51 protein-coding genes and 1 tRNA gene (1 of these 52 cut by a window edge) are annotated in these 56,607 nt (G+C 71.4%); 34 read left to right on the top strand and 18 right to left on the bottom strand.

The window, feature by feature from the left end:
- On the bottom strand, positions 1–1,842 hold the 5' portion of the coding sequence (locus Cco03nite_RS11210; protein WP_203691982.1) for a S8 family peptidase. 1,365 nt of this gene lie to the left of the window's left edge; the window shows 1,842 of its 3,207 coding nt (coding positions 1–1,842); its start codon is at positions 1,840–1,842; its stop codon lies off the left edge, out of view.
- Positions 1,843–2,047: 205 nt separating this feature from the next.
- Between Cco03nite_RS11210 and Cco03nite_RS11205 the strand changes: the two genes are divergently transcribed.
- The 6 genes from Cco03nite_RS11205 (at position 2,048) to Cco03nite_RS11180 (ending at position 8,568) form a co-directional block, all read left to right on the top strand.
- A complete protein-coding gene (locus Cco03nite_RS11205; protein WP_203691980.1) occupies positions 2,048–2,962 on the top strand; it encodes a hydroxymethylglutaryl-CoA lyase in 915 nt (304 codons plus the stop codon).
- A 103-nt stretch (positions 2,963–3,065) separates the two neighbouring features.
- Positions 3,066–3,557, top strand: a complete 492-nt coding sequence (locus Cco03nite_RS11200; RefSeq protein WP_203691978.1) for a SigE family RNA polymerase sigma factor — start codon at positions 3,066–3,068, stop codon at positions 3,555–3,557.
- The gene (locus tag Cco03nite_RS11195; protein ID WP_203691976.1) at positions 3,550–4,404 is read left to right on the top strand and encodes a hypothetical protein; all 855 of its coding nucleotides are present in this window, start codon (positions 3,550–3,552) and stop codon (positions 4,402–4,404) included. Before Cco03nite_RS11200 ends, Cco03nite_RS11195 begins: the two co-directional genes overlap by 8 nt.
- A 374-nt stretch (positions 4,405–4,778) precedes the next feature.
- Positions 4,779–5,669 (top strand): chaplin family protein, encoded by an 891-nt coding sequence (locus Cco03nite_RS11190; protein ID WP_203691974.1) that lies wholly within the window; start codon positions 4,779–4,781, stop codon positions 5,667–5,669.
- A 221-nt stretch (positions 5,670–5,890) separates the two neighbouring features.
- Positions 5,891–7,411 carry an acyl-CoA carboxylase subunit beta gene (locus Cco03nite_RS11185; protein ID WP_203691972.1) on the top strand — a complete coding sequence of 507 codons (1,521 nt, stop codon included), beginning with the start codon at positions 5,891–5,893 and terminating at the stop codon, positions 7,409–7,411.
- A gap of 11 nt (positions 7,412–7,422) precedes the next feature.
- Positions 7,423–8,568, top strand: a complete 1,146-nt coding sequence (locus tag Cco03nite_RS11180; RefSeq protein WP_203691971.1) for an acyl-CoA dehydrogenase family protein — start codon at positions 7,423–7,425, stop codon at positions 8,566–8,568.
- Positions 8,569–8,611: 43 nt separating this feature from the next.
- Here the strand turns inward: Cco03nite_RS11180 and Cco03nite_RS11175 are convergent, their stop codons facing one another.
- Complete coding sequence (locus Cco03nite_RS11175) at positions 8,612–9,433, bottom strand: hypothetical protein (RefSeq protein ID WP_203691969.1); 822 nt, start codon at positions 9,431–9,433, stop codon at positions 8,612–8,614.
- Between the two features lie 323 nt (positions 9,434–9,756).
- Between Cco03nite_RS11175 and Cco03nite_RS11170 the strand changes: the two genes are divergently transcribed.
- On the top strand, positions 9,757–12,210 hold the full coding sequence (locus Cco03nite_RS11170) for an ATP-binding protein (RefSeq protein WP_203691967.1): 2,454 nt from the start codon (positions 9,757–9,759) through the stop codon (positions 12,208–12,210).
- Between the two features lie 289 nt (positions 12,211–12,499).
- Here the strand turns inward: Cco03nite_RS11170 and Cco03nite_RS11165 are convergent, their stop codons facing one another.
- Positions 12,500–12,970: a MarR family winged helix-turn-helix transcriptional regulator gene (locus tag Cco03nite_RS11165; RefSeq protein ID WP_203691965.1), complete on the bottom strand. Its 471-nt coding sequence runs from the start codon at positions 12,968–12,970 to the stop codon at positions 12,500–12,502.
- Between the two features lie 157 nt (positions 12,971–13,127).
- Between Cco03nite_RS11165 and Cco03nite_RS11160 the strand changes: the two genes are divergently transcribed.
- On the top strand, positions 13,128–14,603 hold the full coding sequence (locus Cco03nite_RS11160) for a glutamate-cysteine ligase family protein (RefSeq protein ID WP_203691963.1): 1,476 nt from the start codon (positions 13,128–13,130) through the stop codon (positions 14,601–14,603).
- 52 nt (positions 14,604–14,655) lie between these two features.
- Complete coding sequence (locus Cco03nite_RS11155) at positions 14,656–15,882, top strand: CapA family protein (RefSeq protein ID WP_239167291.1); 1,227 nt, start codon at positions 14,656–14,658, stop codon at positions 15,880–15,882.
- Positions 15,883–15,892: 10 nt separating this feature from the next.
- On the opposite strand, the gene Cco03nite_RS11150 is transcribed toward Cco03nite_RS11155, so the two are convergent.
- Positions 15,893–17,125, bottom strand: a complete 1,233-nt coding sequence (locus Cco03nite_RS11150; protein ID WP_203691961.1) for a hypothetical protein — start codon at positions 17,123–17,125, stop codon at positions 15,893–15,895.
- A 97-nt stretch (positions 17,126–17,222) separates the two neighbouring features.
- On the opposite strand from Cco03nite_RS11150, the gene Cco03nite_RS11145 reads away from it, so the two are divergent.
- Positions 17,223–17,903 (top strand): PASTA domain-containing protein, encoded by a 681-nt coding sequence (locus Cco03nite_RS11145; RefSeq protein ID WP_203691959.1) that lies wholly within the window; start codon positions 17,223–17,225, stop codon positions 17,901–17,903.
- A gap of 79 nt (positions 17,904–17,982) precedes the next feature.
- Positions 17,983–18,939, top strand: a complete 957-nt coding sequence (locus Cco03nite_RS11140) for a PASTA domain-containing protein (protein ID WP_203691957.1) — start codon at positions 17,983–17,985, stop codon at positions 18,937–18,939.
- Positions 18,940–19,019: 80 nt separating this feature from the next.
- Here Cco03nite_RS11140 and Cco03nite_RS11135 read toward each other — a convergent pair whose 3' ends face one another.
- Positions 19,020–19,340, bottom strand: coding sequence for a hypothetical protein (locus tag Cco03nite_RS11135; RefSeq protein ID WP_203691955.1), 321 nt, complete (start codon positions 19,338–19,340; stop codon positions 19,020–19,022).
- A 237-nt stretch (positions 19,341–19,577) separates the two neighbouring features.
- Positions 19,578–19,892 (bottom strand): hypothetical protein, encoded by a 315-nt coding sequence (locus Cco03nite_RS11130; RefSeq protein ID WP_203691953.1) that lies wholly within the window; start codon positions 19,890–19,892, stop codon positions 19,578–19,580.
- 383 nt (positions 19,893–20,275) lie between these two features.
- Here Cco03nite_RS11130 and Cco03nite_RS11125 point away from each other — a divergent pair, with 383 nt between their 5' ends.
- A complete protein-coding gene (locus Cco03nite_RS11125) occupies positions 20,276–21,160 on the top strand; it encodes a helix-turn-helix domain-containing protein (protein ID WP_203691951.1) in 885 nt (294 codons plus the stop codon).
- Positions 21,130–21,348 (top strand): DUF397 domain-containing protein, encoded by a 219-nt coding sequence (locus Cco03nite_RS11120; protein WP_120321590.1) that lies wholly within the window; start codon positions 21,130–21,132, stop codon positions 21,346–21,348. Before Cco03nite_RS11125 ends, Cco03nite_RS11120 begins: the two co-directional genes overlap by 31 nt.
- Before the next feature lie 106 nt (positions 21,349–21,454).
- Here the strand turns inward: Cco03nite_RS11120 and Cco03nite_RS11115 are convergent, their stop codons facing one another.
- Positions 21,455–22,228, bottom strand: a complete 774-nt coding sequence (locus tag Cco03nite_RS11115) for a hypothetical protein (protein ID WP_203691950.1) — start codon at positions 22,226–22,228, stop codon at positions 21,455–21,457.
- Between the two features lie 166 nt (positions 22,229–22,394).
- Here Cco03nite_RS11115 and Cco03nite_RS11110 point away from each other — a divergent pair, with 166 nt between their 5' ends.
- Positions 22,395–22,733, top strand: coding sequence for a hypothetical protein (locus Cco03nite_RS11110; RefSeq protein ID WP_203691948.1), 339 nt, complete (start codon positions 22,395–22,397; stop codon positions 22,731–22,733).
- Between the two features lie 145 nt (positions 22,734–22,878).
- On the opposite strand, the gene Cco03nite_RS11105 is transcribed toward Cco03nite_RS11110, so the two are convergent.
- The 4 genes from Cco03nite_RS11105 to Cco03nite_RS11090 all read right to left on the bottom strand — a co-directional run bounded on the left by Cco03nite_RS11105 (position 22,879) and on the right by Cco03nite_RS11090 (position 26,805).
- On the bottom strand, positions 22,879–23,697 hold the full coding sequence (locus Cco03nite_RS11105) for a WecB/TagA/CpsF family glycosyltransferase (RefSeq protein WP_203691946.1): 819 nt from the start codon (positions 23,695–23,697) through the stop codon (positions 22,879–22,881).
- Positions 23,698–23,746: 49 nt separating this feature from the next.
- Positions 23,747–24,811 (bottom strand): NAD-dependent epimerase/dehydratase family protein, encoded by a 1,065-nt coding sequence (locus Cco03nite_RS11100; protein ID WP_203691944.1) that lies wholly within the window; start codon positions 24,809–24,811, stop codon positions 23,747–23,749.
- Between the two features lie 153 nt (positions 24,812–24,964).
- Positions 24,965–26,152: a sensor histidine kinase gene (locus Cco03nite_RS11095; RefSeq protein ID WP_239167290.1), complete on the bottom strand. Its 1,188-nt coding sequence runs from the start codon at positions 26,150–26,152 to the stop codon at positions 24,965–24,967.
- On the bottom strand, positions 26,149–26,805 hold the full coding sequence (locus tag Cco03nite_RS11090) for a response regulator transcription factor (protein ID WP_203691942.1): 657 nt from the start codon (positions 26,803–26,805) through the stop codon (positions 26,149–26,151). Before Cco03nite_RS11090 ends, Cco03nite_RS11095 begins: the two co-directional genes overlap by 4 nt.
- Positions 26,806–27,001: 196 nt before the next feature.
- Between Cco03nite_RS11090 and Cco03nite_RS11085 the strand changes: the two genes are divergently transcribed.
- Genes Cco03nite_RS11085 through Cco03nite_RS11070 form a run of 4 tightly spaced genes read left to right on the top strand, consistent with a single transcriptional unit; the run spans position 27,002 to position 30,598 of the window.
- Positions 27,002–27,541, top strand: coding sequence for a hypothetical protein (locus tag Cco03nite_RS11085; protein ID WP_203691940.1), 540 nt, complete (start codon positions 27,002–27,004; stop codon positions 27,539–27,541).
- Positions 27,538–28,662: a peptidoglycan-binding protein gene (locus Cco03nite_RS11080; RefSeq protein ID WP_239167289.1), complete on the top strand. Its 1,125-nt coding sequence runs from the start codon at positions 27,538–27,540 to the stop codon at positions 28,660–28,662. Before Cco03nite_RS11085 ends, Cco03nite_RS11080 begins: the two co-directional genes overlap by 4 nt.
- Positions 28,659–29,387, top strand: coding sequence for an ABC transporter ATP-binding protein (locus Cco03nite_RS11075; RefSeq protein ID WP_203691938.1), 729 nt, complete (start codon positions 28,659–28,661; stop codon positions 29,385–29,387). The genes Cco03nite_RS11080 and Cco03nite_RS11075 overlap by 4 nt, the downstream gene beginning before the upstream one ends.
- Positions 29,384–30,598 carry an ABC transporter permease gene (locus Cco03nite_RS11070; RefSeq protein WP_203691936.1) on the top strand — a complete coding sequence of 405 codons (1,215 nt, stop codon included), beginning with the start codon at positions 29,384–29,386 and terminating at the stop codon, positions 30,596–30,598. The genes Cco03nite_RS11075 and Cco03nite_RS11070 overlap by 4 nt, the downstream gene beginning before the upstream one ends.
- Positions 30,599–31,014: 416 nt before the next feature.
- Here Cco03nite_RS11070 and Cco03nite_RS11065 read toward each other — a convergent pair.
- Positions 31,015–31,100: transfer RNA gene (locus Cco03nite_RS11065), tRNA-Leu, on the bottom strand.
- Positions 31,101–31,379: 279 nt separating this feature from the next.
- Between Cco03nite_RS11065 and Cco03nite_RS11060 the strand changes: the two genes are divergently transcribed.
- The 7 genes from Cco03nite_RS11060 (at position 31,380) to pknB (ending at position 39,968) form a co-directional block, all read left to right on the top strand.
- Positions 31,380–32,126, top strand: a complete 747-nt coding sequence (locus tag Cco03nite_RS11060; RefSeq protein WP_203691934.1) for an FHA domain-containing protein — start codon at positions 31,380–31,382, stop codon at positions 32,124–32,126.
- A gap of 6 nt (positions 32,127–32,132) precedes the next feature.
- Complete coding sequence (locus Cco03nite_RS11055; protein ID WP_120317539.1) at positions 32,133–32,624, top strand: FHA domain-containing protein FhaB/FipA; 492 nt, start codon at positions 32,133–32,135, stop codon at positions 32,622–32,624.
- Positions 32,621–33,991 (top strand): PP2C family protein-serine/threonine phosphatase, encoded by a 1,371-nt coding sequence (locus tag Cco03nite_RS11050; protein WP_203691932.1) that lies wholly within the window; start codon positions 32,621–32,623, stop codon positions 33,989–33,991. Before Cco03nite_RS11055 ends, Cco03nite_RS11050 begins: the two co-directional genes overlap by 4 nt.
- Before the next feature lie 97 nt (positions 33,992–34,088).
- Positions 34,089–35,465: an FtsW/RodA/SpoVE family cell cycle protein gene (locus tag Cco03nite_RS11045; RefSeq protein ID WP_203692013.1), complete on the top strand. Its 1,377-nt coding sequence runs from the start codon at positions 34,089–34,091 to the stop codon at positions 35,463–35,465.
- A complete protein-coding gene (locus tag Cco03nite_RS11040; protein WP_203691930.1) occupies positions 35,462–36,982 on the top strand; it encodes a peptidoglycan D,D-transpeptidase FtsI family protein in 1,521 nt (506 codons plus the stop codon). Before Cco03nite_RS11045 ends, Cco03nite_RS11040 begins: the two co-directional genes overlap by 4 nt.
- Positions 36,982–38,268 carry a serine/threonine-protein kinase gene (locus Cco03nite_RS11035; protein ID WP_203691928.1) on the top strand — a complete coding sequence of 429 codons (1,287 nt, stop codon included), beginning with the start codon at positions 36,982–36,984 and terminating at the stop codon, positions 38,266–38,268. Before Cco03nite_RS11040 ends, Cco03nite_RS11035 begins: the two co-directional genes overlap by 1 nt.
- Positions 38,265–39,968 (top strand): Stk1 family PASTA domain-containing Ser/Thr kinase, encoded by a 1,704-nt coding sequence (gene pknB / locus Cco03nite_RS11030; protein WP_203691926.1) that lies wholly within the window; start codon positions 38,265–38,267, stop codon positions 39,966–39,968. The genes Cco03nite_RS11035 and pknB overlap by 4 nt, the downstream gene beginning before the upstream one ends.
- A 66-nt stretch (positions 39,969–40,034) precedes the next feature.
- Here pknB and Cco03nite_RS11025 read toward each other — a convergent pair whose 3' ends face one another.
- From Cco03nite_RS11025 to Cco03nite_RS11010, 4 genes are read right to left on the bottom strand one after another with little or no spacing between them, the layout of a single operon-like run.
- On the bottom strand, positions 40,035–40,682 hold the full coding sequence (locus Cco03nite_RS11025; RefSeq protein ID WP_203691924.1) for an aminodeoxychorismate/anthranilate synthase component II: 648 nt from the start codon (positions 40,680–40,682) through the stop codon (positions 40,035–40,037).
- A gap of 5 nt (positions 40,683–40,687) precedes the next feature.
- On the bottom strand, positions 40,688–40,975 hold the full coding sequence (locus Cco03nite_RS11020) for a hypothetical protein (RefSeq protein ID WP_203691922.1): 288 nt from the start codon (positions 40,973–40,975) through the stop codon (positions 40,688–40,690).
- Complete coding sequence (locus tag Cco03nite_RS11015; protein WP_203691920.1) at positions 40,975–42,159, bottom strand: class E sortase; 1,185 nt, start codon at positions 42,157–42,159, stop codon at positions 40,975–40,977. Before Cco03nite_RS11015 ends, Cco03nite_RS11020 begins: the two co-directional genes overlap by 1 nt.
- Before the next feature lie 18 nt (positions 42,160–42,177).
- Positions 42,178–42,981 carry a DUF881 domain-containing protein gene (locus tag Cco03nite_RS11010; protein ID WP_203691918.1) on the bottom strand — a complete coding sequence of 268 codons (804 nt, stop codon included), beginning with the start codon at positions 42,979–42,981 and terminating at the stop codon, positions 42,178–42,180.
- A gap of 115 nt (positions 42,982–43,096) precedes the next feature.
- Between Cco03nite_RS11010 and Cco03nite_RS11005 the strand changes: the two genes are divergently transcribed.
- The 5 genes from Cco03nite_RS11005 to Cco03nite_RS42830 all read left to right on the top strand — a co-directional run bounded on the left by Cco03nite_RS11005 (position 43,097) and on the right by Cco03nite_RS42830 (position 49,555).
- Positions 43,097–43,360 carry a cell division protein CrgA gene (locus Cco03nite_RS11005; RefSeq protein ID WP_203691916.1) on the top strand — a complete coding sequence of 88 codons (264 nt, stop codon included), beginning with the start codon at positions 43,097–43,099 and terminating at the stop codon, positions 43,358–43,360.
- Positions 43,361–43,592: 232 nt separating this feature from the next.
- Positions 43,593–45,767 carry a (Fe-S)-binding protein gene (locus Cco03nite_RS11000; RefSeq protein WP_203691914.1) on the top strand — a complete coding sequence of 725 codons (2,175 nt, stop codon included), beginning with the start codon at positions 43,593–43,595 and terminating at the stop codon, positions 45,765–45,767.
- A gap of 222 nt (positions 45,768–45,989) precedes the next feature.
- Positions 45,990–47,282, top strand: a complete 1,293-nt coding sequence (locus Cco03nite_RS10995; protein WP_203692012.1) for a hemolysin family protein — start codon at positions 45,990–45,992, stop codon at positions 47,280–47,282.
- Positions 47,275–48,285 carry a hemolysin family protein gene (locus Cco03nite_RS10990; RefSeq protein WP_203691913.1) on the top strand — a complete coding sequence of 337 codons (1,011 nt, stop codon included), beginning with the start codon at positions 47,275–47,277 and terminating at the stop codon, positions 48,283–48,285. Before Cco03nite_RS10995 ends, Cco03nite_RS10990 begins: the two co-directional genes overlap by 8 nt.
- Before the next feature lie 277 nt (positions 48,286–48,562).
- Positions 48,563–49,555 (top strand): C40 family peptidase, encoded by a 993-nt coding sequence (locus Cco03nite_RS42830; protein WP_203691911.1) that lies wholly within the window; start codon positions 48,563–48,565, stop codon positions 49,553–49,555.
- Positions 49,556–49,619: 64 nt separating this feature from the next.
- Here the strand turns inward: Cco03nite_RS42830 and Cco03nite_RS10980 are convergent, their stop codons facing one another.
- On the bottom strand, positions 49,620–51,593 hold the full coding sequence (locus Cco03nite_RS10980; protein ID WP_203691909.1) for an N-acetylmuramoyl-L-alanine amidase: 1,974 nt from the start codon (positions 51,591–51,593) through the stop codon (positions 49,620–49,622).
- Between the two features lie 183 nt (positions 51,594–51,776).
- Here Cco03nite_RS10980 and Cco03nite_RS10975 point away from each other — a divergent pair, with 183 nt between their 5' ends.
- Positions 51,777–52,604, top strand: coding sequence for a laminin G domain-containing protein (locus tag Cco03nite_RS10975; RefSeq protein ID WP_203691907.1), 828 nt, complete (start codon positions 51,777–51,779; stop codon positions 52,602–52,604).
- A 71-nt stretch (positions 52,605–52,675) separates the two neighbouring features.
- On the top strand, positions 52,676–53,680 hold the full coding sequence (locus Cco03nite_RS10970; protein ID WP_203691905.1) for a C40 family peptidase: 1,005 nt from the start codon (positions 52,676–52,678) through the stop codon (positions 53,678–53,680).
- Positions 53,681–53,781: 101 nt separating this feature from the next.
- On the opposite strand, the gene Cco03nite_RS10965 is transcribed toward Cco03nite_RS10970, so the two are convergent.
- Positions 53,782–54,459: an NUDIX hydrolase gene (locus Cco03nite_RS10965; protein WP_203691903.1), complete on the bottom strand. Its 678-nt coding sequence runs from the start codon at positions 54,457–54,459 to the stop codon at positions 53,782–53,784.
- A gap of 96 nt (positions 54,460–54,555) precedes the next feature.
- Between Cco03nite_RS10965 and Cco03nite_RS10960 the strand changes: the two genes are divergently transcribed.
- Both Cco03nite_RS10960 and Cco03nite_RS10955 read left to right on the top strand, forming a co-directional pair.
- Entirely contained in the window at positions 54,556–55,593 is a 1,038-nt protein-coding gene (locus Cco03nite_RS10960) for an SPFH domain-containing protein (RefSeq protein ID WP_203691901.1), read from the top strand.
- 48 nt (positions 55,594–55,641) lie between these two features.
- Entirely contained in the window at positions 55,642–56,544 is a 903-nt protein-coding gene (locus tag Cco03nite_RS10955; RefSeq protein ID WP_203691899.1) for a diacylglycerol kinase catalytic domain-containing protein, read from the top strand.
- Positions 56,545–56,607 lie beyond the last annotated feature (63 nt).

Raw genomic sequence — 56,607 nt, 5'->3', positions numbered from 1 at the left:
GCGCAGCTCGCCGCTCGCCCCGGACACCACGTAGTCCCGGAAGTTCTCGAGGTCGAACAGCACGGTCAGCGCGTTCTCGGCCGGGTCGCCGTCCCGCTCGGTCGCGGTGACCTTGACCGCGTGCTTGAGCTCCTCCCGGACGATGCCGAACGGGGTCTGCACGGAGACGCCGTCCGCGGTCGCGGTGATGCGGCCGCCGACACCGCCGGTGAGGTCGCCACCCTGGCGGGTGTCGGCCGTGATGGTCACCGAGGCGTCGCCCCCGGCCGGCACCGTGACGGAGTCGGCGCCCAGCGCGAAGATCCCGGCGGGCGCGCCGGTGAGGGCGAGCTGCAGGGTCACCGCGGCACTGCCGCCGTTGTGGTACGTGACGGTGCTGGTGCGCACCTCGTCGTCCTCGTGCGGCCACTCCTGCAGGCCGAACGTGACCGCCGTGGGGCTGGTCGTCACCTGCTGGGTGATCGCCCGAGCCACGTCGACGCGGCCCGCGCCCTGCGCGAACACGCCGATGTCGGCGGACGGCTTCGCCGAGGCCATCAGCGCGGCCTTGCGCTGCGCCGCGGTCCACCCCGGGTGCACCTGGGTCAGCAGCGCGGCCGCGCCCGCGACGTGCGGGGTGGCCATCGACGTGCCGTCCAGCGGCATGTACAGCTGACCCGGCTCGCCGAGGAAGCCGTCCTTGCTGCGTGCGGCCACGATCTCCTGACCGGGCGCGGCGATCTCCGGCTTGACCGCCCAGCCGTCGGCGCTGGGGCCCCGGCTGGAGAACACGGCCAGCTCGTCGGTCTTGGTGAACGCCCCGACGGCCAGCGCCGCCTCGGCGGTCGCCGGCGAGCCGACGCTCTCGTCCGACCCGGCGTTGCCCGCCGCGATCACGAACAGCGTGCCGTACTGCGCGGTCAGGTCGTTGACGGCCTGCTCCAGCGGGTCGACCTCCGGGGTGTTGGTGCCGCCGAGGCTCATGTTGGCCACGTCGGCCCCGGACTCCGCGGCCCACTGCATACCGGCCAGGATCCAGGACTCGGCACAGCCGTACTCGACGCAGACCTTGCCGTCGAGCAGCGAAGCACCGGGCGCGACACCCTTGTACTTGCCGCCGGAGCCGGCCCCGCTGCCCGCGATGGTCGAGGCGACGTGCGTGCCGTGACCGACCCGGTCGAGGTCGTCCTCCTCACCCTCGGTGAAGTTCTGCCGGGCGCTGATCTTGCCAGCCAGGTCGGGGTGGGAGATGTCGACGCCGGTGTCGAGCACGGCGACCTTCACACCCGTGCCGTCGAACCCGGCGGACCAGGCCGCGGGCGCGCCGATCAGCGGGACGCTCTGGTCCAGCGCCGGCTTGCGTACGGCGTCGAGCCAGATCTTGCCGGTGCTCGCCTTGCGGGTCGCCTGCCACTGCGCGGCCAGGGACTCCTCCGGCACCTCGGCGGCGAAGCCCTTCACCGCGGGCAGCCGGCGCTCGGCGGTCAGGCCCGGCGCGTAGGTCGCACCGGAGACGATGAGCGGCAGCGCGGCCTTGCGCGCGGCCTTGACGGCGAGCAGCTCGGTGATGTCGAACAGCCGCTTGTCCAGGCGGTTCGCCGCGAGCAGCGCGACGGCGTCGGACGGGATGACGTACTGGTGGTCCTTGACCCGGTAGCTGCGGTAGGTCACCCCGTCCCGCGGCGTCAGGCTGAGCCGGCCGTCACCGTGCACCGATACCCGGTCGCCGGTGATCAGCGCGACGGTCTGCGTCTTCGTGTTGCCCGGTGCGGGTCTGGCGGCCAGTGGTGAGGCGGCCTGTTCCGCGCCCGCGGTGCCGGGCGCGGCCATCAGTAGCGCGGCGACGATCCCCCCGGCCAGCATTGCCCTCGTTCCTCTGCTGGATCGCATGTTCCTCCCCGTCCGTTCGATCAGTCCGCCTTGGACTGTCGTTCGTAGAGACGCGTCGAAGGGGGGATGCGTTGGGCAGAGACATGAGTGAATACCTCAAATCCTTGTGAAGGTATGGCGAACAGCCAGGCCAGGGGAGGGGTGGGCAGCTGAGGTTAACGAGGGTTAAGGTGGCGGCATGGGTGCTGTGCTGCCGGACCGGGTGTCGATTCGTGAGGTGGGCCCGCGTGACGGGCTGCAGAACGAGGACCCCGTGCCCACCGCCGACAAGGTCAGGCTGATCGACGCGCTGAGCGCCACCGGCGTCGGCCGCATCGAGGCGGTGTCATACGTGCACCCCAAGGCCATTCCGCAGATGGCCGACGCCGACGAGGTCTGGAGCACGGCCGCGCGCGACCCGAAGGTGCGCTACAGCGCGCTGGTGCCCAACCTGCGCGGCGCCCAGCGGGCCCTGGCCGGCGGCTTCACCGAGGTCGAGGTGGTGGTCTCGGCCAGCGACACGCACAACCGCCGCAACATCAACCGGGCCACCGAGGAGTCGCTGGACGAGATCGCCCAGCTCATCCCGGCGCTGCACGAGGGCGGCTCGACCGCCGAGGTGATCATCGCGACGAGCTTCGGATGCCCGTACGAGGGGGACGTGGATCCGAAGCGGGTGGCCGCCATCGTCGACCGCGTCGTCGCCGACGGGGCGGACCGGGTGGCCTTCGGCGACACCACCGGCATGGGCACCCCGCGCCGGGTCCGCGAGCTGCTGTCGATCGTCCGCGAGCGGCACCCGGACGTGCCGATGCTGCTGCACTTCCACAACACCCGCGGCACCGGTCTCGCCAACATCCTCACCGCGCTGGAGTTCGGCATCACCGAGTACGACGCCAGCGTCGGCGGCCTGGGCGGCTGCCCGTACGCGCCGGGCGCGTCGGGCAACGTGGCCACCGAGGAGGTCGTGCACATGCTGCACGACATGGGCATCGACACCGGGATCGACCTGGAGAAGCTGATCGACGCGGCCCGGCTCGCCGAGCAGATCGTCGGCCGCGAGCTGCCGTCCGGCGTGCTGCGGGCCGGCCCGCGCAGCCGCACCGTGAGCTGACCGGTCCGGCGCCGCGGCGCGGTCCGAAGTTCGTACGCAACCGGCCGCCGGGTGCGCGCGTGACTTGTGGGTGACCTGACACCCACCACCGGGGGAGCCCTGGATGTCACCACCCGTGTTCGACGAGTTCTATCTGGGCAGCAGGCAGCGGATGCTGCGCTGTGCGTACGCCGTCACCGGTGACGTGCAGGAAGCACAGGATGTCGTGCAGGAGGCCTACGCGCGGGCCTGGCAGAACTGGCGCAAGGTCGCCGCGTACGACGATCCCGAGGCGTGGGTGCGCACCGTGGCCTTCCGCATCGCGGTGAGCCGCTGGCGGCGGGCCCGCAGCATGTTCACCGCGCACCGCCGGCACGGCGGCGAGCCGAGCGCGGCCCCGCCCGACGAGAACACCGTCGCGCTGGTTGCCGCGCTGCGCGGCATCCCCGAGGCGCAGCGCACCGCGATCGTGCTGCACCACATCGCGGGCCGGTCGGTCGCCGAGATCGCGGCCGAGACCGGGGTCGCCGAGGGCACGGTCAAGGCGCGTCTCTCCCGGGGCCGGCAGGCCCTCGCCCACCTGCTCAGCACCGAGACGGGGAACAGCTATGCGTGACGACATCTCCCAGCAGCTCGACGGGTTCGGAGCAGACATGCCGGCGACGACCTGGGCCTCACCCGCAGAGATCCGCGGCCGGGGGGAGCGCCGACGCCGCGTGCGTACGGTGGGCATGACCGCCGCCGGTGTGGCGGCCCTCGCCGTCGTCGCCGGTGCCGCGTTCGTGCTCGGCGGCCGGCCCGGGGAGCCCGCGCCCACCCTGACGGCCCGCCCGTCGATCACCGTGGTGCCGCAGCTGAGCCCGTCGCCCTCGGTCCGGCCGAGGCTGACCTCGCCGAGCCCCGCGGTGCCTTTCGACACGGTGATCCCGCTGGACGCCATGCTCCGGGCCGCCGACGTCAGCCCCGCGCACCGGGTGCAGGGGGGCGAGTACCTGGGCGAGAACTACCGGTACGTCACCGGGTTGTGCCAGGAGAAGGGCCAGTGGGACGGCAAGCCTGTCCGGCCGCAGCTGTCCGGGGCGCGGGATTCGTCCCGGCAGCGGGTGCTGGCGGCCGGTCAGGACGCGGTGCACGTCGTGCAGCAGGTGACCGGCTACGGGTCGGCCCGCTCGGCCGGGGAGCTGATCGCCCACGAACGGGCCGGATTCGAGCACTGCGCGGTCCTGGACCACCGGGAGACCCACGTCGAGTTCGAGATCATCGCAACGGGATTCGCCGGCGACGAGGCGTTGCTGGTCCGGATGAGCCCTCGCACGCTGCTGGTGCTGGTACGAGTAGGTGCGGTGTACACCGAGCTCTCTCTCACGTTCCCGGCCACGCCCGGTGCGGCGGACGTCGCGCTCGCCCAGGACCTCGCGGACAAGGCGGTGGCACGTATCTGCGCGGCCACCACGGCCTGCTGAAATCGGGCCGCGCCAACAATGACAGGGAGTGACCGTCGGTCACTCCCTGTCGGCTATCTGACCATTGCTGCGTTTTGAAGGCGGAGCAATTCGGACATAAGCCGTAATTCGTGCAACGAATGGCATTTGCCGCCCTAGGTGATCGGGTCGGCCATCCGTGTCCGAGGAATGGCAAGCTCGTTGACCCCTGCGATGTCATAAATGCCCTATTTGTACGAGCCGAATCAGGTGACTACGGGCGCGCGTCGACAGCCGGGGCAACCGCGCTCCGGTGCGCTCATCGTGCACACAGGACGCTCCGCAAAGCGGCCGTGACATGGCAAGACACTGCATCTCCCCGTGGCAATTCCAGATCGAAAGGCACTGCGATTCACATGACTGCGACTTCGCTGGGCACGTGGACCAAGACGTCCGTGAAGGTCGGCGTCCTGTCCGCCGGCGTGCTGCTCATCGGCGGTACGGGCGCGCACGCGGCCGACAACTGGAACTCTTCCTTCAACAGCGGTATCGGCAGCGGCAACCAGATCAAGCTGCCGGTGCAGGCCCCGATCAACATCTGCGGGATCGCCATCGGCATCCTGGGCAACGCCAACGCCAGCTGCACCGGCGGCAGCGAGGCCAACTACGGCGAGGACGCGCTCGCCACCGACTGGAGCAGCCTCGGCAACTCGGGGATCCTGAGCGGCAACCAGGTGCTGGCTCCGATCCAGGTCCCGATCGACGCCTGCGGCGTGGGCGTCGGGGTGCTCGGCAACGCCAACGCGTGGTGCGTCGGCGGGTCGGCGGCCAATCTGCCCGGCGAGCCCGGTGAAGACGGCAACGAGAACCCGTACCCGCAGCCCTACGGCGAGCCGAACTGGCACAAGCACAAGAACAAGAAGAAGGACTTCGTGTCCACGGCGGCTCCGATCGAGAGCGGCGTGACGGAGAACTCCCCGCTGGACATGATCACCGGCCTGCTGCCGATCAACGGGCTGACCAGCGGCCTGACCAGCGCGGTCGGCAACACCAGCGCCAGCGTCGGCATCGGCGCCCAGCAGCAGCAGATGAAGCAGCAGCTGAACCAGCGCAAGAAGTGGCAGCACGCCGCGCCGAGCACCTGCGAGCTGAACTGGAACACCTTCGCCAACTCGGGGATCCTGAGCGGCAACCAGGTGTTCGTGCCGGTCCAGGCCCCGATCGACGTGTCGGGCGTGGCCGTGGGCGCGCTCCTGGGCAACGCCAACGCCTCCAGCGTCGGCGGCTCCACCGCCAACTTCTGCTGACACATCTTCCCCACTGAAAGGGCCGGCGCGGACGCGCGCCGGCCCTTTCGCGTACCCCCACCTGCCGCAACTCTTAAAGACTTGCCGCTTTCGAACGTGCCTGAGGCCGCGACTTCTTAAGAGTTGCGGCGGGGGGTGGGGCGGTCGGGGGAGGTGGGTTGTCTCAGCTGGTGGTAACTTAACTATCGTTCAGGTTGCGCTGTGGGAGGAGAGGCGTCGGTATGCACGAGGGGCTGGATGAGCTGAGAGAGCGCATCGGGGCCGGTGGGGCGCCGAAGTACCACCACGCCAACGAGGCCAAGGGCAAGCTCTTCGCGCGCGAGCGCATCGCGCGCCTGGTCGACAAGGGCTCGTTCGTCGAGGACGGGATCTTCGCCAACGCGCAGGCCCACGGGCTGCCCGCCGACGGCGTGATCACCGGTCAGGCGACCATCGACGGCCGCCCGGTGTGCCTGATGGCCAACGACTCCACGGTCAAGGCCGGCAGCTGGGGCGCCCGCACCGTCGAGAAGATCATCAGGATCATCGAGCGGGCGTACGGCCAGGGCGTGCCCATGGTCTACCTCGTCGACTCCGCCGGGGCGCGGATCACCGACCAGGTCGACCTGTTCCCCGGCCGCCGGGGCGCGGGCAACATCTTCTACCAGCAGGTGAAGTCCTCGGGCAGCATCCCGCAGGTGTGCGCCCTGTTCGGGCCGAGCGCCGCGGGCGGCGCGTACATCCCCGCCTTCTGCGACGTGGTCGCCATGGTCGACGGCAACGCCTCGATGTACCTGGGCTCGGACCGCATGGTCGAGATGGTCACCGGGGAGAAGACCACGCTGGAGGCGATGGGCGGCGCGAAGGTGCACACCGAGCAGTCCGGCGTCGGCCACTTCCTGTGCAAGGACGAGGATGAGGCGCTCGGCGTGGTCCGGCGCTACCTGTCCTTCCTGCCCGCCAACTGGACCGAGCAGCCGCCCGCGCTGGAGCCGATGCCCGCGCCGGAGACCGACCTGGCCGCGATCGTGCCCGAGAGCGAGCGCCGCGCGTTCGACATGCGCAAGCTGGTCAAGGGCCTGCTCGACGGCGGGGAGTACTTCGAGATCCAGGCGCGCTGGGCCAAGGAGCTGACGATCGGCTTCGGCCGGCTCGACGGCCAGGTCGTGGGCATCGTGGGCAACAACTCGTTGCACAAGGGTGGGGTGCTGTTCGTCGACTCGGCCGACAAGGCCAGCCGCTTCGTGCAGCTGTGCGACGCGTTCAACGTGCCGCTGCTGTTCCTGTGCGACGTGCCGGGCTTCATGGTCGGCAGCGCGGTCGAGAAGCAGGGCATCATCCGGCACGGCGCGAAGATGGTCTCCGCGATCAGCGAGGCGACCGTGCCGAAGATCTGCGTCGTGGTGCGCAAGGCGTACGGCGCCGGCCTGTACGCGATGGCCGGGCCCGGGTTCATGCCCGAGGCGACCATCGCGCTGCCCACCGCCAAGATCGCCGTGATGGGCGCCGAGGCCGCGGTGAACGCCGTCTACGCCAACAAGATCGCCGCGATCGAGGACGAGGCCGAGCGGGAGGCGTTCGTCGCCGCCAAGCGGGCCGAGTACGAGACCGACATCGACATCGTCCGGCTCGCCAGCGAGCTGGTCATCGACACGATCGTGGAGCCCGACCGGCTCCGCGACGAGCTCATCCAGCGGTACCGCGCCGCACAGGGCAAGGACCGTCACTTCTCACGCCGCCGACACGGCGTGACTCCCGTTTGAGAGAGGCCGTGATGACCGACTTCGGGCTGTCCGAGGAGCACCGCGAGCTGCGCGACACCGTGCGCCGCTTCGCCCAGGACAAGGTGGCGCCGGTGATCGGCGACCTGTACGAGCGGCACGAGTTCCCGTACGACCTGGTCCGCCAGATGGGCGAGATGGGGCTGTTCGGGCTGCCCTTCCCGAGCGAGTTCGGCGGCATGGACGGCGACTACCTCGCCCTGTGCATCGTGCTGGAGGAGTTGGCCCGGGTCGACTCGTCGCTGTCCATCACGCTGGAGGCGGCGATCTCGCTGGGCGCGATGCCGATCTACCGGTTCGGCAGCGACGAGCAGAAGAAGCGCTGGCTGCCTGCCCTGATCAAGGGGGAGGCGCTGGCCGGGTTCGGGCTGACCGAGCCGGGCGCGGGCTCGGACGCGGGCGGCACGCGCACCACGGCGCGGCTGTCCGAGGACGGCACCGAATGGATCATCAACGGCAGCAAGGCCTTCATCACGAATTCGGGCACCACGATGACCAGCCTGGTCACCGTCACCGCGCGGACCGGCGACAACGAGATCTCCTCGATCATCGTGCCGTCGGGCACGCCCGGCTTCACGGTCGCGCCCGGCTACTCCAAGGTCGGCTGGTGCAGCTCGGACACTCACGAGCTGACCTTCACCGACTGCCGGGTGCCGGTGGAGAACCTGCTCGGGCAGCGGGGCCGGGGCTTCGCGCAGTTCCTGCAGATCCTCGACGAGGGCCGGATCGCCATCGCCGCGCTGTCCACGGGCCTGGCCCAGGGCTGCGTCGACGAGTCGCTCAAGTACGCGTCGCAGCGCGAGGCGTTCGGCCACACCATCGGCTCGTACCAGGCGATCCAGTTCATGATCGCGGACATGGAGACGCGTGCCCACACCGCGCGGCTGGCCTGGCGCGACGCCGCGCAGCGGCTGGTCGCGGGCGTGGACTTCAAGCGCCAGGCGGCCATCGCGAAGCTGCACGCCAGCACGGTCGCGGTGGACAACGCCCGGGACGCCACGCAGATCCACGGCGGGTACGGCTTCATGAACGAGTTCCCGGTCGCCCGCATGTGGCGCGACAGCAAGATCCTGGAGATCGGCGAAGGCACCTCCGAGATCCAGCGCATGGTCATCGCGCGGGACCTGGGTCTGCGCTGACCGGACACGGGTGAGGCCCCGCGGGGCCTCACCCGGGCCGCCGTCAGGAGGCGGGGGTGCGTTCGGCCGCCTCCGCCATCACCTTGAAGATCTCCGCCGGACTCGTCGCCGCGCCCTCCCAGCCGTGGTCGAGCACGACCGAGACGTGTGTGCCCCGCCGGACGACCGAGACGTAGTAGGTCGCCTCGCGGGGCATGCCCTCCTGCGCCCGCACCCAGCGCCGGCGCACCGTCATACGCAGCGACTCGTCGCCCAGCCTCGGCCCGGACACGATCCGGTACTCGTGGGTGGCGTCGCCGCGCGTGTACGCCCCGCAGCGCTGCACGTCGCGCCGCACCTCGGCGAGGTAGTCCACCGCCCCGGTGCCGGTGTACCGGGTGACCGTGTGGTCATAGGCGACGGTGGACAGCCCGGCCTCGCTCGGGTCGCTGTCGAACAGGCGCGTGTACCCGCGCCGGTCGGCGATCAGCGCGTCGCTGGCGTGCACCGGTGCGGCGCACACCCGGGGCAGGTGGTCGGGCTCGGGCCAGTCCTCCTCGCCGGGCTGCGCCGGGCGCAGCGTGTAGCAGAGCCGGCTGTCGCTCATGTTCTCGTGGGGCAGCGTGCCCGGCAGGAACACCGCGTCCGGGATCGCCGCCGGATACCGGTCCAGGCAGCGGCTCGACGGCTCCGGCTCGCCGGGTGTGGCAGTCGGTTCGGCGGTCGGCGCCGCCGAGCCCTGGGCCGTGGCCGTGGGCGACGCGGCCGGCGGGACCGGCCGGGGCGCCGGGCCGCACGCCACGAGCGCCGACAGTACGGCGAGCGCCACCGCGATCCGTCCCGTGCCGAGCGCCACCCGGCGGACCTGCGCGTTTCTGGATGACATGGCCATCTCCGGCTCCTCCCGCCCCGCCCCGGCCGCCCCGTGCGGCGCGAGCTTCCCCGTACCCTGCGTGTCCTGCTCCGCCAGGTCTCCGGCCGCCGTAGCGACCGGAGACCCCCCGTCGGTGGCACGGCACATCCCGGCAGCCGCCGACATGTGTCGATGCCTGAACACACGCGTTCCTCGGACGGAAGGTTGCGAATGTCGGCCCTCCGACAGCGGTCGCCGGAAAGGTTGCGGTGTGACACCGGTCATGTCCGGCGAGTGCGCCAAAAAGTAGACGCTCGACTCCCACGTTCGGCTTCGTATGCGTAGTCTTTGCGGCCATGGCCCCAGGTCACCCGGTTCACGTTGAGGCCGCCGACGCGTCGGCGGCCTCCTTCAGCGCGCTCCTGCGCGCGCACCGGGACGCCGCGCGGCTGACTCAGTCGGAGCTCGCCGCGCGAGCCGGGCTCGGGGTGCGCACGGTCCGGGACCTGGAGCACGGCCGGGCCTCGCGACCTCAGCGCAGCACGGTCGAACTGCTGGTCGGCGCGCTGGGGCTGACCGGCGACGACGCCGCGGAGTTCTACACCGCCGCGCGCGGCCAGCTCCCGCCGCAGTCCAAGCCCGCGGGGTACACGCTGCCCACGGCGCCGGAACTCCACGGCCGGGCCGAGGAGTCCGCCGCACTCGCCGCGCATCTGATCGACCGACCGGGGCTCACCACCCTCGTGGGGCTCGCCGGGGTCGGCAAGAGCGCACTGGCGATCAGCGTCGCGAACCGGATGCAGCCGCACTTCCCGGCCGGCGTGGCCGCGATCAGCGTCGCGGCGGGCGACACCGTCACCGACGTCCGTGACGTCGTCTGCGCGGTGCTCGGCGTCAACCGGCCGGCCGACCTGCCGGCCCGGCTGGAGCAGCCGGTGGTGCTGATGGTGGACGCGGTGGACCGCTCCCCGGAGGCATTCCGGACCGTGCTGGCGGAGCTGCTCGCGGTGGCGCCCACGCTGCGCGTGCTCGCCTCGGCACGGGCGCCTGTCGGGCACCCGGGCGAGCAGGTGTGGCCGCTGGGCCCGCTGGCGCTGCCCCCGGCCGGGACGCGGGCGCTGGCCGAGGCGGAGCGGCACCCGGCGAGCGCGCTGTTCCTGGCCAGGTGGCGGCAGGTGCGCCGGTCGCCGGCCGACGTCGAGGTCGAGGCACTGGTCACGCTGGTACGCCGGCTCGGCGGGCTGCCCCTGGCCATCGAACTGGCCGCGGCGCGAGGCCGGGTGCTCGACCCCGCCGAGATGCTCGCCCGGTACGGCAACCGGCTGCTGGAGCTGGGCAGCGCCGACGTGGCCGCGTCGCCGCCGCTGGTGACCCTGCGGGACGTGGTGACGGCGAGCTACCGCCTGCTGGAGCCCGCGCAGCGGGAGGCGCTGCGGCGGCTTGCCGTGTTCGGCTACCGCTGGTCGGTGGAGCTCGCCGAGGACCTGCTCGGCCCGCAGGTCGACGTGGTGCCGGTGCTGGAGCGGCTGGTCGAGCTGGGACTGGTGCAGGTGCGCGGCTCGGGCGCGTTCCGGTTCGTGCTGCTGGACGTCGTGAAGGAGTACGCCACCGAGCAGGCCGAGGTGGCCGGGGAGCTGGCCGAGGCGCGCCGCCGGCACGGCGTGGTCTTCGCCCGGTTCGCCGCGCGCACCGCGCCGACGATGGTGGGGTCCACGCTGGCGGCGGCGGTGGCCCGGCTCGACGACGTGGCCAGCGATCTGTGGGCGGCGCTGGCCTACGCCGCCGAGCACGACCCGCACACCGCGCTGTGCCTGGCGTCGCAGCTGCCCCGCTGGTGGCGCTTCCGCGGCCGGGACCAGCAGGGCAGGCAGTGGCTGCGGCGGCTGCTCGACGACCCGCGCACCGCCGACGCGGACCCGGTCGTGCGCGCGTGGGCGGACCTGGGCGTGGTGCAGCTGGCGGCCGAACACGGCGCGGGCCGGGCCGAGCTCGACCGGGGCGAGGCCGCTCTCGCGGCGTTCCTGCTGGTGGGGGACGTGACCGGGGAGCTGGCGGCCCGTGGCGTGCTGCAGGTGGTGCACCAGAGCGCGGGGGAGTACGACGACGCCCGGCGGCACGGCGAGGCCACGCTGGCGCTGGCCACCCGGACCGGCCGGGTCGGCGACATGGCGGTGGCCCAGCACAACCTGATCTGGCACGACCTGCGCGAGGCGGATCTCGCCGCGGCGCAGCGGCGGCTGGCCGCGGTGGACCGGCTGTCGGCGCGGTCCGGCGAGCACAAGCTGCGGGCGCTGGCGCGCGCCAACCTGGCCGAGGTGCTGCGCCTGGACGGCCGCTACGACGAGGCGGTGCGGGTCGGGCTGCAGGCTGTGGAGATGCTGGCCGAGGTCGGCAACCCGGGTGAGCGCCGGCGGCTGGTGGGCGTGGTGGGGCTGGCGTACGCGCAGGGCGGGCGGTTGGACGAGGCGGAGAAGACGCTCACCGACATCCGCGCCGCGCTGCTGGAGGAGCCCGGCCCGGAGGCCGACGTGCCCGGCTCGGTCGAGCCCGAGGAGGACTGGCACTGCGCCATGATCGAGGCCACGGTGGCCTGGCAGCGGGGTCACCGCACGCTCGCGGCCGCGTGGTTCGCGGCGGCGGCGCGGTTGACCAGCGGCCTCAACGACCGGCGGGACATGATGGAGGCGCTCGTCGGGCTGGCGGCGACCAGCGACGAGCCGGCCGAGGTCGTGACACGGCTCTACGTGCTGCGGGACAGCACGGGCATCTCGCTCACGCCGCGGGCTTTGGATTTGCTCAGCCACCTCTGAACGGTGGTGGGCCGTAGTGCTGTGCTCGGCGCGGGCGGCCCCCCGACGGATGATGTCCCTCCGCGGCCCGCCGTGGCGAACCGCGCCCCCCGCCGTCTCCGCCCGCGCCGATGCAGCTCCTGTGCCGGACCACCGACCAGCCTGGCCGGCCTGCCGTCCTCCACAGGGCCATGACGCTAGCAGCCCGGTTCACCCGATTCGGGGCTTTAACCGTCCTTTCTGGCAGGACCGTGGCACTTCTGCCGCCGGTTCTGCCGCAGCGGCAGCACCACCCCGCCGCATCTGGTCGTCACTGGTCATGCACGCCCGCGGTCGCCTCGGGGCGGACCGCGTCGCGCACCACGCGCAGTCCGACGAGCAGGCCGTGCAGCTGGCGCTGGGTGAGCGGGCCGATGAGCCACTCGTCGAGCAGTTCCAGATGGCCGGGGACGGTCTCTTGCAGGCGGGCCAGGCCTTTGCTGGTGAGGGCGGCATACGAGCTGCGCCGGTCGATGTCGCAGGGGACCCGGCAGACCAGGGCCTCCCGCTCGAGCCGATCGATCATGCGGGTCACCCCGCTCGTGCTCATCGCGGTCTGTCGGGAGAGGTCGGTCATGCGAAGTCGTCGTGCGGGGGAGCGGGCCAGCCGCACCAGCACTTCGAACTCGACAGGTGCCAGGCCGTGCGCGGCGAGCTGCTCCGCGCAGAGGGTGTTGAGGCTGGTGAACGCCTCTGTCAAAAGGCCCATGGCGGTGAGCCTCGAATCGTCGAGTAGCTCCATTTGCGCATCGTATATGGAGAGATGGCACATTTGTTGCCCTTCGAATCCCGCAGAGTGGGACGACGGGTGTGCCAATCGGGACGACCACCCGATACGACTGTCGCCCGCGAACCGTACTCTGAGGGTTCGCTTGGTCACCGTGTGTCGGGGAGGGCTCATGGGCAAGGACGTTTCGCTGCAGACGTTCACCCGCCAGGAACGGGAGCACTACCGCCAGAAGGTCAGACGCTGCCTGGACGTGTTCGCGTTGATGCTCAACGACTTCAGCTTCGACGCCGACCACCCGACCACCGGGTTGGAGATCGAGCTGAACCTCGTCGACCCGCAGCACCTGCCGACGATGGTGAACGAGGAGGTGCTGCACGACCTGGCCGATCCGCACTTCCAGACCGAACTCGGACGGTTCAATCTGGAACTGAACGTCCCGCCGCGGCTCATCTCCGACGACGGGCTCATCCAGTACGAGCAGCAGATCATCGAGAGCCTGCGCCGCGCGGACGCGCACGCCCGCAAGCACGACGCGGCCCTGCTGACCATCGGCATCCTGCCGACGCTCACCACCGACCACACGGTCACCGAGAACCTGTCCGTCAACGGGCGCTACCGCTCGCTCAACGAGGAGATCCTGGCCGCTCGCGGCGAGCAGATCGGCGTCGACATCCGCGGGGCGGACCGGCTGCGCATCCGCACCGACTCCATCGCGCCCGAGGCCGCCTGCACCAGCCTGCAGTTCCACCTGCAGGTGTCGCCCGCGGAGTTCGCCGCCTACTGGAACGCCTCGCAGGTCATCGCCGGGGTGCAGGTCGCGGTCGGGGCCAACTCGCCCTACCTGTTCGGCCACCAGCTCTGGTCGGAGACCCGGATCGCGCTGTTCGAGCAGGCCACCGACACCCGGCCCGACGAGCTCAAAGCCCAGGGCGTACGCCCCCGGGTGTGGTTCGGCGAGCGCTGGGTCACCTCGATCTTCGACCTGTTCGAGGAGAACGTGCGCTACTTCCCGCCGCTGCTGCCGATCGCGGAGGAGGAGGACCCCCTGACCGTCCTCCGCAGCGGCGGGGTCCCCCGGCTCGGCGAGCTGCGCCTGCACAACGGCACCATCTACCGCTGGAACCGGCCGGTGTACGACATCATGGGCGGCCGCCCGCACCTGCGCGTCGAGAACCGGGTGCTGCCCGCCGGCCCGACCGTGGTCGACATGCTGGCCAACGGCGCACTCTACTTCGGCCTGGTCCGCGCGCTCGTCGAGGAGGACCGGCCACTCTGGACGCAGCTGCCGTTCAGCGTGGCGCAGGACAACTTCCACGCCGCCGCCCGCCGGGGCATCGCCGCGCCGGTCTGGTGGCCGCGTCTCGGCGAGATCCGGGTGACCGACCTGGTGCTGGAGATGCTGCTGCCGAAGGCCGCCGAAGGGCTCGACCGGTTCGGCGTCGACCCGGCGCAGCGCGACCGGCTGCTCGGCATCATCGAGCAGCGCTGCCTGCTCGGGCGCAACGGCTCGACCTGGCAGGTCGACACCGTACGGGCGCTGGAGGCGAAGGGCGCGACCCGGCCTGCCGCCCTGCGGGCGATGGTCGGCCGGTATGCCGAGCACCAGCGCACCAACGAACCGGTGCACACCTGGCCCGTGGGCTGACTCGGCCTGACAGCGGATGGCGTGACCGTCGACCCCGGGGGAGGGTGCAGCCGTGACCGGTGACCGTAGTGACGTCAGTCCCTGGGCGCTGACGGCGATCCTGGCCATGCTGCTGGCCGTGGTCGCCGCCGCGGCACTGCCGCCGTGGCTGCCCGGCGGGGCGCCTCAGCCTGCCTCGACGCAGGTCCTGCCGACGGCGAGCGTGCCGGTGCCCCGGCCCGCGCCGAGCAGCACGGCCGCGCCCGGCCCGTCAGCCTCTGGCGGGGCGTTCGTGCCACGTACGTTCACCGTCGTCGGCAGCGGGGACGTGCTGCTGCACAGCGGCCTCTGGCGGCAGGCGCAGCGGGACGCGGGCGGGCGCGGCTACGACTTCGCACCCTTGCTCAAGGGCGTACGCCCGGTGATCGAGGCCGCCGATCTGGCGATCTGCCACCTGGAGACGCCGCTGGGCGGCCCGCAGGGCCCGTTCACCGGGTATCCGATCTTCAAGGTGCCGCCGCAGATCGTGCCCGCCCTGCGGCAGACCGGCTACGACGCCTGCTCCACGGCGTCCAACCACTCCCTGGACGGCGGCGAGGCGGGCATCCGGCGCACGCTCGCCGCGCTGGACGCGGCCGGGATCGCCCACGCGGGCATGGCCCGCAGCCGCGCCGAGCAGGACAAGCCCACCATCGTCACGGTGCGCGGGGTGCGGGTGGCGCTGCTGTCGTACACCTTCTCCTTCAACGGGCTGACCCGGCCCAGGGGCAAGGAGTGGCTGGTCAACTCGCTCGACCCGCAGCGCGTCCGGCAGGCGGCGGCGCGGGCCCGGCAGGCCGGGGCCGAGGTCGTCATCGTGTCGATCCACTGGGGCACCGAGTACCAGCAGCGCCCCAACGAGCAGCAGGTGTCCGTCGCCCGGCAGCTGCTGCGCGGCGGGGCGGTGGACCTGATCCTCGGCCACCACGCGCACGTGGTGCAGCCGTTCGAGCGGATCGAGGGGCGCTGGGTCGCCTACGGCATGGGCAACCACGTCTCGAACCAGACCTTCTCCGACGTCACCCGGGACGGGGTGATCAGCCGGTTCACCTTCGTGGAGACCGCGCCCGGCCGGTTCACCGTGTCCGCGGCGGCCGCGCTGCCGACGTACATGCAGCTCGACGGCGGGCCGGCCCGGGTGCTGCTGGTGACGGCGTGCCCGGCCGCGAGCCGCGCGGCCTGCCGCGCCAGCGGCGCACGCTCCGCCCGGGTGCTGCGTTCCCGCGGCGCGGGCAGCGCGGGCCTGGTCGTCGTGGGCTGATGCGCGCGGGTCAGCGCTTCTTGCGCGGCTGCTTCGGGCTCGGCGCGAGCGCATCGACGGCGGCCGCCGGAGTGCCGGTGACCGGCGCGGTCGGCTCGTCGGCGGGCTGCTCGGCCACGGCCTTGTCCGGGGTCGCCTTGACGACGGCGGCCCTGCCTTGAGCGGGCTTGGCGGACGCGGGCCTGGCGGGGGTGTCCTTGGCCGGCGCGCCCTTGTCGGCACCGGTCTTGTCGGCGTCGGTCTTGTCGGCGTCGGCCCGGTCCGGGCCGGTCTGCGCGGGCACGGCCGGAGCCGGTGCGGCGTCCGAGCCGAGGTACTGCGGCGGGACCGGGGCGGCGGCCACGGACACCGGGCGCGGCCGGCGCGGGCCGCAGAGCACCAGTGCGAGCACCGAGCCGAGCAGGCCGGCGAACACGGCGTACGGCGCCACCAGGTAGGCCGACAGCTGCTCGGGCAGCGCGCCGGTCAGCTTCGGCGCGGCCAGCAGGTAGGCCACGGCGACCAGGGCCGGTCCGGCGGCGCCGGAGAGCGCCACCCCCGCCTGGGCGTCGCGGCGGCGAGCTGCGGGCAGCGCGGCAAGGAATCCGATCAGCACGGCGGCGACCCCGGCGATGGCCGCGCCGGGCAGGTAGACGCTGCGGAACCAGGGCCCGTCGGTGGTGACCGGCCAGGAGCCGAGCTGCGCCACGACGGTCTCCCGCCCGGCCGCGATGCCGTCGGCCACCGCGGTGACCGCGAGCAGCCACAGCCAGCCGCCGGTGGCCAGCACGTTCGCGGCGATCGAGCGGGCGATCAGGGCGGCCACGGCGACGAACAGGCCGAGCAGCACCCCGGCGATCGCGTATCCACCGACGATCACGTGCGGCGCGAAGGTGTCGGCGCGCTCGGCCACCCGGGCCGGCACCGCGGTCAGCGCGACGACGACCAGGCCGCCCAGCGCCGCGGCGATGGACAGCGCGGCACGGCGCAGCACGCGGACCGCTGTCGACGACTGGACAGTCGGGCGGCCGACACGGTCGGCCACAACGGCACCGAGCACCACCGACAGGGCGGAAATCCACACCGTCCAGGCCAGACTCGCCAACCACGCGGCTTCGCCGCCGCCGTGCACGGTGGGCACCCAGGAGAAGACCCCCAGGCCGTATCCGACACCCAACTGCGCTGCTCCCGCCGCGGCGGCCACGCCCACCGCGACGGCGACGGAGCTCAGTCCCAGCCGCGTACCCGGGCCCTGAAGTGACATGACGCGAGCGTATAGCAATGCGAGGGCGGTTCGTGTGAACGGTTTACTCTCGTTGCGGCGTAGCGTTCGCCGGGCGTACCCGAAAGAGGAGAGCATCATGACCGACCCGTGGGCACAGACGGCGCCGCTGACGCCGCAGCGACCACGTGGGTTCAGCCCCGGCACCGTCGCGATCCTGGCGACGGCCACGGTGCTGCTGGCCGTCGCGGGTCTCGCGATCGGATGGTTCGTCGCCGGTGACGGCGAGCCGAACGCCCAGCTCAGTGCCAGCCCGTCCGTCGCCGCGTCGGTGGACGCGAGCCCGTCTCCGAGCGAGGCGCCCTCGCCGACCCCGACGGTCGAGCCGAGCACGGCCTCGCCCGCGCCGGACGGCCCCCGCATGCCGAACGTCGCCGGGCAGGAGTTCCAGGCGGTCCGCCGCCAGCTCATCGCGGACTTCAAGGTGACCGTGAACGTCGTCTTCGATCAGGAGGGCGAGGCCGGTCACATCACGAAGACCGAGCCCGCCGCCGATGCCCCGGTGCGGGCGGGCACGAGCGTGAAGATCTACGTCGCCGGGCCGATCATCGACGTCGACGTGCCGACGCTGGTCGGCACGTCCTGCGAAGAGGCGAAGAAGGCACTGGTCGGAGCAGGTCTGCGGGTCGGGCCGTACCCGGCCGAGAAGACCGGCACGGTCACCGCGGCCACCGCCGAGGCGGGCACGAAGCTCAAGTGGAACACCGAGGTCTCGCTCACCTGCGAGACCGCCCCGCCGCCTTCCCCGGCCGCGGGCTGATCGACGGTGCGTGGCGTGCCCCGCACGCCACGCGCCCAGGTAAGGCTTAACCGACCCGGCGACGTGGTAGGACCTCAGCATGTCCGATGAGCAGCGGCACGACGACAACGATCCGGCGGCGCGCGGGAACGGCCCCGGGTCGTCTCCCTCCGACGAGACCGCCCCGATGGCTGCTCACCGGCGGGACGACGAGCCCAGGCCGGGTGACGAGCCGACCACCGTGCTGCCGTCCGGCGGGCAGGGCGCTGACGAGGCGACGACCGTGCTCCCCACCGGCGGCAGGCCCGGCGACGAAGCCACGACCGTGTTCCCCGCGGGCGGGAGGCCCGGCGACGAGGCGACGACCGTGCTGCCCGCGGGCGGGCCCGTCCCGGTGCCTCCGGGCGGCGAGCCGACCTCGGTGCTGCCGCCCGTCGGCGGCCGGCCGGCGCCGCCGGACGAGCGCACCTCGGTGATGCCCGCCCAGGACGTCTGGATGGGCCGCGCGGGGGTGCCCACCCCGGAGCCCCGGCCGATGCGCGACGCCACACCGCCGCCCGGCATCGAGTACGGCGAGGGCCAGCGCACCTGGCGGGCCCCGCTGATCATCATCGGGATCGCGCTGCTGCTGCTGGCGCTGTTCGCGGTGGCGGCCTGGTTCGTGCTGCGCGGCACGGGGCCGACGCCGACGCCGACCGTGTCGCCGACCCCGGCGCTGACCACGGCCGCGCCGACCAGCGCCGCCCCGAGCCCGGCGGAGTCGGTGTCGCCGTCCCCGGAGGTGTCCGCGGTGCCGGTGCCGGAGAACCTGGTGGGCCTGTCCCAGCAGGAGGCCATCGACGCGCTGAACGCGGTGGGCCTGAACCCGCGCATCAGCGTGCGGATCACCGGCGATGCGGATCCGGGCACCGTGGTGGACGTGGAGCCGGAAGCGGGCACGCTGCTGGAACCCGGGTCGACGGTGACCATCGTGGTGGCCTCGGCGCCGACCAGCCCGTCGCCGGAGCCGAGCCCCAGCGCGGAGGCGAGCCCGAGCCCCGACGGCGACGGCGACTGACCGGCCGGTCCGACTCGACGTCGTGACATGAACAGCGCCCATGCCGTACGGCATGGGCGCTGTTCATGTCTGCCGGGCCGTCACCATTGGCGGCGTCGGTGCGTGACGATGACGATCCCGCCGAGCGCGAGACCGATACCGATCATTCCGGTGGAGATCAGTGAGCGTGCCATCAGCTCCGGCGGCACGGAGTGGGCGGTTACTGCGGCGGGCGGCGGTGCCTGCCGGGTGGATGCGTCCGCGACCGTTGCGGCCCGCACCTCGGCCGTCCCGGCCGTGGCGGGCACCGGCGTGAACAACGCCGCTGCCAGCGCCGCACCGCACAGTGCGGCCAGCCGGTGGGGCCGATGTGGAATGGTCGCCCTGGGCTGCCGTCCAGATGCGATCGTTCGAATGTCCATGGCGCCGTCCCCCGGGTGAGCGGGTGCCGTGCCACGCGAGGGCCGGAACGTGGGGAGTCCCTTGGCGCGCCGCGAGAGCGGCGGCGCGCCGGGACGAGCCACGTTCCGCGACGGAGAGGCTCATCGCGGCCGCCTGCTGACCGCATGCGGGCCGGGCGAGTCGCCACCGTCGTTCAACTAGGGTCATTCGAGCGTAGATCCGGTCCCGGCCGACCGGGGGCGGATCGCGAGAAATTCTCAGCGCGCGCCGGCGGTCGCGGGGCGCAGGTGCGGGCGGCTCAGCGCGGGCCGCTGGCCGGCGCGGGCGGGCGCCGTGCGGGCGCGGGCCGCGGCGCTGTTGTCGGGCACGATGCGCAAACCGGCGCGCTGCACGAAGATCGAGCGCCGCTCGACCGCGTCACCCGCGGCGTTGAGCTGGTAGCCGTCGAGCCAGACCCAGCCCTCGTACGTCGGCCAGTCGTGCACGCGGATCACCCGGAACATCATCGGGCGGAGGAACTGAACGCTGGCTTCGCGAGTGACGTGGAGGATGTCGCCGGCTTGGGGAGTCACCTTTTCTCCTGCTCTCTCGTACCGGTGCGATCGGACAACACGTAATCGGGAGTCGCTCGTTGAACGCTAGAGGTGAAGCCGCGCCCACCGTGCGTGATCATGAAAACGGAAGATCAGCACAGCGGGGGCCATAACAGACACTGTGCCGGAAGACTTTGCCGAATGCAAGTTGCAAAGTGCGTATGCGCTCTGGTGTCCTTCGTCCGGTATGTGACAAGCTGTTGATGGTCTCCCCGGTGATGCCGTGTCGCACCCTCTGTGCGTTCGGCCGGTTGAAGATTCGCCGATCGTCGGAGCAGACTCGCAACACGACATATGCAATTCCATCGGGCGGGGGCACCGACTTCTCGTGCCTCCGCCGACGTGCGTCGCGGAGGTGCGCCGTGACAACCCGACAGAGCCCGACAGTGCGCCGACGAAGACTCGGTGCCGAACTGCGCAAGCGGCGCGAACATGCCGGCATCACGCTGGAGTTCGTAGCCGAGAGGATGGAGTGCTCGCAGTCCAAGATCTCGCGGATCGAGACCGGACACAGCTCGGTGACCAGTCGCGACGTCCGTGACATGTTGACGATCTACGGCACGCCGACCGACGAGGTCGACGTGCTCGTGGAGATCGCCAAGGAGGCGAGGCAGAAAGGCTGGTGGCATCCGTACAGCAGCGTGCTGGTGGGTGCCTACGTCGGGCTGGAGGCCGCGGCCAGCTCCATCCGCGCGTACGAACAGCAGGTTGTCCCCGGCCTGCTGCAGTCAGCGGAATATGCGGAGGCGATGATTCGCGGCGCCTGGCCGGACTGGGACGAAGAAGCGATCATGAATCGTGTCCGTGTCCGGATGGGTCGTCAATCGTTGCTCACGCGACAAGACGATGCGATCAGGTTTCAGGTGGTGCTCGATGAGTCGGTGGTGAGCCGGCCCGTGGGCGGCGACAGGGTCATGCGAGACCAGCTTCGGTTACTGGCCGAAGCAGCCTCGTGGCCTAACGTGACCTTGCAGGTGTTGCCGTTCGAGGCAGGTCCACACGCCGGTATGGACGGTACTTTCGCCATCCTGGAGTTTCCCGAACCCGGGGACTCAGATGTCGTTTACGCGGAGAATGCGACCGGGGGACTCTTCCTGGAGAAGAACGACGAGCTGGGGAAGTACACCAAAATCTTCGAGAACATCCGAAAGGCTGCGTTGAGCCCCGAGGAGTCCGCCGAGCTGATCGCACAACTGGCGGAGGAGCCACTATGGAAATCGAGACCAAGGGGTTTCGAGTCGATCTGAGCGAAGCACGTTGGTACAAGAGCACGCGGAGTGGACCGAACTGCGACAACTGTGTTGAAGTCGCGTTCGTGGGTGGTGCGATCGCGCTGCGCGATTCCAAGAACCCGACCGGCCCGGCATTGATCTTCACGCCGGACGAGTGGGACGCCTTTGTGGAGGGTGCCAAGGACGGGGAGTTCGATCTCTAGGTCGAACCCCGCTCCTGGTGACAGCTCTGGATCACGTCCAGGTGGGACCCCCTTCCGCGCCATGGTCAAGGGCGCCGAAGGGGGTCCTTCGCCGTACCGGGGCTGATCACAGCAGCACCCGGTGCAGGTTGGCCCGCCGCCGCTCGACCATCGCCTCCCGGGCGTGCTGGAGCCACTCCCGGCGCTGGCCCGGCTCCGGCGGGTAGTCCAGGCCGAACTTGAACCAGGCGGGCGGCTGCGCCATCCGGGCGTACCGGTCGATCAGGTCGTCGAGCACCCGGGTCAGCTCCGCCCGCGCATTGCGCCCGGCCTCCAGCGTGGCGCGGTTCGCCGACAGGTAGTCGGCCCGCCGGTTCGTGACGGCGCGCAGCCGCCCCCGGATCTCCTCGATCCGCCCCCGCTGGATCGCGGTCAGCACGGCGGCGGCCCGGTCCTCGCGCAGGTGCCGGGCCAGCGCGGCCCGGTGGCGGGGCCGCAGCCAGGACGACGGCTGGGCGAGCGCGGCGATGGTGGCGTGGATGCGGGCCTGGACCTTCTGCTCCGCCTCGTACGCCTCCTGGCAGCGCTGCTCGGCGAGCGCGACCTGGCGCGGATCCGGCCCGGGCGGCGCCGCCGCGGCGACCCGCTCCGACTCCTCGACCAGGCGCCACAGCCAGCGCTCGTCGTCGCCGATCTCGTCCAGCGGGTCGAGCGGGGCGACGTCGTCGTACGGCTCCCGGGCGGCCGGGACCAGCGCCTGGGAGGGGGCCCGCACGACGTCGGCGTCCTCCTGGCCGCAGTGCGGACAGGGCAGCTGCCGCACGAGCCGGCTGATCTCGCCGATCAGCTGCGCCGGCGTGACCTGGGCTGGCAATGGTGTGGACGCCGGTTCAGCGGCCATGGTGGTTCCCCCGCACGTGATGGACAACTGGTTAGCTTGCGCTTAGTCACGCAAGCAACACGCGCAGTGACGATTGCGGGTAGACCGTCGCCTGCGTTCCGTTGCGGTCGTTGTACCAGACGGCGCCCCACCACACCGCGAAACTCGCCGACCGGGTAGGACGAAGATGACGATGCCTGAACACGTGCCCAGCCAGAACACCAGCCCCACCCCGCGCGACCGCGGCCTGCGCGACACCGAACGGGTCCAGCTCCCGGGAGACACCCTGCTGGAACCGGGCCCTGGGCCGCTGCAGTCGCTGGGGCTGGACCGGTTCGGCGAGCAGTCGTTCGCGCCGTCGAGCTGGCTGGACATGCCCGCCGAGTCGACCCTCGTCGACCACCCGCTCCTGCGCGGCCTTCTACTGGAACTCCCACCCCGCAACACCCCGCCCACCGACGAGTGGGTCGACCGCTGGTTCGAAGCCACCCGCTCCGTCCTAGGCCTCATCTACCTCCGCCGCTGACCCCGCCCCCGCCCTCTCTTCAGGCGCAACTCTTAAAGAGTCGCGGCATCGGACTCCCCCTGAGGCCGCGACTCTTCAAGAGTTGCGGCAGAGGACAGCGCAGCCCGGCCTGGGTGGGCCGGGCTGCGTGGGGTTTCGGGTCTGGTCAGACCGCGAAAGTGCCGGGGGACTCGGTTGCCGGGGTGACCGGGGTGGCGCGCCAGAGGCGGGTCTTCTGGGCGCCGAGGCGGGCCAGGTACTTCGGGTTGAGGATCAGGTAGCGACGCCACAGGCGCTTGGGCTCCAGGCCCAGGCGCCACAGCCACTCCAGGGCGTGCCGCTGCATCCACGCGGGCGGCTTGCGCAGCCCGCCGGCGTGGTAGTCGAACGCCGCGCCGACCGCGAGCAGCGGCATGTCCAGGTACGGGCGCATCGCGTACGCGAACTTCTCCTGCCGCGGGCAGCCCAGCCCGACCAGCACGATGCGCGCGCCCGAGTCGGTGATGCGCGCCGCGATCTGCTCGGCCTCGCCGGGCTCCACGCCGCGGAACTTCGACGGCTCACTCCCGGCGATCTTCAGCGCGGGGTACTTCGCGATCAGCGCCGGGATCAGCAGGTCGAGCACGGGCTGGGTGGAGCCGTAGAGGTACACCGGCAGGCCCTGCTCGGCGGCGCGGCCGAGCACCCGCAGGGTGAGCTCGGGTCCGTACACCCGGTCGCGCAGGCCCGCGCCGTGCAGCAGGTTGAGCGCCCAGCGCACGGGCTGGCCGTCCGGGGTGATCAGGTCGAAGCTGTTGAGCTGCGCGCCGAGCCTGCCGTCGGCGACACCCTCCATCACTCCGTGCACCGCGAGCGCGGTGACCGCGTACGGCCGCCCTTCGGTCGCGGCGCGGATGATGCGCTCGGTGGCGTCGGCGTAGTCGGTGGCGTCGACGAGGACGCCGAGCACGTTGCGCTTGCTGCCGCTGTTCAGCGTCGTCGACATGAGCCGGGTCCTTCGGGGGAATTGTCTCGGTGGTCGCGCAGGTCGGGGGCTACATCCACTTGTCGGCGTTGGCCTCGTAGATCTCGTTGAGGATAGCGGGCACGTTGTAGGTCATCTGCCAGTCCGGGTAGTGCGCCTGGAACTTGGCCATGTCGCTGACGTACCACTGGTGGTCGCCCATGCGCGCCTGCTCGACGTAGTTGACCTTCGCCTCCTTGCCCGCGATCTTCTCGGCGATGGCGAAGGCCTCGAGGTGCGAGGTGTTGGAGAAGCGGCCGCCGCCCAGGTTGTAGACCTCGCCGGAGCGCGGGTTGCGGAAGAAGGCCTCGAACGCGGTGAGCACGTCGTGCGAGTGGATGGCGTCGCGGACCATCTTTCCCTTGTAACCGAACAGGTTGTAGGTGCGGCCCTCCATGACGCAGCGCATCAGGTATGCCAGGAAGCCGTGCAGCTCGGCGGCGCTGTGCGCGGGGCCGGTCAGCGTGCCGCCGCGGAAGGAGGCCGTCTTCATACCGAAGTAGCGGCCGTACTCCTGCACCGCCACGTCCGCGGCGACCTTGGAGACGCCGAAGATCGAGTGCATGCTGTTGTCGATCGTCATGTCTTCGGTGATGCCGTTGGCGAACTGGTGGTTCGCGTCGATCTCGTACCGGGTGTCCTGCTCGACCAGCGGGAGGCGGTTCGGGGTGTCGCCGTACACCTTGTTCGTCGAGCAGAAGATGAAGGCCGCGTCGGGGCAGTGCTGGCGGGTGTACTCCAGCACGTTCAGGGTGCCGACGGCGTTGACGTCGAAGTCGGTGAACGGCTCCTTGGCCGCCCAGTCGTGGCTGGGCTGGGCCGCGGTGTGGATCACCAGGGAGATGTCCTTGCCGTACCGCTCGAAGATCTTGTTGAGCACGTCACGGTCGCGGATGTCCACGTCGTAGTGCGTGTACGAGTCGCCGAGCTTGCTGGTGAGGTTCACCAGGCTCCAGGCGGTAGAGCCGTCCTCGCCGAAGAAGTACTTGCGCATGTCGTTGTCGAGGCCGACGACGTGCATGCCCAGGCCGGCGAAGTGGCGGGCTGCCTCGGAACCGATCAGACCGGCCGAACCGGTCACCAGCGCAACGCTCACCAGATACTCCCTGTAACCAATCGACGAACTCGACCAGCGGAGAGCTTACCCTGACCGGCCGGATACGGCGTCCCGCCCGCCAGCCCGCTACACGCAGCGTTAAGAAGGGCACCTTCCTATACGAAAACCGATGTGAAGGTGCCCTTCCTTCGGCTAGTGCGGGAGTGAGACGGTTACGACGAGGCCGCCACCTTCGCGGGGGCGGGCTGAGACCGTGCCGCCGTGCGCCCGGGTGATCGCGCGCACGATCGACAGGCCGAGTCCCACGCCCTGGTCGGAGCGGGTGCGCTCGCTGCCCCGGCGGAACGGCTCGAACAGCCCCTCCACCTCGTACGCCGCCACCGCCGGCCCGCTGTTGGACACCTCCAGCTCGACCCGGTCGCCCCGGGTCGCGGTCGCGGCCCGGACCCAGCCGCCCGCGGCGTTGTGCCGGATCCCGTTGCCGATGAGGTTCTGCGCGACCCGTTCCAGCAGCACCGGGTCACCGGACGTCTCCGCGGGCGCGGTCTCGACGGCCACCGACACGTCGGCGTCGGCCGCCGCGCCCGCGCTCTGCAGCCCGACGTGGTCGACGACGTCGGCGAGGTCCACCGGCCGCCGCTCCACGACCTCGTTCTCCGAGCGGGCGAGCAACAGCAGCCCTTCGATGAGCCGCTCGTGCCGGCCGTTGATGTCCAGCAGCGTCTCGCCGAGCCGTTTGACGTCCTCGGACGCGGTCCGCCGGTGCATCGCCAGCTCGACCAGCGACCGGTTCAGCGTCAGCGGGGTACGCAGCTCGTGCGAGGCGTTCGCGACGAAGCGCCGCTGCCCGTCGAAGGCCTGGTCCAGCCGGGCCAGCATGGCGTCGAAGGTGTCGGCCAGCTCCTGGAGCTCGTCGTTCGGGCCGCGCAGCGCGATGCGCTCGTGCAGGCCGCGGTCGGCGGCCGGGGCGGTGCTGATCCGGCGGGCGGTCTCGGTGATCCGGTGCAGCGGGGACAGCAGCCGCCCGGCCAGCAGCCAGCCCAGCCCGGCGGAGATGGCGCTGACCAGCACCAGCGCGATCGCGCCGAGCTGGAGCAGCTGCATCCGGGTCGCCTGGCGCAGCGCGGCCGCCTGCTTGTCCAGCTCGTCCAGCAGGGCGGGGTCGCCCCGGATGAGCACCCGGGTCGCGCCCCGGATCCCGGTCTCGCCGGCCTCGCCGGGCGGCAGGGCCGGCGCGCGGAAGGTGAAGTTCTGCAGCACCGTCTGGTCCAGCAGGAAGTAGGTCACCGTGAGCAGGGCGAGCCCGGCCAGCAGGAACAGCGTGCCGTACACCAGCGTGAGCCGGGCGCGGATGGTCAGGCGGTACGACGGCAGTCTCACGGGATGCGATACCCCACTCCGGCGACGGTGGCGATGACGGGCGGATCGCCCAGCTTGCGGCGCAGCTTGAGGATGGTCAGCCGGACCGCGGAGGTGAACGGGTCGGCGTGCTCGTCCCAGACCTTCTCCAGCAGGCTCTCCGCGGAGACCACCGCGCCCTCGGCCCGCAGCAGCTCGGCCAGCACGCCGAACTCCTTGCGGGACAGCGGCACGTAGTGGCCGTCCCGGAAGACCTCGCGGCGGGCCTGGTCGAGCCGGATCCCGCCGCGTACCAGGGTCGGCGCGGCGGCCGGCCGGGCACGCCGGCCCAGCGCGTGCACCCGGGCGGCGAGCTCGGCGAACGCGAACGGCTTGGCCAGGTAGTCGTCGGCGCCCAGGGTGAGCCCGGCGACCCGGTCGCTCACCTCGGCGGCCGCGGTGAGCATCAGCACCCGGGCGCTGGACTCCGAGCCGACCAGCGAGCGGCACACGTCGTCGCCGTGCACCACGGGCAGGTCCCGGTCCAGCAGCACCACGTCGTAGTCGTGCACGGCCAGCCGCTCCAGCGCCGCGTCACCGTCGTACACCACGTCGACGGCGTGGGCGTCGTCACGCAGCCATTCGGCGATGGCGTCGGCGAGCAGCGCCTCGTCTTCGACCACGAGTACCCGCATGTCCGGATCCGCCTCCCCGCCGGTCGGTCCGGCGAGCCAATAGTTACCCGACGTGATGTTTCCTCGCCGTTATCGCGGGCGGAAACGGCCGGGAAACGGCCCCCCGCGTGAACTGGGCGCCAAACATGCTCGCCGGCTACCGCGGGCGACGACTGCCGCCGGCGACCGGCCGGCGGCCCGACGAAGGAGACACGCGATGAAGCGAGGGCTGCTGGGGGCGGCGTTGGCACTGCCCCTGATGGCGGCGCTGGCGCTGTCCGGCTGCGCGCAGCAGGACGGCGGCGACGGCATCGCCTCGGCCGGCAACGGGACCGCCGCGGCGACGCCCAGCACCGGGCCGAGCCTGAGCCAGGAGGAGAAGGGCCTCAAGTTCGCGCAGTGCATGCGCGAGAACGGCGTCGACATGCCCGACCCCGATCCCAACGGCGGCCCGGTCCGGATCCGGGTCAGCGGCGGCCCCGTCGACCGGGACCGCTTCGAGGCGGCGCAGCAGGCGTGCAAGCAGTACTCGCCGTTCGGCGAGGGCGGGCCGGGTCAGCTCGATCCGGCGGCGGCGGAGAACATGCGCAAGTTCGCCCAGTGCATGCGCGACAACGGGGTGCCGAACTTTCCGGACCCGGACGGCGGCCGCGTGATGATCGACAAGAGCATCGGCGAGGACCCGGACTTCGAGGCGGCGCAGAAGCTGTGCCAGGAGAAGTTCATGCCGGGCGCGGTCCAGAAGAAGGCGCCGTGACCGAGACCGCACAGCTCGCCTCACCGAACACCTCGACCGGAGCGGCGCCCCAGCGGCGCCGCCGCCGTCGCGGGGCACGTACCACACTGCTGGTCCTCGGCGCGCTGGCCGCGGGCGGCGCCGCGGCCGCCGCCGCGGTCGGGTTCGGCGGCGGGAACGGCGCCACGCCGCCCGCGAGCAACCTGCCGCCGGCCACGGCACCCGTGACCAGGCAGACCCTGCAGGACACCCAGACCCTCGACGGCGAGCTCGGCTTCGGCCCGACCCACTCGGCCGTGAACCGGCTCAACGGCACGGTGACCTGGCTGCCGGAGTCCGGCGCGGTGGTCTCCCGGGGCAAGCCGCTCTACAAGATCGACAACACCCCGGCCGTGCTGATGTACGGCAACGTGCCCGCGTACCGCGAGCTCAGGACGGGTGACGAGGGGACCGACGTCAAGCAGCTGGAGCAGAACCTCAAGGCGCTCGGCTACGGCGGCTTCACGGTGGACCGGGAGTTCACCGCGTCCACGGCCACCGCGGTCAGGCAGTGGCAGGAGGACCTCGGGCTCAAGGAGACCGGCCGGGTCGAGTTCGGCCGGGTCGTCTTCGCGTCGGGGCAGATCCGGGTGGAGAGCGTCGAGGCCACGGCGAGCGCGCCGGCCCAGCCCGGGGCCGCCGTGCTCAAGTACACCGGCACGGTCCGGGTCGTGGTGGTCCAGTTGGACGTCGCCGACCAGCGGCTGGCCAAGGTGGGCGCGGCCGTGCGGGTCGAGCTGCCCACAGGCGGCACGGCCGAGGGCACGGTGGCCAAGGCGTACACCGTGATCGAGGCGGGCGGCCAGGGCGAGGAGGCCACTACCAAGATCGAGGCGGTGGTATCGCTGGCCGACCAGAAGGCGGTGGCCACCTTCAACCAGGCCGCGGTCGACGTCACCTTCACCGCCGCGGAACGCCCCGACGTGCTCACCGTGCCGGTCTCGGCCCTGGTCGCGCTCCGCGAGGGCGGGTACGGCGTCGAGGTCGTCGAGAACGGCGCCAGCCGCTACCTCGCCGTGCAGGCTGGGCTGTTCTCCGGCGGCCGGGTCGAGGTCAGCGGCGAAGGCCTCGCCGAGGGCATGACCGTGGGGATCCCGCGATGATCGCGCTGGACGGCGTCACCAAGGTGTATTCCGGTGGCGTGACCGCCCTGGACGGGGTGTCGCTGGCCGTGGGAGCGGGCGAGATGGCGGCGATCGTCGGGCCCTCGGGGTCCGGCAAGTCGACCATGCTGCACATCGTCGGCACCCTCGACCGGCCCACCACCGGGTCGGTACGCATCGCCGGCTACGACGTGGCGGCGCTGTCGGACCGGCAGCTGTCGGCGTTGCGGGCGGCCCGGGTCGGCTTCGTGTTCCAGCAGTTTCACCTCGCCGCCGGGGTGAGCGCGCTGGACAACGTCGCCGACGGGCTGCTGTACGGCGGACTGGGTCTCGGCGAGCGCCGCCGCCGTGCGGCCGCCGCCCTGGACCGGGTCGGCCTGGCGCACCGGATGGACCACGAGCCGCACGAGCTGTCGGGCGGCGAGCGCCAGCGCGTGGCAATCGCGCGGGCCGTGGTCGGCAACCCGCCGCTGCTCCTGGCGGACGAGCCCACCGGCAACCTGGACTCGGCCTCCGGCGCGGGCATCATGACCCTGCTGCGAGAACTCCACGCGGCGGGAACCACCGTGGTGATCATCACCCACGACCGGGAGATCGCCGCTGAACTGCCCCGCCAGGTGCAGATGCGCGACGGCAAGGTGGTCGCCGACAGCGCCGCCGTCGTGGAGGCCGCCACGGCGGAACCGGACGCGTTTCCGATCGGCGTCGGCGGGAGGGCACGATGACCGCCCCGGCCCTGCCCAGGCTGTATCCGGCCCGGATGCGGCCCCGCGACGTGCTGCGTGTCGGGGGAGTGGGGTTGCGTACCCGGCCGGTGCGGGCGTTCCTGTCGGCGCTGGGCATCGCGATCGGCATCGCGGCGATGATCGCCGTGGTCGGCATCTCGTCGTCGTCGCGGGCGGAGCTGGACCGCACCCTGGCGGCGCTGGGCACCAACCTGCTCACGGTGACCCCGGGCCGGACCATGTTCGGCGGGGACGCCCAGCTGCCGGTGGAGTCGGTCGACATGATCGCCCGGATCGCGCCGGTGGAGCAGGTGTCCGCCATCGGCAAGGTCGACGGGGCCAAGGTCTACCGGTCCGACCGCATCCCCGCGGCGCAGACCAACGGCCTGGCCGTGTACGCCGCCCGGCTCGACCTGCCGGCCACGGTCGGGGCGAAGCTGCGCGCCGGGACCTGGCTCAACGCGGCCACCGAGCGCTACCCGGCGGTGGTGATCGGGGCGGACACGGCCACCAGGCTGGGCATCGGGGCGGTCGGTCCGGACACTCAGATCATGGTCGGTGGCAGACGGTTCACCGTGGTCGGCGTGCTGGAGCCGGTGCCGCTGGCCCCGGAACTGGACGCCGCGGTGCTCGTCGGTTGGCCGGCTGCAGCGGACCGGCTCGCCTTCGACGGGCACCCGACCACCGTCTACACCCGCTCGGTGGAGTCGGCGGTCACGGCGGTGCAGGGCGTGCTGGCGGCGACCGCGAACCCGGCGGCCCCGAACGAGGTCGACGTGTCCCGGCCGTCCGACGCGCTACAGGCCAAGCAGGCCGCCAACCAGGCGTTCACCGGGCTGCTGCTGGGCCTTGGCGCGGTGGCGCTGCTGGTCGGCGGGGTCGGGGTGGCCAACACGATGGTCATCTCGGTGCTGGAGCGGCGGGCCGAGATCGGCCTGCGGCGCTCGCTGGGCGCGACCCGGGGCCAGATCCGGGTGCAGTTCCTCGCCGAGTCGCTGCTGCTGTCGGCGCTGGGCGGGGCCGGCGGGGTGCTCCTGGGCATCGCGGTGACCTCGGCGTACGCGGCGTACCAGGGCTGGCCGACGGTCGTCCCGGCCTGGGCCATGCTCGGCGGCCTGGCCTGCACCCTCGCCATCGGCGGCCTGGCCGGCCTCTACCCGGCCATCCGCGCCTCCCGCCTGTCTCCCACCGAAGCCCTCGCCACCCCCTGATGGAAAGGAAGGGCACCTTCTACAACGCTCCGCGTTGTAGAAGGTGCCCTTCCTGACATCGGACCCTGGCTGCGCTGGGCAGGTGCGGCTACCGCGCCGGACCGGCCCGGACGCGGCCCGGCGCCCCGGCCAAGATCGTCCGACTTGCCCGGTACCTGTGCGTATCTTGACCGCTCATTCGCCCACCTGCCTGGCAGGTCGGACGATCAAGCAGGGCGGGTGGCCGCAGGGCCGGAGACTCGACATCGAATCGTGATCTTCCGGGAGTCCGGGGCGTCCGAGGAGGTCCAGGTGAGGCCGGGGTGAGGCGGTTCTGACCGAAAACGGCGATCTTCCTGTGAAACGGCCGACAGTTCGGTGGCCGATACCGAGCTGAGATAAAAAGAAGAGGTCTCCCGGAGGAGACCTCTTCTTGCTGGTGGGGAAGGGGGGAGTTGAACCCCCACGCCCTTTCGGGCACACGGACCTGAACCGTGCGCGTCTGCCATTCCGCCACTTCCCCGCGGCGTGTGCAGGAACTTTAGCAGTCCCGGCGGCTCGCCCGGGAGTCACCTCCCGTTGCGTGCTGGCACAGCTTACGCTATGCCTGCTCCGCCTCGCCAACCGGTTAACCCGGCGGGCGTTGCGGGGAGAACACTAACACGACCACCTGGCCAAGGGTGAAATCGGAGGCAAGGATGGTCGTCATGCTGGCGTGGCGTCGGCAACGGCGGACGTATTGGGCGAAGACGCGGGAGTGGAGGGCAGATAACATCATGTCCTCGGAACCCGAGGAGGACCGGTGAGCGTGTTGCAACGCTTCGAGAAACGCCTGGAAGGCCTGGTTGAGGGCGCCTTCGCGAAGGTATTCAAGGGGGTCGTCCACCCTGTGGAGATCCTGAATGCCATGCAGCGTGAGGCAGAAGCTCACAAGGCGATCCTGGTTGGTGGGCGCACGCTCGTGCCGAACCGCTATGTGATCGATCTCTCGCCCTACGACCACAGCCGGCTCGCGCCGTACGCGGCCGCGCTGGCCCAGGAGCTGGCGCAGTCGCAGGCCGAGTTCATCGGCGAGCAGGCCTGGACGGTGTACGGCGACGTGATCGTCGAGATCGAGCGTGGAGACGGGCTGGACACCGGCATGTTCCGGGTGTCCGCCGAGGTCTACACGGCCGACCAGGCGCCGCAGGCGAGCTACGAGGCCCCCCCGCAGTACCCGCCGTACGGCGGCCAGCAGGCGGGCCCGCCGCCCGGTGGCGGCGGCGCGCGCAACGTGCGCCTCGTCTCCGGTGACGGGCGGACGTTCCCGCTGGCCATCGGCTCGACCACGATCGGTCGTGGGGACCAGGCCAACCTGCGCCTGCCCGACGTCGGCATCTCGCGGCGGCACGCCCGGCTGGACTTCGACGGCTCCCAGGTGGTGCTGACCGATCTCGGATCGACCAACGGGACGATGGTCAACGGCCAGCGGGTCTCCGCGGTCGCCCTGAACCCGGGCGACATGATCCAGATCGGCACCACGACCCTGACGTTCCGCGTGGACGGCTGATCGGCCTTGCCCGAAATCGTTCTCACCGCCGCCCGGTTCGGCTTCCTCGTGCTGCTGTGGATCTTCGTGTTCACCGTGGTCGGGGTCATCCGACGGGATCTGTTCGCCGGCTCGCGCACGAGTCGGCTGGTCGCCGCGCCCCGCGGAGTCGCGGGGGCCGCGCAGGCGGCGGGCAGCGCGCGCCCGGCCAAGGTCAAGAAGGGCCGGGCCGCGCACACCTTGGTGGTCACGGCGGGTTCGCTCGCCGGCACCAAGATCACGCTGGGCGAGGCGCCGATCACCATCGGCCGGGCGGAGGACTCCACGCTCGTCATCACCGATGACTACGCCTCCGCCCGCCACGCCCGCCTGGTCCCCCGGGACGGGCAGTGGATGGTGGAAGACCTCGGCTCGACCAATGGCACGTATCTGGACCGCAGCAAGGTGAGCGGACCTACTCCCGTACCCCTCGGCGTGCCGATTCGCATCGGCCGCACGTCCCTCGAATTACGGCCATGACAATCATCCTGCGCTACGCGGCCCGCAGTGACCGCGGCCTCATCCGTGACGGAAACCAGGACTCCGTCTACGCCGGGCCGCGGCTGCTCGCCGTCGCCGACGGCATGGGCGGCATGGCCGCCGGTGACGTCGCCAGCAACATCGTCATCGGCGCCATGGCACCGCTCGACGAGGACGTCCCCGGCGACGCGATCGTCGACGCCCTCCGGTCGGCCGTCAACCTCGCCAACCAGCAGCTTCGCGACACCGTGGACGCCAACCCCCACCTGGAGGGTATGGGCACCACCCTGACCGCGATGCTCTTCACCGGCTCCAAACTGGGCATGGCCCACATCGGCGACTCGCGGGCATACCTCCTGCGCGACGGCGAGTTCAACCAGATCACCAAGGACGACACGTACGTCCAGATGCTGGTGGACGAGGGTCGCATCAGTGCGGAGGAGGCCAGCAGCCACCCTCAGCGCTCGCTGCTCACCCGCGCGATGGACGGGCGCGACATCGAACCGGACTACACCGTCCGGCCGGTGCACCCCGGCGACCGCTACCTGATCTGCTCCGACGGCCTGTCGGGCGTGGTCAGCGCGGAGACCATCGGGCAGACCATGCGCGAGTACGTCGACCCGACCGCCTGCGTGGAGCGCCTCATCGCGCTCGCGCTGCGCGGCGGCGGGCCCGACAACATCACCGTGATCATCGCGGACGCCACCGACGAGGACATCGTCGAGCAGGCGCCCGTGGTCGGCGGCGCGGCCGCCCGCGATCGCGGCAACACCAGCGAGGCCCAGGTCGAGTCCACCCCGGCAGCCCGCGCCTCGGCGCTGACCGCCACGCCGCGCCCGGCCGCCGCCGAGCCGCCCGCACCGCCCGCGGAACCCGCGGCGCGGCGCGGCCGGCACCCGGTGCGCGCCGGGCTGCTCGTGCTGGGCCTGCTCGTGGTGCTCGGCGCGGGCGTCTGGTTCGCCTGGGACTACTCGCAGTCGCGCTACTACATCGGCGCGACCGAGGCCGGGCAGGTCGCGATATTCCGCGGCGTGCCGGGCCAGATCGCGGGCTTCGACCTGTCCCAGCCGGAGCAGGTCAGCGAGGTCACCCTCGACGACCTGACCACCGTCGCGCAGGAGCAGGTGCGCAAGGGCATCCAGGCCGACAACGAGGCCGACGCGGTCTCCCGGCTGGAGAACCTGATCCGTGACGACCCGGCGAACATGAACATCCTGCCCAGCTGCCCGACCTCGGCCAGCCCCTCCCCGTCGGCGACGCCGTCGCCCGGGGTCACGCCGACGGCCACCCCGCTGCCGGCCGTCGACGCGAGCAGCCCGCCCAGCGAGCCGGTGGTGCCGAGCCCGGTGCCCTGCCGGCCGAATTGAGCATGAGGACGTCGTGACCACCCCCCATACCGCCCCTCCCGCAGCAGCCGCGGCCGTCCCCGAGACGCCCGTGGCGGCGAAGCCGTCGCTGCTGCACATGGATCCGGCGGCCCGCCGGGTGCGCCGCACCGAACTGTGGCTGCTCCTGCTGGCCATGGCCATGGTCGCCGGTTACCTGGCGGCGGTCGAGGCGAACATGCTCGACACGGTCACGATGGACTTCTGGTACCCGGCCGGTGTGCTCACCGCCGTGTTCCTGGCGCTGCACGTGGTCATCCGGCTGCGCGCGCCGTTCGCCGACCCGGTGCTGGTGCCGACCGTGGCCCTGCTCAACGGGCTCGGCGTGGCCTTCCTGCGCCGGCTCGACCTGGGCCGCGCGAAGATCGACGACCGGCCCGAACTTGCGATCTTCGCGGGTGACGGCGGTAAGCAGCTGCTCTGGACCCTGATCGCGGTGACCGGCGCGATGGCGCTGCTGTGGTTCGTCCGCGACCACCGCGAGGTCTCCAAGTACGCCTGGACGCTCGGCCTGGCCGGTATCGTCCTGGTGCTGCTGCCCGCGGTGCTGCCCGGCAGCGTCTCCGAGGTCAACGGCGCGAAGCTGTGGATCCGGTTCGGCAGCTTCTTCGCCATCCAGCCGGGTGAGTTCGCGAAGCTGATGCTGCTGGCCTTCTTCGCGTACTACCTGGTCCGCAAGCGTGAGGTGCTGGCCCTGGCCAGCCGCCGCTTCCTCGGCATCGACTTCCCGCGCGGGCGCGACCTGGGCCCGGTCATCGTGGTCTGGGCGCTGAGCCTCCTGGTCCTCGTCTTCGAGAAGGACCTCGGCACCTCGCTGCTGTACTTCGGCATGTTCGTGGTGACGCTCTACGTCGCCACCGAGCGGGTCAGCTGGCTGATCATCGGTCTGGTGCTGTTCTTCGGCGGCGCGGTGCTGGCGTACGTGCTGGCCGGCGCGGTGGGCGGTCCGTTCACCAACTTCGGCCAGCGGGTCGAGATCTGGCTGGACCCGTTCGCCGAGCCGTACGACCGCGGCTACCAGCTCGTCCAGTCCATGCTCGGCCTGGGCACCGGCGGCATGTTCGGCACCGGCCCCGGCGCGGGCAACCCGCTGCTGGTCCCCGAGGTGCGCAACGACTTCATCTTCGCCGGCATGGGCGAGGAGGTCGGCCTGTTCGGCCTCACCGCGATGCTGGCGCTGTACCTGCTCGTGGTCTCCCGCGGGCTGCGCGCCGCGCTGGCCGTCCGGGACTCGTTCGGCAAGCTGCTGGCCGGCGGCCTGGCGTTCACGCTGGCGCTGCAGGTGTTCGTGATCATCGGTGGGGTGAGCAAGCTGATCCCGCTGACGGGTCAGACCACGCCGTTCCTGTCCGCGGGCGGCTCGTCGCTGGTGGCCAACTGGCTGCTGGTGGCACTGCTGCTGCGGATCTCAGACGCGGCGCGCACGCCCGCATCGACGGGAGGTGTACGCCGGTGAACGCCCCTCTGCGACGCGTCGGTGTGGTCGTGATGGTGCTGTTCGGCCTGCTCTTCGCCAACCTGAACTGGGTCCAGGCGTACAAGGGCAACGACTACCGGACCAGCCCCTACAACGGCCGCGTGCAGATCGACGAGTACGACCGCCAGCGCGGGTACATCATGGTGAGCAATCCCGGCAGCAAGCCGATCGCGCTCTCCACCGCCACCAACGGCAATCTCAACTACCTGCGCAGCTACCCCGGCGGCGCGGCGTACGCGCACGTGATCGGCTACAAGCCGGTCAACGGCACGGCGACCGGCGTGGAGCAGCTGGAGAACGACTTCCTGTCCGGCACGTCGGACAAGCTCTTCGCCGACCGGCTGCGCGACATCTTCACCGGCTCGCACACCGCCGGCGGCAACGTGACGCTGACCCTGTCGAAGACCGCGCAGGACACCGCGTACGAGCAGCTGGCCAAGAACAAGCTCGGCGCGAAGTCGGGCGCGGTGGTGGCGCTGGACCCGAACACCGGCGCGATCCTCGCCATGGCGTCCTTCCCGAGCTTCGACCCGAACCCGCTGGTCGCCCACGACAGCAAGGCGGCCGAAGCGTACAAGCGGCTGGAAGGCCAGGCCGGCAACCCGCTGCTGAACCGCGCCCTGCAGGAGACCTACCCGCCGGCGTCGACGTTCAAGGTGCTGGTCTCGGCCGCGGCGCTGTCCGCCAACCGGAACCCGGACACGCCGCTGCAGGCCGGTCCCGGCTACCAGGCGCCGGGCACCACACACGTCATCAAGAACGCGACGTCGTCGACCTGCCCCCAGGAGCAGATGACGCTGAAGGAGGCGCTGACCGTCTCCTGCAACACGGCGTTCGCCCGCCTCGGCGTGGAGCTGGGCTCGCAGCGGCTCAACGACACCGCGCGGGCCTTCGGCTTCTACGACAACAGCCTGCGGGTGGGCAACCTGTCCGCGACCGACCGCGGCCTGCGGGTCGAGGAGAGCGTGCTCGGCCCGCTGACCACCAGCTCGGGCGGCGACGACAAGCCGAACATCGCGATCTCGTCGATCGGCCTCAACGAGGTGCGGGTGACCCCGCTGCAGAACGCGATGGTCGCCGCGGCGATCGCCAACGACTGCTCGCAGATGCGGCCCTACCTCGTCGAGCGGCTGGTCGGGCCGGACCTGACCACCGGGCTCTACTCCGCGGCCCCGAAGGAGCTGCGCCGCAGCTGCACGGCGAGTGAGGCCGCGCAGCTGCGCGAGATGATGGTCAGCGTCGTCGAGAACGGCACCGGCAAGAAGGCGCAGATCAGCGGGTACGTGGTCGGTGGCAAGACCGGCACCGGCACTGCCGACGAGGAGGCCAACGCGGGCTCCGACGGCTGGTTCATCGGGTTCGCGATGAAGGACGGCCGACCGGTCGCCGCTGTCGCAGTCATCCTGGATGATGCCGGCAAGGGTGGCAGCGGCGAGGCGGCTCGCATCGCCGGGCTGGTCATGAAAGGCGTGATCGAGGACAAGGGTGGCAAGTGATGGTCTCCCCTGGCACCGTGCTGAACGGCCGCTACCGCATCGAATCGCGGATCGCCTCCGGCGGCATGGGCGACGTGTGGAAGGGCACCGACGACGTGCTCGACCGCACCGTCGCCATCAAGATCATGCTCTCGGCGCTGCTGGAGGAGCCGGGCTTCGTCAAGCGCTTCCACGCCGAGGCCAAGACGATGGCCGGCATCAACCACCCGGGCGTCGTGCGCATCTACGACTTCGGCAACGACCAGCACCTGGCATACCTGATCATGGAGCTGATCGAGGGCGACCCGCTCTCCCGCACGCTCAACAAGGTCGGCCGGCTCACCCCGGCCCGCACCATGCTGCTGGTCGCGCAGGCCGCCGACGCGCTGCAGGCCGCCCACGACAAGGGCATCGTGCACCGCGACGTGAAGCCGGGCAACCTGCTGGTGCGCTCCAACGGCACCCTGGTGCTGACCGACTTCGGCATCGCCCGGTCGGCGGCGGCCAGCCAGCTGACGGCCACCGGCGCGGTCATGGGCACCGCCTCCTACCTCGCACCGGAGCAGGCCTCCGGGGTCGGCGCCTCGGCGGCCTCGGACGTCTACTCGCTGGGTGTGGTGGCCTACCAGTGCCTCACCGGGCACCGGCCCTATGACGGCGACACCCCGCTCGAGATCGCGATGAAGCACGTCACCGGCACGCCCAAGGCGATGCCGAACGACATCCCGCCGGTGGTGCGCCAGATCGTCGAGCGGGCCATGTCCAAGGAGCCGGGCAACCGGTGGCCGACGGCGGCGTCGTTCGCCAACGCCGCCCGCCAGGCCGCGGGCGCGCTGACCCACGGGAGCGGACCGACCCTGCCGGTGCAGCCGGTGTCGCCCGTGTCGCCGAGCCCGGTCTCGGCCACCCCGGTCTCGCCCGGCCCGTCGCGCCCGCTGAGCCCGGCGACCCCCGGCCCGGTTCGCCCCAACGGGGGCTACCAGCGAGGATCTGCGCCCGTCCCGGCTGCGCCTGCCCCGCTGACCCCCGTCCACGGGGTACCGTACGGGCCGCAGGCTCCCACATCCGCCGGCGGCGGCGGGCGGACCGCCCTGACCGTGATCCTGGTGGTCCTCGGGATGCTGGCGGTGCTCGCGTGCGCCGGCTACGTCGGCTACCTGGTCCGGGAGAGCGAGAAGAAGAAGGGCAATGCCCTCGGGGGCAGCGCCGTACATTCCGAACAAGTCACACTTTCGGCTGGCGGATGGCTGAACGGGGCTGACCACGTGAGCATGGACCCAATGACCGAAGGATCACGTACGCGATGAACGCGCAGGCCCGCCTGCTGGGTGGCAGGTATCAAGTCGGCGAGTTGCTCGGCTACGGCGGCATGGCCGAGGTGCACCGGGGACGCGACCTGCGCCTCGGGCGCGACGTCGCGATCAAGATGCTGCGCACGGACCTGGCCCGGGACGCTACGTTCCAGATGCGGTTCCGCCGTGAGGCGCAGAACGCGGCGGCGCTGAACCACCCGGCGATCGTCGCGGTCTACGACACCGGCGAGGAGCGCGCGCCCACCGGCGAGGTCCTGCCCTACATCGTCATGGAGTTCGTGGCCGGTCGCACCCTCAAGGAGGTGCTGGCCGCCGAGGGCAGGCTGATGCCCCGGCGCGCCATGGAGATCACCGCGGACATCTGTGCCGCGCTGGAGTTCAGCCACCGGCACGGCATCATCCACCGGGACATCAAGCCCGGCAACGTCATGTTCACGCCGAACGCCCAGGTCAAGGTCATGGACTTCGGCATCGCGCGGGCGCTGGCGTCCGGCGCGACCACCATGACGCAGACCTCCGCCGTCATCGGCACCGCCCAGTACCTCTCCCCGGAGCAGGCGCGCGGTGAGGCCGTGGACGCCCGCTCCGACGTGTACGCCGCCGGTTGTGTGCTGTTCGAGCTGCTCTGCGGGCACCCGCCGTTCGTCGGCGACTCCCCGGTGGCGGTGGCCTACCAGCACGTACGGGAGGAGCCGCCGGCCCCGAGCGAGTCGAACCGGGACGTCACCCCCGACATCGACGCGGTCGTGCTCAAGGCGCTGTCGAAGAACCCGGCCAACCGCTACCAGTCGGCCGGCGAGATGCGCGCCGACCTGCTGCGCGCCGCCGCGGGCCGCCCGGTCCTGGCGACGCCGGTGCTCCGCGAGGAGCAGACGATCCCGATGACCGCCCCGGCGCGGACCGGCGCCAACCGCAACGCCCCGGCCCGGGTCGGCGACGCCCGCCGCCGCCGCGCCTCCGGCTGGGTCATCGCGACCCTGACCGCGCTCGGTGTGCTGGCCGTGGTGGCGCTGACGGCCGGCCTGATCCTGGCCAGCCAGCCCAAGGACGTCGCGGTGCCGGACCTGTTCGGCAAGACCGAGGCCCAGGCAAGGGATGCCCTGGTCGCGAAGGGCTTCAAGCCGACCCTCGGTGACCCGATCCTGGAGTCGAACTGCCAGGAGAACACCGTCGCCAAGCAGGATCCGGCGAAGGGTGTCGAGGTCCGGGAAAAGTCCGAGGTCAAGTTCCAGATCTGCGGCGGCAAGCCGCTGCGGACGATCCCGCCGCTGGAGAACTCGACGCAGGCCTTCGCGGAGAACGCGCTGCGCGAGCTGAACCTGGTGCCCGAGGTCGTCGCCGAGGACAGCGAGAAGCCCGAGGGCACCGTGCTGTCCACCAACCCAGGGGTGGGTGAGAAGGTCGCCGAGGGCTCGAAGGTGACACTCAAGGTCTCCAAGGGCAACCGCAAGCCGGTTCCCCCGGTGACCGGTAAGACCGAGGCGCAGGCGATCGCGGCCTTGGAGCAGGCCGGCTTCCGGTACAACGTGAAGCAGGGCAGCACCAGCGAGGACCCGGAGAAGGTCGGCACCGTGGAGGTCCAGGACCCGCCGGCGGGCACCCTCAAGGCGGTCAACTCGGTCATCACGATCCTGGTGTTCCGGGCGGCGGAGCCCCCGCCGCCGGCGTCACCGACGCCGACGCCCACGCCGTGAACCGCTGAAGCCCAGGTAGTGCCGTCGAAGGACGCACTGCCTGGGCTTTTTCGTGCCCCTACCCGGTCAGGCGGGGAAGGCGGCCAGGCGGCGCTGCTCGACCTCTTCGGCGAGTTCGGGCGCGCGGTCCAGGGCCTGCGGGTGGCCGCAGGAGGCCAGCCAGTTGGCGAGCATCAGGTGACCGCCCTGGGTGAGCACCGACTCCGGGTGGAACTGCACGCCCTCGATCGGCAGGGTGCGGTGGCGCATCGCCATCACCACGCCCGATTCGGTACGCCCGGTGACCTCGATCTCGGCGGGCAGGGTCTCCTCCAGCACGGCCAGGGAGTGGTACCGGGTGGCCGTGAACGGGTCCGGCAGACCCGCCAGCACACCCGCACCGGTGTGCGTGACCTGCGAGGTCTTGCCGTGCAGCAGCTCCGGGGCGCGGGTCACCGTGCCGCCGAAGGCCTGCCCGATCGCCTGGTGGCCCAGGCACACCCCGAACAGCGGGATCTTCCCGGCGTACTCGGCGATCACGTCGAGGCAGATGCCGGCCGACTCGGGCGCGCCCGGACCGGGGGAGAGCAGCACCCCGGCCGCCCCGGCCCGCCCGACGTCGGCGACGCTGATCTCGTCGTTGCGCCGCACCTCGCAGTCCACGCCGAGCTGGCCGAGATACTGCACCAGGTTGTAGACGAACGAGTCGTAGTTGTCGATCACAAGAACGCGCATGGCACTCACCTGCTGGCGCTGGGTTTCGGGGTCTCGCCGGTGTCGTACGGGATGTCGTGGCCGTCGCCCGGCTCGCCGGAGGGCGAACCCGACGGGTCCGGGAACGTCTCGTCCAGCTGCGTGTACCCGCTGTCGGGGTCGCCGACCTGGACGTCGTCGAAGGGCAGCAGCGGTTCGGCCCACGGGAAGATCACGTACCACAGGAGCGCCCCGAGGATGCCGAGCAGCACCAGCGAGCCGCCCAGCTTGCCGCCGAGGCCGAAGGGCAGCTTGCGCCAGATCCACGCGTACATCAGGACATCCCCGCCAGCTCGACCGGCCGGCCCTCGGACCGCGGCTGCTCGTCGACGAGCTTGCCGTGGATGATCAGCCGCTGGTAGTTGTCGAGCTTCGGGTTGCAGGTGGTCAGCGTGATCAGCTTGCCGGCCTCCATGGTCGGCGGCACCGCGCGCACCACCTCCACCGCGGTCGGCAGCACGATGCGCTGCTTGACCACCTCGTACACGTAGAAGGTGGTCTTCGTCTCCACGACCATCTTGTCGCCCGGCTTCAGCTGGTCCAGGTTCCAGAAGGTGGCCCGGTTGCGGTGCCCGGCCACCGAGAAGTTGCCCTTCTGGCCCGGCATCGCGCTGTTGGGGTAGTGCCCGGGGGCGAACCGGATGTCCTTCTGGGTGACGCCCTGCACCACCACCCAGTGCTTCTTCAGCGTCGGCAGGTAGAGCTTGGCCACGGCGTTGCCGGGCAGCGGCGCGAGCGGGGACGCCGACGCCGACGGGGTCGGGCCCACGACCGGCTCGTCCCAGTTCAGCTGCTGCTCCAGCTCGGTCTGGTGGGCGTCGACGATGGCCGTCTTGCCCCACACCTCGTACCCGGCGAACAGCAGGATGACCAGGCCGAACGTGATCATGAGCTCACCGGTGCCGCGCAGCGTCGTCCGGATCACCGAGCCCACGGTGGTCCGGGTGTACTCGGAGTGGATGCTCCGGTAGTTCTTCTCGCCGGCCCGGATCGCCTTGACCGGCGCCGGCGGCGGCTCGCCGCTCCAGCGCGGCCGCGGCGAGGGCTTGGCTTCGTCCTCGGCTGACGGGGGCGGTGCGGGAGGGATCGCGCCCAGCAGGCCGGTCTCGTCGGTGGCGACCGCGCGGCCGCTCGCCACGGCGGGCGCGGGCCGGGCGATGCGCGGCGGCGGCACGGTCTGGTCCGTGATCCGGGGCAGCTGCGTCGTCTCGTCCGCGGCAACCTGGCCGAACTGCGCCGCCGGGCTGACCGGCGCTGCCGGGCTCGGGGACGCGTCGGGTCGAGAGGGCGGCGGGGCGGTGGCGGGGGTGATGACCGGCAGCACCGTCGTGGCGTCCGCCGGGAAGACCGGCAGCACGCTGGTGATCGACGCGGCGTCCGCGGTCGGCGCGGCGTCGGCCACGCGGGGGAACGTGGTCGTCTCGTCGTCCTCGGGTTCGTGCGCCCGATGCCTGCTCATCCGTGTCTCCGGCTCTTACTAACGCGGCACCGAAGCATGGCGCAGCAGCACCGATCCCTGGTACGCGGGAGCGACGATGTCGGTCTCGCGGGTGACGCTATATCCCAGGCCGTATGCGCGTACAGCGTCCCGGAAGGCCTGCACGCCGAGGGCCGCGTCGAGCGAGGCCTGCATCCGGGCCGGGTCGCCGATCGCCGAGATCACGAACTCGGGGGAGTAGCGCCGTCCGTCGAGCAGCAGGGTGTTGCCGACGCACTGCACGGCGGTGGTGGTGACGACCCGTACACCCATGATCGTCATGGCCTCGGCCCCGCCCGCCCAGAGCGCGTTCACCACGGCCTGCACGTCCTGTTGGTGCACGACCAGGTCGTCCTGGGTGGCTCCGGTGGACAGGCCGTTGCCGCCGTTAGGCGCGTCGTCCATGCGTACGGTCAGGCCCGGGCCGTGCATCGCGGTCAGCCCGGCGTCGCCCAGGTAACCCTCGCCCCGGGTGCGCTCGGCCTGGAGCGGTCCGTCGCCGCCCGCCTGCGCGCCGGTCAGCGCGTCGATGTCGGCACGCAGCTGGTTCACGTCGCCGACGTACGTGGAGACCTCGGCTTCCTTCTTTCCGACCAGTTGATCCAGCCGAACGCTGTTGTCCTCGCGTAGCGTGGTTCCCTGGGAGGTGGTCGCGCTTACGGTGAACAGCAGCCCGGCTGTGGCGGCGATCAGCGGCACGCCGAGGGTCCACCCGCTGCGGCGGTGGCCGGGCAGGGGATTGAACGCGCGCCCGACCCGGAGCACGGCCTTACGCCATGACGAGGTGCCGGATGTGTATTCCACCACTCCCCCTCCGTGCCAAAACGCGACGATCTGACTACGCTATCTGTCGAACATTATTCAGGCCCATGCCCTAGGTCATCGACCGGTGTGGGCAGGGCCCCTCCAGGAGACAACCGTGCCGAAGTCGCAGGTCCGCAAGAAGAAGATCTACACGCCGCCCACCGACGTGCTGCCCTCGTCGACCACCGCGGACAAGAAGCCGAGCCCGATCTGGCTGCCGATCACAGCGGTCGTTCTGATCGTTTTCGGCATCGCCTGGCTGGTTGTGTACTACCTGTCCGAAACGCTGTACCCGGTGGCGGGCTGGGGGTACTGGAACCTGGCCGTCGGCTTCGGCGCCATGGTCGGCGCGCTCGGCCTCCTCTCGAAGTGGCGCTGAGCTTCCGCAGCCGACCACGATAGCTCGCGATCCGGGGTCGCGGCCTCCTGTACACGTGCGTGGAGGCTGTGACCCCGGATGCTGTCCGGAGCTGTCCGCGACACCGGTGACCTGCCGCTGGCCTAGGGTGAGGGCAGCCCTGTGTGAACCCTCACATTACTGAACGGTAACTAGGGCGTAGGCTGCGGTGGGGTTTATACACAGGGCTGTTCCGACGCAGGGAGGCGTGGGTATGGGCGGCGTTCAGATCGTCAGTACGGTCATCGCGGTGGCCGTGACCGCGGTCGCGGTGGCGCTGGTCGTACGGGCGGTGCGGCAGATGCTCGCCGTCATCCGGCTCGGCCAGCCCGATCCCACCCGCTCGGGTCAGCGGGCGGCCCGGTGGAAGACCATGCTGACCGAGACCTTCGGCCACACGAAGATGTTCAAGTGGTCCGTGGTCGGCGCGGCGCACTGGCTCGTGATGATCGGGTTCATCGTGCTGTCGACGCTGGTCGCCGGCGCCTACTTCGAGGTCGTCAACCCCGAGTGGGAGCTGCCGATCCTCGGCGGCTGGGACGTGTTCGCGTTCGTGACCGAGTGGATCGGCATCCTCGGCATCCCCGCGATCATCACCCTGATCATCATCCGCCTGCGCCAGCTGCCCTCCCGGCAATCGAACTCCCGCTTCGCCGGCTCGACGATGTGGCAGGCCTTCTTCGTCGAGTACGTCATCCTCGCGGTGCTGGTGCTGGGCTTCCTGATCCGCGGGTTCAAGGTGGCCTCGGGGCTGTTCCACCACCCGGTGTGGGCGACCCCGTTCTCGCACGCGCTCGGCGCGATCTTGCCCGCCTCCCTGACCGCGATCACGATCACCGCCCTGATCAAGATCCTGGTGTCGATGGGCTGGGCGATCACCATCGGCCTCAACCCCACCATGGGTGTGGCCTGGCACCGCTTCCTGGCCTTCTTCAACATCTACTTCAAGCGCAACGCCGACGGCGCGCCCGCCCTCGGCGCGCTCAAGCCGATGACCTCCAACGGCGCGCCGATCGACCTGGAGGAAGCCGACCCCGAGAAGGACACCTTCGGCGTCTCCCAGGTCGAGCACTTCGGGTGGAAGGGCCTGCTGGACTTCTCCACCTGCACCGAGTGCGGCCGCTGCCAGTCGCAGTGCCCCGCCTGGAACACCGGCAAGCCGCTGTCGCCGAAGCTGATCGTCCTGAGCCTGCGCGACCACGCCTACGCCAAGGCCCCCTATTTGCTGGCCGGCGGCGGCAAGCACCTGTCCGGCGAGGAGAAGGGCACCGCCGAGCAGCTCGCGGGCGTCAACGTGCTCGCCCTGGCCGAGGCCGAGCGCCCGCTGATCGGCGGCGCGGCCGAGCTGGGCGTCATCGACCCCGACGCGCTGTGGGCCTGCACCACCTGCGGTGCCTGCGTCGAGCAGTGCCCCGTCGACATCGAGCACGTCGACCACATCGTCGACATGCGCCGCTACCAGGTGATGATCGAGTCGTCGTTCCCGTCCGAGGCCGGGGCGATGCTGCGCAACCTGGAGAACAAGGGCAACCCCTGGGGCGCGCCCCCCAACACCCGCGAGGACTGGACCAAGGGCCTGGACTTCGAGATCACTCGAGTCGGCTCGAGCTCGTCCGATGCGGCTGAGTTCGAGTACCTGTTCTGGGTCGGCTGTGCCGGAGCGTTCGAGGACAAGGCCAAGAAGACCACCCGCGCCGTCGCGACGCTGCTCAACGAGGCCGGAGTCAAGTTCGCCATCCTCGGCAACAACGAGACCTGCACCGGTGACCCGGCGCGGCGCATCGGCAACGAGTTCGTCTACCAGATGCTCGCCCAGCAGAACGTCGAGACGATCAAGGAATCCGGCGCGCTGAAGATTGTCGCGACCTGCCCGCACTGCTTCAACACCATCGGCAACGAGTACAAGGAACTCGGTCTCGAGGTCGAGGTCGTGCACCACACCGAGCTGCTGGCGCACCTGGTCAAGACCGGCAAGCTCACCCCGGTCGCGCCCGTCGACGGCGGGCTGACCTACCACGACCCCTGCTACCTGGGCCGCCACAACCGCGTGTTCACCCCGCCCCGTGAGGTCCTCGGCGCGGCCATCGGCGCGGGTGCCGCCCCCACCACGGGCACCGGCATCCTGGAGATGGGCCGGCGCGAGGAGCGCTCGTTCTGCTGCGGCGCCGGCGGCGCACGCATGTGGATGGAGGAGCGCATCGGCAAGCGCATCAACGTCGAGCGCACCGAGGAGGCCCTGGCCACCGGCGCGAAGACCATCGCCGTAGGCTGCCCCTTCTGCTCCACGATGATCACCGACGGCGTGCGCTCCAAGGGCCAGGAAGAGGTCGAGGTCATCGACGTCGCCTCGGTCCTGCTCCGCTCCGTCAAGCCCACCCCGACGGCCTGACCCGGCCGCCTCACGCGCGCCGGCCGCCCCGCCGACCAGGCGGGCCGCGCCCCGGCCTTCGCAACTCTTGAAAAGTCGCGCCCTCAGACAAGTGCTGAGGGCGCGACTTTTCAAGAGTTGCGGCAGAGGGGGAGGGCTCGCGCCGGTGGCGGAAGGGGGCGTGACTGGTTCTGGCAGAATCGGGCGCGAGGTGATCTCGTCATCGACGCGCTGTCCGCAATCCTGCCCATCCTGTTCTTCGTGCTGCTCACGGTCGGCACCGCGTTCTTCGTGGCGGCTGAGTTCGCGCTGGTCACGGTCGACCGGGCGGAGATCGACACCCGCGCCGACCGCGGCGAGCGCCCGGCCCGCACGGTGCGCCGCGCCCTGCGCGAGCTGTCGTTTCAGCTCTCCGGCGCGCAGCTGGGGATCACGCTGACCGCGCTGCTCACCGGTTACCTGGCCGAGCCGGCGCTGCGCCCGCTGGTCGAGCCGCTGGGCGCGCCGCCCGGCCTGAGCCACGTGATCTCGCTGGCCATCGCGACCCTGTTCTCGATGCTCTTCGGCGAGCTGGTGCCGAAGAACGCGGCGCTGTCCCGGCCGATGCCGGTGGCGCTTCGTACGGCCGGACCGATGCGGGTCTTCTCGCGCGTCTTCAAACCGCTGATCTTCGCGCTGAACGGCACCGCCAACTGGCTGGTCCGCCGGATGGGCATCGAGCCGCAGGAGGAGCTGGCCAGCGCGCGCTCGCCCGAGGAACTCGGCCTGCTGGCCGCGATCTCGGCCCAGGCCGGCGCGCTGCCCTCGGAGACCGCCCTGCTGCTGCAGCGCACGGTGCGCTTCGGTGACAAGCACGCGGCCGAGGCGATGACGCCCCGCATCGACGTGGTGGGCCTGGCCGGCTCGGCCACCGTCGCGGAGCTGTTCGAGGCGGCCCGGGAGACGGGCCACAGCCGCTTCCCGGTGTACGAGCAGACCCTGGACACCGTCACCGGCGTCGTGTCGGTCAACGACGCGCTCGCGGTGCCCCCGGCCCGCCGCACGCTGACCACGGTCGCCGCGGTGGCCCGCGAACCGGTGCTGGTCCCGGCGTCGCTGGACCTGGACAAGGTGGTCGCGGCGCTGCGGGAGAGCCGCTCCGACTTCGCCATCGTCGTCGACGAGTACGGCGGCACCGACGGTGTGGTCACCATCGAGGACCTGGTCGAGGAGCTGGTCGGCGAGATCGCGGACGAGCACGACACCGCCGAGGAGGAGGAGTCGGGCTCGATCGAGGTGACGGTCCCGGGCGGGGTGCGCACCTGGCTGGTCGACGGGATGCTACGCGAGGACGAGCTGGACGAGCAGACCGGGTTCCGGCTGCCCGAGGGCCCGTACGAGACGCTGGGCGGATACCTGATGGCGGAGCTGGGCCGGATCCCGGTGGTCGGCGACGCCCTGGTCGCCAACGACTGGGAGTTCACCGTGGTGGAGATGGACCGGCACCGGGTGGAGCAGGTGCGGCTGGTCCGGCTGGCGGGCGACGACGATGAGTGAGCTGCTGATCACCGCGGCGCTGCTGCTGGGCAACGCGTTCTTCGTCGGCGCGGAGTTCGCGCTGATCGCCTCCCGGCGTACCGTCATCGAGCCGAAGGCGCAGCACTCGCGCCCGGCGGCCTGGGCGCTGTCCGCGATGAACCAGATCCCGTTGATGATCGCCGGCGCCCAGCTGGGCATCACGCTGTGCTCGCTGGCGCTCGGCGCCATCGCGGAGCCGGCGCTGGCCAACTTCATCGAGCCCGCGATCCACGCGCTCGGCCTGCCCCCGAAGATGCAGCACCCGATCGCCTTCGTGCTGGCCCTGCTCATCGTCGTCTTCCTGCACACGGTGATCGGCGAGATGGTGCCGAAGAACATCACCCTGGCCGGGCCGGAAGGCAGTGTGCTCTGGCTGGGCCCGCCGATGCTGGCGTTCTGCATCGCCACCAAGCCGCTGCTGGTGGCGATGAAGTGGGCGTCGCGGAAGGTGCTGCGGCTGTGGCGGGTCGAGGCCGCGGACGCGGTGAAGACCGTGTTCACCGCCGAGGAGCTGGCGGGCCTCGTGCAGCAGGCGCACACCGAGGGCCTGCTGGACCCGGAGCAGCACGCCCGGATCGCGGGCGCGCTGGCGCTGCACCAGCGCACCGCCGCGGACGCGCTGCGGCCGTGGTCGGCGGTCACCATCGTCACCGACGACACCTCACCGGCCACGCTGGAGGTGCTGGCGACCCGCACCGGCCGGTCCCGGTTCCCGGTGGTGGCCCGCGGCACCCGGCGGGTGCTGGGCTTCGTGCACATCAAGGACGTGATCGGGCTGGAGGGCGCGAGCCGCCGCGAGCCGATCCCGGGTGAGCTGGTCCGGCCGCTGGCGATCGTGCCGCCGGACCGTTCGCTGGCCGAGCTGCTGCTGTCGATGCGCCGCGAGCGGCGGCACATCGTGCTGGTGAGCGAGGGCCAGCTGCCGGTGGGTGTGGTGACGCTCGACGATGTGCTCAACGCCATCATGGCCCCGGCGGTATGACGCGTCCTGACGGTGCGTGACCGCCGCCGACGCCTGCGCAGGTCAGCGCGGCTGTCGGCGGCGGCGTGAAGCGAACTTTTCGAGGCACGCTGAGTGACATCGGGGCAGCTCAGCGAAGTTGTCTCGGTTCCGGCTTGAAACCGGCTCACCTTGTTTTCTAGGGTTGGTGACCGTCTGGTGCGTACGCCGGGTTGTGACCCCTCGCGACCCCGCCCCGGACACCGCGGCCCGGTTCACCCCTGCTCCACCGGTCGCGGTCGGCGGAAAAGGAGTTCCGGTGACCCCCCTCCGTACCGCGTCGCGCTCGCTCACCCGTGCGCTTGTGCTGGTCGCAGCCCTGCTCGTCGGCGTCGCGCCGGCCCTGCCCGCGCACGCCGAGCCGTCGATCAGCGAGATCGAGGCCGAGATCGCCAAGACGTGGGAGAAGCTCGAGCCGCTGGTCGAGGACTACAACAAGGTCCACAGCGAGCTGGTCAAGCTGCAGAAGAAGGCCGCTGGCCTGGAGACGAAGCTGCAGCCGCTGCGGCTGACCGTCGAGGTGACCCGGACCCGGGTCGGCGTCATCGCCGCCGAGTACTACAAGGGCGGCCGCAGCGCCGAGGTGAACGCGCTGCTGAGCAGCGGCTCGCCGAAGCAGTTCGCGGACCAGCTGATGATGCTGCAGCAGATCGCTCACGGTAAGCAGGAGCAGATCTCGGCCACCTCCGAGGCGAAGGCCAAGTACGACGGCGAGAAGGCCACGCTCGACAAGGCCATCGCGGACCAGAAGCTCAAGGACGCCGACCTGGCCGCGAAGAAGAAGGTCATCGAGGGCGAGATGAGCCGCCTGCAGAAGCTGCGGACGCAGGCGTACGGCACCGGCGGCTCCGGCGGCTCGCTGAAGATCGGCGCGGCCTGCCCGGCGCAGATGGGCTCCGGCAAGGGCCAGACCGCCGCGTCGTGGGCCTGCAAGCAGATCAGCAAGCCGTACGTGTGGGGCGCGGCCGGTCCGGGCAGCTTCGACTGCTCCGGCCTGACCCAGTGGGCGTACGCGAAGGCGGGCGTCAGCCTCACCCACTACACCAAGGACCAGTGGGGCGAGACGACGAAGGTGACCACGCCCGCGGTCGGCGACCTGGTCTTCTTCTACGGCGACCTGCACCACGTGGGCATGTACGTCGGCACGGTCAACGGCCGCCGGGTGATGGTGCACGCCCCGCACACCGGAGACGTGGTGCGGATGCAGTACATCGACGTCATGCCGGTCGCCGGCTACCGCCGGGCCTACTGACCTCTCAGCATGGAGAAGGGCTCCCCGCCGTTCGCGGGGAGCCCTTCCTGTTCCGCCGGACGCGTCAGAACGACACGGCCGGCTTCAGCACCACGTCGGCGCGCAGCACGTACGCGATGCGCTGGCCGAACTGGATCTGCACGTACTGCTGCTCGCCGCGGATGACGGTGCCGTCACCCGGGGCCGACCAGTCGAACGTGGTGGCGCGGTAGTACTCGCCGTTCAGCACCGGCCCGGCCGCGTAGCGCTGCCCAGCCGTGATCGTGTACTGCGCCAGCGGGCTGACCGCCTGTGCGGGCACGCCGGCCGGGTAGGCCGCCGCCTCCGGGTAGGCCCGGCCGAACACCGGGATGCTCGCCAGGCCCGGCTTCGGCTCGACCACGAACCCGACGTTCCACAGCGGTCCGGCGTCGGCGTTGCGGAACCAGGCCTTCTGGCCGAGGTACCAGATCGCGGTCCACTCCCCGGCCCGCTCGGCCACGGCGTACGTCTGGCCCGCCGAGGCCCGTGCGCAGTGGTCGCTGACCACCATGGTGCTCGCCTTCGTGCCGCACCGGCCCGGGTCGCGGATCAGCGGGGCGGTCAGGTCGGGCGCGCTGCGCAGGATGACCGACGAGCTGGAACGCAGCGGGCACGGGTTGCTCGCCGCGCCGGTGCAGCCGGTGAACGCCGGCTTGTTGGTGGCGAAGTCGGGGTTCACGGTGACCAGCCCGGCGTGGCCGGCCAGCGGCTCCGGCAGCCCGCGGAACGGGGCCTTGAGCAGGTCGAAGTAGTGCGACCAGTCCCAGTACGGGCCCGGGTCCCAGTGCATGCCGGCGACCGTGGAGGTGATGGTGCCGGGCACGTTGTCGTGGCCGATGATGTGCTCGCGGTCCAGCGGGATGCCCAGCCGCAGGGCGAGGTGCCGGACCAGCTTCGCCGAGGTGCGGTAGAGCGCCTCGGTGTACCAGCTGCCCTGCGCCGCGAAGCCCTCGTGCTCCAGGCCGATGGACTTGGCGTTGACGTACCAGTTGCCCGCGTGCCAGCCGACGTCCTTGGCCTTCACGTGCTGGGCGATGTGCCCGTCGACCGAGCGCAGCGAGTAGTGCCAGCTGACGTACGTCGGGTCGGCGACCAGCTTCAGGGTCGTCGCCCAGCTGGCCTCGGTGTCGTGGATGACGATGTACTCGATGCGCTGCGACTGCGGCCGGTTGCCCTTGTCGTGGTTGCCGTAGTCGCCGTCGCCGAACGCCTCGTACGGCGCGGGCAGCGACTCGCAGGAGATGTCGAGCGGGCACTCGATGCCGTCGGGCCGGGCCAGCTTGCGCAGGCCGAGCCGGATCAGCCAGTCCTTGACGGGGGTGACCGACTTGGCGTTCAGGCTCAGCGCGTGCCCCTCGTCGGTGGTGCGGGCGACACCGTCGCGCAGCGTCGCGTACACCTCGTCGGCGAACGCCGCCGCGGCCTGCTCGCTGTCCGCGCCGGAGTAGCGGGCGACCGCGCCGTACCAGGCCGCCGGGTCGGTGTCCGCGCCCTGCGGCGCGTTCAGTTCCTGCTGGTACGAGGCCAGCAGCGCGGCTCCGCCGCGGATGTTCGCGACCGGGTCGGTGCGCAGCGTCTCGGCCGGCAGGCCGGTCAGCTCCGCCGCGGCGGGCAGGGTGCGCAGCGCCGCCTCGGCCGGAGCCGGGGCGCCGTCGGGGTGCCCGGCCGCCTTCGGACGGCTGTCGTCACCCCGGGAGTCCTCCTCGGGGGCGGGCTCGGACTCCGGCTCGGCGGCCGGAGCCAGCGCGGCGACGTACGCCGCGTCGGTGAGATGCATCGGGCCGTAGCCGCCCGAGGTGCTGGGCGTGCCCGCGTTGGCGTCCCAGCGGGACTCCAGATAGGAGACGCCCAGCAGCACGTCCACGGGTACACCGTATTCCTGGGCGGCCGCCAGGTAGTCGGCCTGCCTGGTGGGTGGCGACTCGGCCTGGGCGGCCACCGGCGTGATGCCGGCGCCGAGCCCCAGACCCACCGCGGTGAGCAGCGCCAGCCGGCGCAGGGGGATTCGGGGTGACACGTACGGCTCCCTTCGACTGTCCGATGCGGTCACCCTGCCCTCGGCCGTACGGTTAGTCAATAGTTACCGATACGCGTTGCCGATATGAAACTATTCTTCATCGCCCGGATGGGCCGTTCCGCCAGGTGCTACGGCTGTTCACCGGGTGTCCGGGCATGCCGCCGCTCTGGTAAATATGAGCGAATGCGATTCAAGTGGCCCGCGATCATTGCCGGACTGGTACTGCTGGCCGTGCTCGGCACGGTTCTGGTGGTGCGGCTGACCGGCGACGAGCCCGAGCCGCCGACCGCGACCCCGGCGTCGCCCTCCGCCGCTCCCAGCCCGAGTGCGGCCGCGCCGAGCCCGTCCGCCCAGGCCGTCAGCGAGGGCGTGGTGTTCGACTTCGCGAACGGACTGGAACAGGCCCGCGTGGTCGGCTCGGACGCCGGCACCCTCGCCGTACGCGAGGAGAGCCAGACCGGCGGGGACGTGTCGCTCGTGCCGCGCGACGGCGACTTCGCGGTGCGCTTCCCCGGCCCGTGCGCGAGCAAGGACGACAAGCAGTGCCCGCGCGCGATCCTCGACGCCGGCGCGAATCCGGCGCTCAACCCCGGCCTGCGCGCCTTCCGCTGGGGCGCGGCGGTGCTGATGGCCCCCGAGGAGACGGCCAAGGGCGCGAACGTGCTGCAGAAGGGCTACTCGCAGTTCGGTACGCAGTTCAAGCTGCAGGTCGACGGCGCTCAGGGCATGCCCTCCTGCGTCGTGGCCGGTCCGCAGAACGGCAAGAACGTCATCCACGTCGCGCAGGCGACGCAGGGGATCGCCGACGGCCGCTGGCACACCGTCGAATGCGCGCGTGACGGCGCCGTCCTGCGCATCACCGTGGACGGCGTGGCGCAGGGCGAGGCCACCATCCCGGCCGACCTGAACATCTCCAACGACGCCCCGCTGCGTATCGGCGGCAAGGGCGTCGCCCCGAACAACGACCAGTTCCATGGCACGCTCGACGACCTGTTCGTCGCGATCGGATAGACGCCCTGGTGACACGCGACCGCATCGACGGAATTGCGTTCTTGTAACGGTCTTGCCTAACGTGAATCCCCGTGTGTAGCCATAATCGGCCCCACGCGGGGCTTCCCAGCGCACCACGAATACGCCGCGGCCTGCTGACGGCCGCCGTCGTCCTGCTCGCTCTGCTCGCGCCCGCGGCACAGGCCCACGCGGCCCCGACGCCCGCCGAGATCGAGAAGCAGATCGACGAGCAGTGGGCCAAGCTCGAACCGGTCATCGAGGAGCACAACGCCACCAAGGCGAAGCTGGCCAAGCAGCGCAAGAAGGCCGGCGAACTGGAGGCCCAGCTCGCTCCCCTGGAGCTGCAGGTGCAGGCCACCCGGACGCGCATCGGCGTGCTCGCCGACCAGCTCTACCGCGGCGGCACCCTGGCCCAGGTCAACGCGTTCCTCAGCAGCGGTGACGCCGGCGTCATGGCGAAGCGGCTCGTCGTGCTCGATCAGCTCGCCCACGACAAGAAGGCCCGCATCGCCGACACCCTCACCGCCAAGGCGGCATTGGACGCGGTGAAGCAGCCGCTGGACGAGACGATCGCGCAGCTCGCCAAAACCGAGGCCGAGCAGGGGTCACGGACCAAGGCCATCGAGGCGGAGATCTCGAAGCTGAACAAGCTGCGGCTCCAGGCGTACGGCAGCGGTGCCGGCACCGGTGAGCTCGCCCCCGTGCCCTGCCCGACGGCGTACCCCGGCGGCCCGGCCGGCAAGGCGGTCCAGTTCGCCTGCCGCCAGATCGGCAAGATGTACGGCTGGGGCGACGACGGCCCGAGCACCTTCGACTGCTCCGGGCTGACCAAGGCCGCCTGGGCCCAGGCGGGCGTCTCCCTGCCGCACAACGCCAGATCCCAGCGCGCCGCCGTGAAGTCCGTCAGCCGCGCCGACCTCAAACCCGGCGACCTCGTCTTCTACTACAGCGACCTGCACCACGTCGGCATGTACGCCGGCAACGGCTGGATCGTCCACGCCTCCCAAACGGGCAAACCCATCGCCATGCGCCGCATGGACGCCGCCCCCATCCACAGCTTCGGCCGCCCCTCCTGACCACTCCGCCCTCACCCCTCTCGGGGCAACTCTTAAAAAGTCGCGGCTTCGGACACGCTCCGAGGCCGCGACTTTTTAAGAGTTGCGGCAGGGGTGGGCGGTCAGGGGGTGGGGCGGAGCATGGGTGGGTGGAGAAGGCGGGCGGGGCCGCGGCGGAAGAGCTGGGCGGGGCGGCCGCGTTCGGCGGCGATGCTGCGGCCCACGGGCTCGATGAAGCCGGGCGTGCCAGTCACCTTGCGGTGGAAGTTGCGGGGGTCGAGCCGGGCGCCCCAGACCGTCTCGTAGACCTCCCGCAGCTCGCTGATGGTGAACTCGGGCGGGCAGAACGCCGTCGCCAGCGGGGAGTACTCCAGCTTGGCGCGGGCGCGCTCCACCCCGTCGGCCAGGATGCGCGCGTGATCGAAGGCCAGCTCCGCGACCGGTAGCGCCGTCCAGGCCGCGCCCTCCGCGTCGCTGCCCGCGACCGGGGCGGGCAGGTGGGGCAGCAGCGCCAGGTACGCCACGGTCACCACCCGGCCGCGCGGGTCCCGTCCGGGCGCGCCGTAACTGGCCAGCTGCTCCAGGTGGCCTACCGGGGCGGTCAGCCCGGTCTCCTCGCGCAGCTCCCGGGCGGCGGCCGCGTCGAGGTCCTCGTCAGGCAGCACGAAACCGCCGGGTAGCGCCCACTGCCCCCGGTAGGGCTCGATGCCCCGGCGCACCAGCAGCACCCGCATCTCGTTGTCCTGCACCGTCAGCACCACCAGATCGGCTGTGACGGAGAACGCCGGATAGTCGGCCATCTGATTTATCACCACCTTGACGAGAATGTATCACGAAGCTTATCGTCATCATGACGAAAAAGGGACCGGGGAATCCTCCGAAGGAGAACGATCACGATGGCTGACGTGTCCAAGCGCTTCTTCCTGCGCCACCTGCGCAGCACGCCGACGAACTGGGTGCGCCACAGCGTCCGCGGCCGGGCCAAGCGGGAGGGCATCGGCCTGGCCTTCTGGTACCGCCCGCTCACCGCCGTGCTCAGCGAGGTGCCGGTCGACGACCGCGAGCTGCCGCTGCTGTTCCACGCCCGCACCAGCGACTTCACCGACGTCACCGTGCAGGCCACGGTGACCTACCGGGTGGCCGACCCCGCCGTCGCGGTCGGCCGGCTGGACTTCTCGATCGATCCCTACCTGGGCACCGCGCGGGCCCGCCCGCTCGACCAGATCGCCACCCTGCTCGCCGAGCTGGCCCAGCAGCCCGCGCTGGACCTGCTGACCCGGCTGCCGCTGGCCGAGGCGCTGAGCGAGGTCGCCGCGGTGCGCGAGGCGGTGTCGGCCGCGCTGGGCGCCGAGCCGCGCCTGACCGACCTGGGCGTCCAGGTGGTCAGCGCCCGCGTGGTGGCGATCCGGCCGGAGCCGGAGCTGGAGCGCGCGCTGCAGACCCCGACCCGGGAGGCGGTGCAGGTCGAGGCCGACCGGGCCACCTTCGCCCGCCGCGCGCAGGCCGTCGAGCAGGAGCGCGGCATCGCCGAGAACGAGCTCCAGAACAAGATCGAGCTGGCCCGGCGCGAGCAGCAGCTCGTCGAGCAGAACGGCGCCAACACCCGCCGCAAGGCCGAACTCGTCGCCGCGGCGCAGCTCGTCGAGGCGCAGGGCCGCGCCGAGCGCGAGAAGCTGCTCAACGCCGCCGAGGCGGAGAAGGAGCAGCTGCTCGCCGAGGCCAAGGCCGCGGGCGTACGGGCGATCGGCGTCGCCGAAGGCGAGGCCGAGGCAGCCAAGCTCGCGGCATACCGGGACCTGTCGCCCGAGGTGCTGCAGGGCCTGGCGCTGCGCGAGCTGGCCGGCCAGCTCCCGGAGATCGGCCAGCTCACCGTCACGCCCGACGTGGTCACCGGCCTGCTCTCGCGCTTCGGCGCGGGCCCGTCGGACCGCTGAGCGAGGCATGCGGGAGCGGATCATGGACAGGCGGAGCGAGGAGGAAGCATGAGCGCGACGCTGGCTCCCCGGGTGGTCGTGGTGTCCCGGCGCAGCGAGCTCGACGAGCTGCTGGGCCGGCACGGCACGCGCGCCGCCGCGGCGTACTTCCTGAAGGAACGGGGGAGGGAGATCGCCGAGGTGGAGGCGCGGCACGCCGCGCAGGAGGCGGCGCTGGCCACGGTCAGCGCCGCCCTGCCCGCGGACTGGCGGCGCGGGCAGGTGCACCGCGACGACCTGTCCCGGTTCCTGTTCGCGCCGGAGGACATCGTGGTCACCGTCGGGCAGGACGGCCTGGTCGCGAACGCGGCGAAGTATCTGGCCGGGCAGCCGGTGCTCGGCGTGAACCCCGAGCCCGAACGCAACCCCGGCGTGCTGGCCCGCTTCGCCGCCCGCGACGTGGCAGGCCTGCTGCCCGCGGTGCTCGCCGGCCGCGCCGCCACGCAGTCGCGCGCGATGGCCGTGGCCACGCTCGATGACGGCCAGCAGCTCGCCGGCCTCAACGAGATCTACATCGGCCACCAGACCCACCAGTCCTCCCGCTACCTGCTCACCACGCCACAGGGCGAGCAGGAACGGCACTCCTCGTCGGGCGTACTGGTCGGCACCGGCACGGGCGCCACCGGCTGGTGCGCGTCGGTGGCCCTGATGCGCGACCTGGCCGACACCCTGCCCGGCCCGGACGCGTCCGAGCTGTGCTGGTTCGTCCGCGAAGCCTGGCCCTCACCGGCCACCGGCGCACGCCTCACCGCCGGCCGCGTCGGCTCCGGCCAGCGCCTCACCCTGACCAGCGAGAGCGAGCGCCTGGTCGCCTTCGCCGACGGCGTCGAGTCCGACCACCTCGTCCTGGCCTGGGGCCAGCGCATCACCATCGCCACCGGCACCCGCCACCTCACCCTCGTCGTCCCCTGACGAAGGAAGGGCATCGTCGGCTCGCGTCAGCGAGACGAGCAGCTCGGCTCAACGCTCCGCGTT

This window comes from Catellatospora coxensis (assembly GCF_016862635.1).
GTDB classification, from domain to species: domain Bacteria; phylum Actinomycetota; class Actinomycetes; order Mycobacteriales; family Micromonosporaceae; genus Catellatospora; species Catellatospora coxensis.
Note: the sequence above shows the minus strand (reverse complement) of the source record. Positions and strands in the feature narration are given on the sequence as shown.

Bases quoted from the DNA above. Each gene is read 5' to 3' on its own strand.
- Cco03nite_RS11165 (WP_203691965.1), bottom strand. From the start codon at position 12,970: ATGGAGCTACTCGACGATTCGAGGCTCACCGCCATGGGCCTTTTGACA.
- Cco03nite_RS11035 (WP_203691928.1), top strand. From the start codon at position 36,982: ATGGTCTCCCCTGGCACCGTGCTGAACGGCCGCTACCGCATCGAATCG.
- Cco03nite_RS10960 (WP_203691901.1), top strand. From the start codon at position 54,556: ATGGCTGACGTGTCCAAGCGCTTCTTCCTGCGCCACCTGCGCAGCACG.
- Cco03nite_RS10975 (WP_203691907.1), top strand. From the start codon at position 51,777: ATGCGATTCAAGTGGCCCGCGATCATTGCCGGACTGGTACTGCTGGCC.
- Cco03nite_RS11145 (WP_203691959.1), top strand. From the start codon at position 17,223: ATGACCGACCCGTGGGCACAGACGGCGCCGCTGACGCCGCAGCGACCA.
- Cco03nite_RS11015 (WP_203691920.1), bottom strand. From the start codon at position 42,159: ATGAGCAGGCATCGGGCGCACGAACCCGAGGACGACGAGACGACCACG.
- Cco03nite_RS11110 (WP_203691948.1), top strand. From the start codon at position 22,395: ATGACGATGCCTGAACACGTGCCCAGCCAGAACACCAGCCCCACCCCG.
- Cco03nite_RS11175 (WP_203691969.1), bottom strand. From the start codon at position 9,433: ATGTCATCCAGAAACGCGCAGGTCCGCCGGGTGGCGCTCGGCACGGGA.
- Cco03nite_RS11070 (WP_203691936.1), top strand. From the start codon at position 29,384: ATGACCGCCCCGGCCCTGCCCAGGCTGTATCCGGCCCGGATGCGGCCC.
- Cco03nite_RS11085 (WP_203691940.1), top strand. From the start codon at position 27,002: ATGAAGCGAGGGCTGCTGGGGGCGGCGTTGGCACTGCCCCTGATGGCG.
- Cco03nite_RS10990 (WP_203691913.1), top strand. From the start codon at position 47,275: ATGAGTGAGCTGCTGATCACCGCGGCGCTGCTGCTGGGCAACGCGTTC.
- Cco03nite_RS11020 (WP_203691922.1), bottom strand. From the start codon at position 40,975: ATGTACGCGTGGATCTGGCGCAAGCTGCCCTTCGGCCTCGGCGGCAAG.
- Cco03nite_RS11135 (WP_203691955.1), bottom strand. From the start codon at position 19,340: ATGGACATTCGAACGATCGCATCTGGACGGCAGCCCAGGGCGACCATT.
- Cco03nite_RS11105 (WP_203691946.1), bottom strand. From the start codon at position 23,697: ATGTCGACGACGCTGAACAGCGGCAGCAAGCGCAACGTGCTCGGCGTC.
- Cco03nite_RS10955 (WP_203691899.1), top strand. From the start codon at position 55,642: ATGAGCGCGACGCTGGCTCCCCGGGTGGTCGTGGTGTCCCGGCGCAGC.
- Cco03nite_RS10965 (WP_203691903.1), bottom strand. From the start codon at position 54,459: ATGGCCGACTATCCGGCGTTCTCCGTCACAGCCGATCTGGTGGTGCTG.
- pknB (WP_203691926.1), top strand. From the start codon at position 38,265: ATGAACGCGCAGGCCCGCCTGCTGGGTGGCAGGTATCAAGTCGGCGAG.
- Cco03nite_RS11150 (WP_203691961.1), bottom strand. From the start codon at position 17,125: ATGTCACTTCAGGGCCCGGGTACGCGGCTGGGACTGAGCTCCGTCGCC.
- Cco03nite_RS11180 (WP_203691971.1), top strand. From the start codon at position 7,423: ATGACCGACTTCGGGCTGTCCGAGGAGCACCGCGAGCTGCGCGACACC.
- Cco03nite_RS11075 (WP_203691938.1), top strand. From the start codon at position 28,659: ATGATCGCGCTGGACGGCGTCACCAAGGTGTATTCCGGTGGCGTGACC.
- Cco03nite_RS11090 (WP_203691942.1), bottom strand. From the start codon at position 26,805: ATGCGGGTACTCGTGGTCGAAGACGAGGCGCTGCTCGCCGACGCCATC.
- Cco03nite_RS11140 (WP_203691957.1), top strand. From the start codon at position 17,983: ATGTCCGATGAGCAGCGGCACGACGACAACGATCCGGCGGCGCGCGGG.
- Cco03nite_RS11185 (WP_203691972.1), top strand. From the start codon at position 5,891: ATGCACGAGGGGCTGGATGAGCTGAGAGAGCGCATCGGGGCCGGTGGG.
- Cco03nite_RS11195 (WP_203691976.1), top strand. From the start codon at position 3,550: ATGCGTGACGACATCTCCCAGCAGCTCGACGGGTTCGGAGCAGACATG.
- Cco03nite_RS11200 (WP_203691978.1), top strand. From the start codon at position 3,066: ATGTCACCACCCGTGTTCGACGAGTTCTATCTGGGCAGCAGGCAGCGG.
- Cco03nite_RS11115 (WP_203691950.1), bottom strand. From the start codon at position 22,228: ATGGCCGCTGAACCGGCGTCCACACCATTGCCAGCCCAGGTCACGCCG.
- Cco03nite_RS11025 (WP_203691924.1), bottom strand. From the start codon at position 40,682: ATGCGCGTTCTTGTGATCGACAACTACGACTCGTTCGTCTACAACCTG.
- Cco03nite_RS11170 (WP_203691967.1), top strand. From the start codon at position 9,757: ATGGCCCCAGGTCACCCGGTTCACGTTGAGGCCGCCGACGCGTCGGCG.
- Cco03nite_RS11205 (WP_203691980.1), top strand. From the start codon at position 2,048: ATGGGTGCTGTGCTGCCGGACCGGGTGTCGATTCGTGAGGTGGGCCCG.
- Cco03nite_RS11050 (WP_203691932.1), top strand. From the start codon at position 32,621: ATGACAATCATCCTGCGCTACGCGGCCCGCAGTGACCGCGGCCTCATC.
- Cco03nite_RS11000 (WP_203691914.1), top strand. From the start codon at position 43,593: ATGGGCGGCGTTCAGATCGTCAGTACGGTCATCGCGGTGGCCGTGACC.
- Cco03nite_RS11190 (WP_203691974.1), top strand. From the start codon at position 4,779: ATGACTGCGACTTCGCTGGGCACGTGGACCAAGACGTCCGTGAAGGTC.
- Cco03nite_RS11045 (WP_203692013.1), top strand. From the start codon at position 34,089: ATGGATCCGGCGGCCCGCCGGGTGCGCCGCACCGAACTGTGGCTGCTC.
- Cco03nite_RS11160 (WP_203691963.1), top strand. From the start codon at position 13,128: ATGGGCAAGGACGTTTCGCTGCAGACGTTCACCCGCCAGGAACGGGAG.